The organism is Brevibacillus centrosporus (assembly GCF_046622605.1).
Classification (GTDB): domain Bacteria; phylum Bacillota; class Bacilli; order Brevibacillales; family Brevibacillaceae; genus Brevibacillus; species Brevibacillus centrosporus.
In genome coordinates this window covers 200,001-255,798 of the sequence record NZ_CP176856.1, presented here as the reverse complement: position 1 = coordinate 255,798, position 55,798 = coordinate 200,001, and the positions used below count along the sequence as shown (strand labels likewise).

Here is a 55,798-nt window from a genome sequence, read left to right as displayed (position 1 = left end):
AGTGCGGCAAATGCTCGTTGTCCGGCAACGATTGATTCATCCGGGAAACCAAGGCGACAGTTTCCGGTACATCAAGAGACAGCTGCTTCAGCAAATCTGCCTGCTCAAACACTTCGCGAGGTGTTCCCTGCAGAGCGACCTGTCCGTCAGCCATCACGAGCAAGTAATCCGCATAGCTTGCTGCCTCCTCCATGCTGTGTGTAACCAGCAAGGTCGTCAGCCCCTGTTCGCGATGAATGCGGTAGATCCCTTCCAGAATCGCTTTGCGGCCGGCAGGATCAAGCCCAGCCGTCGGTTCATCCAAAACCAGCACCTTTGGCTGCATTGCCAGCACACCAGCAATCGCCACACGCCTCATTTGTCCGCCGCTCAATTGAAAGGGCGAGCGATCCTTGATCGTTTCGTAGTCAAGCCCGACCACTTCGAGTGACTCCCGTGTCCGTGATTCAACCATTTCCACGGGTAAGTCAAAATTCAGTGGTCCAAACGAGACGTCTTTCGCTACCGTCTCTTCGAACAGCTGATGCTCAGGATACTGGAAAACCAAACCGATATCCCGACGTCTGGCATGCGGCATACGCTTCGAAGATGTAATTTCCACATCCCCTAGCTGAATACGGCCTGAAGACGGGGAAAGCAGCCCGTTCAAATGCTGGATCAAGGTGGATTTACCGGAGCCAGTTTGCCCAATAATGCCTACAAAGGAACCTGAAGGAATCGTCAAGGAAATTTCCTGCAAGGCAAGTCGTTCAAATGGCGTTCCTTTGCCGTAGATATGGCTTACTTTGTCAAAAGTAATCTGCATACGTGCTCCACCAGCTCCTCTTGGTGCAGTACAAACGGTAGTTCGATTCCTTTCGCGGCAAGCGCATGGCGTACCCGAACTGCAAACGGTACATCCAGCCCTACGGATTGGAGCCGTTCTACCTGGCTGAATACGTCGTGTGGCGAACCTTCCAGCAGGACTTCTCCTGCATTCATGACCGTCACATGATCAGAAAAGACGGCTTCTTCCGGAAAATGCGTAATGTTGATGATCGTGATGCCTTCTTCTCGATTCAGGCGTCTGGCCAAATCCAGGACTTCTTGTCGCCCCTGTGGATCAAGCATGGCAGTCGCCTCATCCAAGATGATGAGAGATGGCCTCATCGCCATGATTCCTGCAATAGCCACGCGCTGCTTTTGTCCGCCTGATAAACGGTGCGGCTGCGCCATCAAGTATTTTTCCATCCCAACCGAGTGAAGTGCTTCATCAATCCGTTTACGCATCTCCCCTGGATCCACACCCATGTTCTCCAGGCCAAATGCCACGTCATCCTCGACAGTAGCTCCGACAATTTGATTGTCCGGATTTTGAAAGACCATTCCTACATGCCTGCGGATCTCCCAGAGCATTTCTTCGTTCTTCGTATCGAAACCACTGACGATGATGGTGCCCTTCTCTGGCAAAAGCAACGCATTCATGAGCTTTGCCAGTGTAGATTTCCCAGACCCGTTGTGCCCCAAAACAGAGACAAACGAGCCCTTTTCGATCGTCAGGTCCACGCTTTTGAGTACAGGTATTCGTTGTCCTTCTTCGCCATCATACGAAAAAGAAACATCTCGAAATGCCAGCAAGCTTTCCTCTTTCATGAGGCGTTCACATCCTCCCCAGCCTTCACAGGGAATCCGCTTTTCTCTCCATAAAGGAAAAAAGGGTTGAATCAGAGTCCAGCCTATGACCAGATCTGCCCCCACCCTTTTCGCGGTAGTCTCCAAGAAAGGGGAACGAGTCCCAAGTTCTTGGTATAACGACCAGATTGTATGGATCTATTAAACGAATTCGATGTAAGCCATCGGTGCAGCATCGCCACGACGAGGGCCGGCTTTCAGGATACGAGTGTATCCGCCGTTACGCTCTTTAAAGCGAGGAGCGATTTCATCGAACAGTTTTTGAACTGCATCGCGGCCTTCTTCGTTCGCTACTTCGTTACGAACGAAAGCAGCTACTTGACGACGAGCGTGCAGATCGCCACGTTTCGCGAGCGTGATCATTTTCTCAGCGATTGGGCGCAGTTCTTTCGCCTTCATCTCTGTAGTTACGATGCGCTCGTTGATGATCAGGTCAGTTACCAAGTCGCGGAACAGCGCTTTACGTGCATCGCTACGACGACCCAATTTACGTTGTGCCATGTTCTTACCTCCCTCTTACTCGAGAGAACAGAGCGTGCTTACGGGTATTCTACTGGCTCTAGTCGTCGCTGCGGAGGGACAGGCCCAACTCAGCCAACTTTTCTTGAACTTCTTCCAGAGATTTGCGTCCCAGGTTGCGCACTTTCATCATGTCCTCTTCGGTCTTCTGCGTCAGCTCTTGCACGGTGTTGATACCGGCACGCTTCAAGCAGTTGTAGGAACGAACAGAAAGATCGAGCTCTTCAATAGTCATCTCGAGCACTTTCTCTTTCTTGTCTTCTTCCTTTTCTACCATGATTTCAGCATCTTTCGCCTCGTCGGTCAGACCGACAAACAGGTTCAGGTGTTCCGTCATGATTTTGGCGCCGAGGCTAACGGCCTCTTCCGGACTGATGCTGCCGTTTGCCCAAACCTCAAGGGTCAACTTGTCATAGTTGGTCATTTGCCCTACACGGGTATTTTCCACTTGATAGTTAACGCGCTTGATCGGCGTGTAGATCGAATCAATCGGAATCACACCAATTGGGAGATCCTCCGATTTATTTCCATCTGATTGAACATAACCACGACCACGTCCAGCTGTCATGCGGATATGCAGACGACCGCCATTCGCCAACGTTGCAATATGAAGATCAGGGTTTAAGACCTCCACATCACTGTCAGCACGGATATCTCCCGCTTTGACAACGCCTTCGCCTTCTGCATCGATCTCGATTACTTTTTCTTCATCGGAATGGATCTTCAGCGCCAAGCCTTTGATGTTCAGGATGATCTCGGTTACATCTTCAACGACGCCTTCCACCGTAGAGAACTCGTGAAGAACCCCATCGATTTGCACGGTACGAACTGCCGCGCCTGGCAAGGACGAAAGAAGAATTCGTCTCAGCGAGTTGCCAAGGGTAGTTCCGTATCCACGCTCAAGAGGTTCTACAACAAACTTTCCATACGAGTTGTCGTCGCTTACTTCCACAACCTCGATTTTTGGTTTTTCTATTTCTATCATTAAACAAACCCTCCTTCAAAACGTCGAAATCCTTGGGTGGGCCGCATACGTGCCCACTCAGGAATTTCCCCGGCGGTTTACCGTTTGCGTGCATGACAAGCTATAAATCAGAATTTACCATTCTAGTATGGACATGTTCTGAACGATATAAACCAGTTACACGCGGCGACGTTTTGGTGGACGGCAACCGTTGTGCGGAATTGGCGTCACGTCTTTAATCATGTTCACTTCAAGACCAGTAGCTTGCAGGGAACGGATCGCAGCTTCACGACCAGCACCTGGGCCTTTTACTGATACTTCAAGAGAACGCATGCCGTGTTCCATCGCAACACGAGCAGCCGCTTCAGCAGCCATTTGCGCAGCAAATGGAGTGCTTTTACGGGAACCCTTGAAACCGAGGGAACCAGCACTGGACCAAGAGATCGCGTTTCCGTGTGGATCAGTGATCGTCACAATCGTGTTGTTGAATGTAGAACGGATGTGTGCTACGCCGACTTCAACATTCTTACGGTCACGACGACGGGTACGAGCAGCTGTAGCCTGTTTTCTTTTCGCCATGTCAGATTACCCTCCTTTACTTCTTCTTGTTTGCTACTGTACGGCGTGGACCTTTGCGCGTACGAGCATTTGTTTTAGTACGTTGACCGCGAACTGGAAGCCCACGACGATGACGAATACCGCGGAAGCAGCCGATTTCCATCAGACGCTTGATGTTCAGGGAAATCTCACGACGGAGATCACCTTCCACCTTGACGGTTTTGTCAATGTACTCACGAAGTTTAGCAACTTCGTCTTCTGTCAGATCACGAACGCGAGTATTCACATCTACGCCAGCGGCGGACAGAATTTTTTGAGACGTGGGGCGGCCAATACCAAAGATGTAGGTAAGAGCGACTTCAACGCGTTTTTCGCGTGGCAAGTCAACGCCTGCAATACGTGCCATGTGTAAAAAGCACCTCCTTGTTTACCCTTGTTTTTGCTTATGCTTAGGATTTTCACAAATAACCATTACGTTACCTTTACGACGGATAACCTTGCATTTCTCGCAGATCGGTTTAACCGAAGGTCTCACTTTCATGGTTCTTGCCTCCCTTTTCTAGGGGTTTTACTAACTATTTATAGCGGTACGTAATACGTCCGCGGGTTAAGTCGTACGGCGACAGTTCAACAGTTACTTTATCCCCAGGCAGGATACGGATAAAGTGCATGCGGATTTTTCCGGAAACGTGAGCAAGGATCTTGTGTCCATTCTCTAATTCTACCCGAAACATAGCATTCGGCAAAGGCTCGATTACCGTTCCTTCCACCTCAATTACATCATCTTTTGCCATGGTAAACTCTCCTTTCTTCTGCTCTTCAGTCAGACCATGAGTTTTGCGAAATGATCACACAACGAACTTATCGTCGACACGTTGGACGACAATCCCCATTTTGAGGATTCCATCGTTTACAGACGTGTAAAAATCTCATGACCATCTTCCGTTATCGCGATGGTGTGTTCAAAATGAGCACATGTTTTCCGATCCACTGTTACTACCGTCCAATTGTCCTCCAATGTGCGGACATAACGTTCGCCGGCATTTACCATTGGCTCAATCGCCAACACCATGCCTGGTTTCAAACGGGGACCTCGATCGGGAGGCCCGTAGTTAGGAACCTGCGGATCTTCGTGCAAGTTTTGCCCAATCCCATGCCCCACATACTCGCGAACGAGTGTGAAGCCGGCAGCTTCTGCATGAATCTGAATGGCATGGGAGATATCAGACAATCGTGCCCCTGGTACAGCTTTTTCAAGCCCCTTGAACAACGATTCTTCTGTCACTCGCAGCAGATTCTGATTTTCAACAGAAACTGTCCCAACCGGATACGTCCAAGCGGAGTCTCCATGGAACCCTTCAAACTGGGCACCGATGTCCAAACTAATGATGTCTCCCTCTTGCAGCATCCGCTTTCCTGGGATCCCGTGTACGAGTTCTTCATTGACTGAAGCACAGATACTTCCTGGAAAGCCACCGTAGCCTTTAAATGATGGAATTGCTCCCATGCTACGGATAAACGTCTCGGCAATTTCGTCAAGTTGCTTTGTCGTAACACCAGGCTTGATTGCCTTGGCCAGTTCTTGATGGGTGAGTGCGACAATGCGACCTGCTTCGCGCATAACCTCAAGTTCTGATTTCGACTTCAGGATAATCATTCGCAATTACCCTCTTAGCAGAGACTTAATTTCCGCAAACACTACCTGGATATCTTGCTCTCCATTAATATCTCGCAGGAGCTCCTGAGCGGAGTAATAATCGATCAGTGGTTGTGTTTGAGCGATGTTGACATCAAGTCGTTGTGCTACCACTTCCGGCTTGTCGTCTTCACGCTGATACAGTTTACCACCATCTTTATCACATACACCAGCCTCTTTTGGAGGGTTGAACATCGTATGATAGCTAGCTCCACATACTGGGCAGATCCAGCGACCGGTCAGACGTTCAATCAGCAATTCCCGGCGAACATTGATATTAATGACGTGATCAATTTCGCGTCCCAGCTCCTTAACAGTCGCTGTCAACGCTTCTGCCTGTGGAACGGTGCGAGGGAATCCATCCAAGAGAAACCCTTTTTCGCAGTCGTCCATCGACAGACGTTCCCGCACGATCCCGATAACCACTTCATCTGGAACGAGCAAGCCTTTATCCATGTAGGACTTCGCTTCAAGCCCAAGTGATGTCTCATTTTTGACTGCTGCGCGGAACATATCACCAGTCGAAATGTGCGGGATGTTAAACTCTTCAACGATTCGTTCTGCCTGTGTACCTTTACCGGCTCCAGGCAGTCCCATCAGAATTATATTCACGTCCATTCCCTCCGTCCCATAAAGAAAAGCTTACAGAGGCTTTTCTGTAAAAACCCAGGTATTACTTGATGAACCCTTGGTAGTGACGCTTGATCATCTGGCTTTCGATCTGTTTCATCGTATCCAGGGCAACCCCGATTACGATCAAGAGCGAAGTACCACCGATATAAATCGACTGCGGCAGATTTGCCAGCTTGCTGAAGAAGAACGGCAAGATGGAAATCAGCATCAGGAAGAGAGCGCCCGCCAATGTTAAGCGGTTCAATGTACGAGTAATGTACACCTCAGTGTTTTTACCAGGTCGAATACCAGGAATGTAACCGCCATTTTTCCTCATGTTCTCTGCCATTTGCACAGGATTCATCTGTACAAAGGTATAGAAATAAGTAAACCCGATAATCAAGATGGCGTACAAAGCCATTCCAAGCGGTGCACTAACTTGGAAGTTTTGATAAATCCAGTTGGCAATACCTGTTCCGGATTGGTCAACCCAGAACTGAGCGATTGTCGAAGGGAAAATTACAAGCGAGATGGAGAAGATAACAGGAATAACACCAGCCGAGTTGACTTTCAGTGGAATGTGGGTAGATTGACCACCGTACATTTTCCGTCCAACCACGCGTTTGGCATATTGCACTGGAATCTTACGCACACCTTGCTGTATAAAGATAACCCCGACAATAATAGCGAGGATCACCAGCAAGATAATCACAACTTTGACGATGCTGAAGAAAATGTTCTGGGATGGATCAGCGAACTGAGTCGAGTAGATCGTTTCGATTCCATTTGGAATGTTCGCGATGATACCGGATACGATCAGGATCGAAATCCCGTTACCGATACCTTTCTCGGTAATCTGTTCACCCATCCACATCAAGAACGCGGTACCTGCTGTCAGTGTCAATGCAATAAGTGCATAGCTGCCAACGGATGTATCGCTGAGCAAGCCAGGCGCCATATTATTGAATCCAATTGTCATCCCGACGGATTGAATCGCACCGAGGACAATTGTACTGTAGCGGGTAACCGTAGCGATCTTGCGTCGACCAACCTCACCTTCACGTGCCCATTGCGTAAGCTTTGGAACAACGTCCATCGATAACAGCTGCATGATAATCGACGCCGTAATATACGGCATGATACCCATAGCAAAAATCGAGAAGTTTTTCAGAGCTCCACCAGAAAAGGTGTTCAACAATCCAAGCAAGTGGTTTGTGTTCTGCTGAAACAACTCGACGTTTACGTTAGGAACTGGTACAAAGCTTCCGATCCGGAATACTACCAACATCATGAGCGTAAACAGGATTTTACGACGCAGGTCGCTAATCTTAAAAATGTTAGTTAAGGACGCTAACATTAGATCACCTCGGTTGTTCCACCGACTTGTGCGATCTTCTCAGCAGCAGCTCCGGAGAACTTGTGAGCTTTTACAGTCAGCTTCACTGTCAGTTCGCCGTTAGCAAGAACCTTAACACCGTCGCGCAGCGCACTGATAACACCGGTTTCTTTCAGAAGCTCAGGTGTTACTACAGTACCCTCTTCAAAACGGTTCAGCGCGTCCAGGCTAACAATCGCGAATTCTTTACGGCTAATGTTAGTGAAACCGCGCTTAGGCAGACGACGGTACAATGGGTTTTGACCACCCTCGAAACCTGGGCGTACGCCGCCACCGGAACGAGCGTTTTGACCTTTGTGACCTTTACCAGCAGTTTTGCCAGTACCGCTACCGATACCGCGACCGATGCGCTTACGAGTGTGACGGGATCCTTCTGCAGGTTGCAGTTCATGCAATTTCATACGTTGCACCTCCTAACTCTTGAGATGTTCAATTATACTTCTTTCACGTCAACCAAGTGCTTCACTTTGAAAACCATTCCACGGATAGCGGCGTTGTCTTCCTTCACTACAGTGGAGTTGATTTTACGAAGACCCAGTGCTTTTACAGTTTCCTGTTGTCCTACTGGACGTCCGATCAGGCTACGTGTGAGGGTGATTTGCAATTTTGCCATGTTCATTCCCTCCCTTATTAACCCAACAACTCGTCAACAGTCTTACCGCGCAATTTCGCGACATCTTCCGCTGTTTTCAGACGGCCCAGGCCCTCCAGCGTAGCGTTGACCATGTTGATAGGATTGTTGGAACCAAGAGACTTACTCAAAACGTCACCTACACCAGCCAGTTCAAGAACGGCACGGATAGGTCCACCTGCGATTACACCAGTACCGGCGGAAGCAGGTTTGATGAGAACTTTACCAGCACCAAATTGGCACAGTACTTCGTGCGGAACAGTCGTTCCTCTCATTGGTACACGGATCAGTTTTTTCTTAGCGTCGTCAATCGCTTTGCGAATAGCGTCTGGAACCTCTTGAGCTTTACCCATACCAGCACCTACATGGCCGTTACGGTCACCCACAACAACCAGGGCGCTAAAGCTCATACGACGTCCACCCTTAACCGTTTTAGCTACACGGTTAACAGCGACTACTTTTTCTTCGAGCTCTAATTTGCTAGGGTCGATACGCATTCCTTACCCTCCTTGTTGTTAGAATTGCAGACCAGCTTCGCGAGCTGCTTCTGCCAGTGCTTTAATACGTCCATGATAGATGTAACCGCCGCGGTCAAAAATCACTTCAGTTGCACCTTTTTCTTGTGCACGCTTAGCGATCAGTGTACCAACAGCTGTAGCAGCTTCCACGTTAGCGCCATTTTTCAGGCCCAGCTCTTTATCCAGAGAGGATGCAGATACCAGAGTTACTCCAGTTGCATCGTCGATCAGTTGAGCGTAGATGTGCTTAGAAGAACGGAACACGTTCAGACGCGGGCGAATGGTAGAACCAATCACGCGTTTGCGGATGCGCAGGTGACGTTTTTTCCGAGCTTTGTTTTTATCAGCTTTCGTAAACATTAAGCGGCCTCCTTTCTCATGAAGCTAGAAGCTTATTTACCTTTTTTACCTTCTTTACGACGAACCACTTCATCACTGTACTTGATACCTTTACCTTTGTATGGCTCAGGTTTGCGCAGTGCACGGATTTCAGCGGCAACTTGACCTACGCGCTCTTTGTTGATCCCTTTAACCACCAGAGTGGTTTGGTTTGGCACGTCGATTTCAATACCCGCTTCAGGAGTTACCTCAACTGGATGGGAGAAACCGAGAGACAGTGTTACACCGGATCCGGATTTAGCTGCACGGTAACCTACACCGACCAGTTCCAGAGTGCGAGTGAAGCCTTCCGATACGCCTTTTACCATGTTGGCAACAAGCGCACGAGTCGTACCGTGAAGGGAACGATGCAGTTTGTTGTCGCTAGGACGCTCAACAACTACTTCATTCTCAGCGATGTTGATTTTGATATCTTCATGAAAGTTACGAACGAGTTGACCCTTAGGGCCCTTTACCGTCAGCTCAGTTCCGTTCAGAGTGAGGGTAACGCCTGCAGGTACCACGATCGGTTTTCTACCGACACGAGACATGTGGTGCACCTCCTGTGCTATTTATCAATTCTGTTGGATTACCAAATGTATGCGAGTACTTCTCCACCAACTGCTGCTTGACGAGCTTGCTTGTCCGTCATCACACCAGCGGATGTGGAGATGATTGCGCAACCGAGGCCACCCAAAACCTTTGGTACTTCATTGTTCTTTGCATAAACACGAAGACCTGGTTTGGAGATACGTTTCAGACCTGTGATTACGCGCTCGTTTTCAGCACCGTACTTCAGGAAAACGCGGATGATTCCTTGTTTGTTGTCCTCAACAAACTCCGCATCGCGGATGAATCCTTCTTCTTTCAGAATGCGCGCGATTTCCTTCTTGATGGTGGACGCCGGGATTTCCACTTTCTCGTGGCGAACCATGTTGGCGTTACGAATGCGTGTCAACATATCTGCGATTGGATCAGTCATAACCATGAGAGAAAACCTCCTTCCCGTTTCAAATTACCAGCTTGCTTTTTTCACGCCTGGAATTTGACCTTTATAAGCAAGTTCACGGAAGCAAATACGGCAGAGTTTGAATTTGCGCAATACGGAGTGAGGACGTCCGCAACGCTCGCAACGAGTGTACGCGCGTACTGCAAACTTCGGCTCCCGCTGTTGCTTGATGATCATTGATTTCTTTGCCACATTCTTCCCTCCTTACGAGTGGGTTTATTTACGGAATGGCATACCCATTTGAGTCAGCAGTTCACGTGCTTCCTCATCCGTTTTCGCGGAAGTGACAATTACGATGTCCATACCGCGTACCTTGTCAATTTTATCGTACTCGATCTCAGGGAAGATCAGTTGTTCCTTCAGACCAAGTGTGTAGTTACCACGGCCGTCAAATGCCTTGGAAGAGATTCCACGGAAGTCACGTACACGTGGAAGAGATACGTTCATCAGCTTGTCGAGGAAGTGGTACATACGCTCGCCGCGCAGAGTAACCTTCGCACCGATCGGCATACCTTCACGCAGTTTGAAACCAGCGATGGATTTCTTAGCGCGTGTTACTACAGGTTTTTGACCAGCGATGATTTGCAGGTCTTCTACCGCAGTATCCAAGGATTTAGCGTTAGCAACCGCTTCGCCTACACCCATGTTGATGATGATCTTTTCAACTTTCGGCACTTGCATGATGGAAGTATAAGCAAACTTGCTCATCAAGCCAGGCACGATTTCATTGGTATACTTTTCTTTCAGTCTTGTTGCCATCTAAGGACATCCTCCTTTCCAACCTGACTACTTGTCGAGTACTTCGCCAGACTTTTTCGCGTACCGAACTTTCTTGCCGTTCTCCAATACTTTGTAACCGATGCGAGTAGCTTTTCCGGACTTCGGATCGATCAAAGATACATTGGAAACGTGAATCGCTGCTTCTTGAGTCACAATGCCACCTTGCGGGTTAGCTTGAGACGGACGGCTGTGTTTCTTAACGAGGTTGATACCTTCAACCAGAACGCGTTCTTTCTTCGGATAAGCAGCGAGAACGCGACCTTTTTTGCCTTTATCTTTACCCGCATTTACGATAACAGTGTCGCCTTTTTTAACGTGCATCGCTTGGTGCACCTCCTATCGAACAAACTGCCTGAGTTTTGCCGTTCAATTAGATAACCTCTGGAGCCAGAGAGATGATCTTCATGAAATCCTTGTCGCGGAGCTCACGAGCTACAGGTCCAAAGATACGAGTTCCACGTGGGGATCTGTCGTCTTTGATAACTACTGCTGCATTTTCATCGAAACGGATGTAAGAACCATCCTGACGACGAACGCCGCTTACTGTGCGTACTACAACCGCTTTAACTACTTGACCTTTCTTGACAACGCCGCCGGGTGTAGCGGATTTAACGGAGCACACGATAACATCGCCGATGTTCGCCGTTTTGCGACCGGAACCACCCAGAACCTTGATGCACATGAGTTCCTTTGCACCGGAGTTGTCAGCAACAGCCAATCTCGTCTGAGTTTGGATCATTTACTGTTCCTCCTTTCGGATTTGATATCCGAAAATCTGACTTATACGATTACTGCCTCTTCGACGATACGTACCAAACGGAAACGTTTGTCTTTGGACAATGGACGTGTTTCCATGATTTCTACGATGTCGCCCACTTTTGCCGTGTTGTTCTCGTCGTGAGCCTTGAACTTTTTGGAGAATTTCATGCGTTTTCCGTACAGCGGGTGAGTCTTGTAAGTTTCAACCAGAACAACGATGGTTTTATCCATCTTGTCGGAAACAACGCGACCAGTAACTGTTCGACGCATATTGCGTTCTGCGGTCATCGTTCAAACCTCCTTCCTTTAATTAGCCGATTCCCAATTCTCTCTGGCGCAGGATGGTTTTCGCACGTGCGATATCCTTACGCACTTGTTTAATGCGAGATGTGGTTTCGAGTTGACCCGTAGCCAGCTGGAAACGAAGGTTGAACAACTCTTCTTTCAAAGAAGCGACGTTTTGTTCGATCTCGGCAGTGGTCAAGTTACGGTACTCATTAGCCTTCATGTGCGTCACCACCCACTTCTTCACGCTTCACGAACTTGCACTTGATAGGCAGTTTGTGCATAGCCAGACGCATAGCTTCGCGAGCGACTTCTTCAGGAACGCCAGCAAGTTCAAACATGATCTTGCCTGGTTTCACTACCGCTACCCATTTCTCAGGAGAACCTTTACCGGAACCCATCCGTACTTCGAGCGGCTTTTGCGTAATTGGTTTATCAGGGAAGATTTTAATCCAAACCTTACCACCACGTTTGATGTAACGAGTCATCGCAATACGAGCTGCCTCGATTTGACGGTTTGTTACCCAAGATGGTTCCAATGCTTGCAATCCGTATTCACCGAACGCAACAGTAGTACCGCCTTTAGCGTTACCAGCCATTTTTCCGCGGTGTTGTTTACGGTGTTTCACGCGTTTTGGCGTCAACATGATTACTTGCCTCCTTCCTCAGTAGCGACGTTCTTTCTCGCCGGAAGGACTTCTCCACGATAGATCCACACTTTTACACCGATACGACCATAAGTGGTATGTGCTTCAGCAGTACCGTAGTCGATGTCAGCACGCAGAGTGTGAAGAGGAACTGTACCTTCGCTGTAACCTTCAGAACGTGCGATATCAGCACCGCCAAGGCGACCGCTAACCAAGGTTTTGATACCTTTTGCACCAGCGCGCAGCGTACGAGTGATCGATTGCTTTTGCGCACGGCGGAAGGAAATGCGGTTTTCCAGTTGGCGTGCAATGTTTTCAGCTACCAGAGTAGCATCCAGATCCGGACGTTTTACTTCGTTGATGTTGATGTGTACACGCTTGCCAGTCAGATCAGTCAAGGATTTACGCAGAATTTCTACCTCTGCTCCACCTTTACCAATTACCATACCAGGCTTAGCGGTGTGAATCGTAACGTTCACGCGATTAGCTGCGCGCTCGATTTCGATTGTGGATACTGCAGCATCTTTCAGACGCCCTTTTACAAACTTGCGGATTTTCAAGTCTTCATGCAACAGTGTCGCGAAGTCCTTGTCAGCGTACCACTTGGACTCCCAGTCACGGATGACACCGATACGAAGACCGACCGGGCTTACCTTTTGACCCACACGTAATCCCTCCTTATTTCTCGTTTAGTACCACGGTGATGTGGCTCGTGCGTTTATGGATGCGGCTAGCGCGGCCCATAGCGCGCGGACGGAAACGCTTCAACGTAGGACCTTGGTCTACGAAGATTTTGCCCACTACGAGGTTGTTTGGATCCAGCTCATAGTTGTGCTCAGCGTTTGCAATAGCCGACTTCAGGAGCTTTTCAACAACTGGAGATGCTGCTTTAGGCGTGTGTTTCAGGATCGCCAAAGCTTCACCTACTTGCTTGCCTCTGATCAAGTCAACCACCAGGCGGACTTTACGAGACGCGATGCGAATATTGCGAGCAACTGCTTTTGCTTCCATCTTTGTACCTCCTCTCTGTCAAGAGAAAATTAGCGCTTCTTGGATTTCTTGTCGTTGTCGACGTGACCCTTGAAGGTACGAGTTGGTGCGAATTCACCCAATTTATGACCAACCATGTCTTCCGAAACATACACTGGTACATGTTTACGACCATCGTACACAGCAAAAGTATGTCCTACGAACTGAGGGAAGATGGTGGAACGACGGGACCAAGTTTTGATCACGCGCTTCTCGTTCTTTTCATTTTGCTCGTCAACTTTTTTCATCAAGTGGTCATCCACGAAAGGACCCTTTTTTAAGCTACGTCCCATTAGTGAACCTCCCTTCGCCAAAGGCGTTCGGTTATAGTATCAGCCTAGCTTATTTCTTGCGACGGCGGATAATGTATTGATCGGATTTGTTCTTCTTCTTGCGAGTCTTGAGACCCAGAGTTGGTTTACCCCAAGGAGTAACAGGTGCTTTACGTCCGATTGGAGCGCGGCCTTCACCACCACCGTGTGGGTGATCGTTAGGGTTCATTACGCTACCACGTACAGTTGGACGAATACCCAACCAACGGGAACGACCCGCTTTACCGATGTTAACCAATTCATGATCCAGGTTACCTACTTGACCGATGGTAGCGCGGCATACGTTATGAATGCGGCGAGTTTCACCGGAAGAAAGGCGTACGATTACGAACTCACCATCACGACCGAGCAATTGAGCGGATGTACCAGCTGCACGAACCAGTTGGCCACCTTTACCAGGTTTCAGCTCAATGTTGTGGATCGTAGTACCAACTGGAATTTTTTCCAGTGGCAATGCGTTACCGATTTTGATGTCGGCATCTGCACCAGATACGATCTCATCGCCCACTTTCAGGTTGTGAGGAGCGAGGATGTAACGTTTTTCACCGTCAGCATAGTTGATCAGTGCGATGTTAGCGGAACGGTTTGGATCGTACTCGATAGTAGCTACGCGACCTACGATGCCATCTTTGTTACGCTTGAAGTCGATAATACGGTATTTACGTTTGTGACCGCCACCTTGATGACGAACGGTAATTCTTCCTTGGTTGTTGCGGCCAGCTTTCTTGGAAAGAGGCGCGAGCAAGGATTTTTCGGGAGTTGAAGTAGTAATCTCCTCGAAAGTAGAAACCGTCATTTGGCGACGACCAGGAGAAGTCGGTTTAAACTTCTTGAGACCCATGTTAATACCCTCCTTTTCGGTAGTCGTCGAGGTTATACTCCCTCGTAGAAGGCCAATTCTTTGCTGTCATCAGTCAGCTTTACGATCGCTTTCTTCCACTCAGAGGTGTAACCGGAGTATTTTCCGTAGCGTTTTGGTTTCGCAGGAACACGAACGGTGTTAACTGCTTCTACTTTTACGCCAAATACTTTTTCAACAGCTTGCTTGATTTCTGTCTTGTTGGCTTTGAGAGGTACTTCGAAAACGTACTTTTTCTCAGCCATCATGTCAGTGGTGCGCTCGGTAATGACAGGGCGTTTAAGAACATCATGAAGGCTCTTCATTATGCGAGCACCTCCTCTACTTTCGCAACCGCTTCTTTCGTCACGATTACTTTGTCATGCGCTACCAGATCCAGAACGTTAATGCCTGCAGCATCTACGATTTTTGCACCTGGGATGTTGCGGGAAGAGAGAGCAACGTTTTGATCATACTCGGAGGTAACGATCAGAACTTTGCGATCTACTTTCAGGCTGCTGAGTACAGCAGTCATTTCTTTGGTCTTAGGAGCTGCGAAATTCAGAGCTTCCAATACCAAGAGTTCATTGTTTTGAACTTTTGTGGACAGAGCGGATTTCAGAGCCAAACGACGAACTTTACGGTTCAGTTTGTAACCGTATTTGCGCGGCGTTGGACCGAATACAACACCGCCACCTTTCCATTGCGGAGAGCGAATGGAACCTTGGCGTGCGCGACCTGTACCTTTTTGGCGCCATGGCTTGCGGCCACCACCACGTACTTCAGAGCGGTTCTTTACATCATGAGTTCCTTGACGTTGGGATGCTTGCTGCATCACGATCGCATCGAACAGAACTGCGCTGTTAGGCTCGATACCAAACACGCTGTCTGCCAATTCGATTTCGCCAACTTGAGAACCGGATTGGTTATAAAGAGCTACTTTCGGCATGTCAGTTCCTCCTTTCCTAACTAGTTCTTCTTGACTGCCGTGGATACCAATACGCAGCTGTTTTTCGGACCAGGCACGGAGCCTTTAACGAGAATCAGGTTACGCTCAGCATCTACTTTTACTACTTCCAGGTTTTGAATGGTTACGTTGTCGCCACCCATTTGACCTGGCAGTGTTTGACCTTTAAATACGCGGTTTGGAGCTACAGCACCCATAGAACCTGGGCCGCGATGGTAGCGCGAACCGTGAGCCATAGGACCGCGGGATTGATTGTGACGTTTGATCGCACCTTGGAAACCTTTACCCTTGGATACGCCAGCTACGTCAACGATTTCTCCCTCAGCAAAAATGTCAGCTTTCAACTCTTGACCAACCTCAAAGTCTGCGAGGTTAACTCCGCGAATTTCGCGAACGAAGCGCTTAGGAGCAGTGTTAGCTTTCGCTGCATGTCCTTTTTCCGGCTTGTTAGCGCGCTGCTCTTTTTTGTCTTCAAAGCCGATTTGAATTGCTTCATAACCGTCATTCTCCAGGTCTTTCTTTTGGAGAACTACGTTAGAACCAGCCTCGATGACCGTTACAGCAATCGCTGTTCCGTTCGGACCAAAAACTTGAGTCATGCCAAGTTTTTTCCCTAAGATTCCTTTGGTCATTAGTGCCACCTCCTGTGCTTATTTCAACAAAACGTTTTAATGTTGTATCAAGTCCCCACCGATGCGCAGGGGTGCCATTTCAGGGGTTTGATGCTTGGTATAACACGCTTAGCAAGACAACGCCTGCGCGTGTATCGCGTTTTGGGACCTTACAGCTTGATCTCGATATCCACGCCAGATGGCAGATCCAGACGCATCAAAGCATCTACTGTTTGTGGTGTAGGATTCAGAATGTCGATCAAACGCTTGTGAGTACGCATCTCGAATTGCTCGCGAGAATCTTTGTACTTATGAACCGCACGCAGGATAGTGTAAACAGCTTTCTCCGTAGGGAGTGGAATTGGACCGGATACATTTGCACCGGAACGCTTCGCAGTGTCTACGATTTTCTCTGCAGACTGATCCAGGATTTTGTGATCATACGCCTTCAAACGAATACGAATCTTTTGCTTTGCCATTTTAGTCCCTCCTTTTTCGCCCATTTTCTAAACAGACATTTCTCCGTGGAAATATCCTGCACCCCGGTCATGGCAAAGGGGCCGGGTGTGTCAGCAACCTCCCACATCATCGCAAGTCCATGACCAACATTCACTATTGTACTAAAAAGCATTGGGCAACGCAAGTTTTTTCTTAGGCTTCCGTACTTTTTTTGTACAAGCGAGCGAACCGCAATTGGCTCACTTTGACCATATTACAGATCTCGTCCAAAAAACGCAAGCGGGATTGGTTGCCAACTTTGCCCCTCTGCTATCTATAATAGAAGAAACACGTTATACTAGGGGTGGATTTTTCAATGCAAAGGAGGTTACGTGCCCGATGTCTACGGACAACCTTACCCCATATGAGCGCATTGGCGGTGCTGAGACTTTGGCTCGTCTTGTCGATATTTTTTATAACCATGTGAAACGTCACCCGGATCTAGCTCCTCTTTTTCCTGAGGATCTGACTCCCGTCAAAGAACGGCAGTATCAGTTTCTCACGCAGTTCTTAGGCGGGCCTACCCTTTACTCTGACATCCACGGCCATCCCATGCTGCGCGCTCGACATATGCGTTTTCCTATCGGTGCTGATCAAGCAGCAGCTTGGCTGCAATGCATGGAGAAGGCTATGGATCAGACAGGGATAGAAAGCGGCATTCGCCAACAGATTTTTGACAGACTTCGACTCACTGCCCACCATATGATTAACCAATGGGAGCAAAACGAAGAAGCGTAGGGGGTATCCCTACGCTTTTGTCGTTATATCGGACGGTACAACACCTGGGGCGGAATTCGGCTTTAGCTGACTCCGCGATCCCAGATAGACGCCACCTACAATCATTAGTAACGCCAGTAAATGAACCAGTAGCAGCTGCTCCCCTAAAAACAAAGCCGCGAACAACAAGCTAGCCAATGGCATTCCGTTCAAAAATACTGCCGTTCTGCTTGCACCGAGTTGACGAATCCCATAGTTCCATCCCACCGAACCAACAGCGGTGGAAAGAACAGCGGATGTCAGAATCACGAGCCATTGGAATGGCGTTACATCCAAACCTATATAATAAGAAGCCGGCTGCACCATTAAAGCGGCTATCCATAAAAACAGGACCCCGAACCACTGTGACAGTACCGTGATTAATAAGACCGGTACTCCTCGTAAGGAGAGCTTTCGAATTAGTAGTCCACCTGCCACATACATCAGCATGGAGAAAAACATAATGGCGTCTCCCCATCCATTCACATGAATGCCGCCATGCTGAGAAATGACTACGATTAATACTCCCGCAAAACCAATCGCAATTCCCCATGCTTTACGCCAGGACATTCCTTCCCCCAATAACACCATCGCAAGCAAAGCCGTTGCCAGAGGATTCAGTCCTAAAATCAGCGATGCATTTCCCGCAGATGTGTACTGTACTCCAGTTGCCAATGTAATTTGATGAAGAGCAATCGAGGTTGCTCCTACCCCTGCAGCTAACAGCCAATTGGCCCACCCAATTCGCAGGCTTTTTCGGTACTGAAGAAGAATCGGTGCTAAAAAGACCCCTGCAATGGTCATCCGGATCGCCGCTACATACATCGGCGGAAACATGGTTAGATACTTGACCATCACGACATTCAAGCCCCAGAGTGTCACTACCCCAGCCAGCATGACAAACAATAATCGCTCTTTGTTTTTCATCTCTCTTCCCCCATCCAAATCCTGATCGTATTGTAGCACATTCCCACAATCCCTCTGGCTGAATCATTTTGATGGGAGTCATGAAAAAATCCGATAAATGGAAGGTAACAAAAAGTAAAAAACCCGACAACACGAGGTTGTCGGGTTCTTCTTTCAATCAATTAAGCTTCGATGGAAGCTACAACGCCAGCGCCTACTGTACGGCCACCTTCGCGGATAGCGAAGCGAGTACCTTGTTCCATCGCTACTGGAGCGATCAGTTCAACAGTGAACTCAGTGTTGTCGCCAGGCATGATCATTTCAACGCCTTCTGGCAGTTGGATGATACCTGTTACGTCAGTTGTACGGAAGTAGAATTGTGGACGGTAGTTAGCAAAGAAAGGAGTGTGACGTCCGCCTTCTTCTTTGGACAGAACGTAAACTTCTGCTTTGAACTTGGTGTAAGGCTTAACGGAACCTGGTTTCGCCAAGCATTGTCCACGCTCGATGTCTTTACGGTCAACACCGCGCAGCAAAGCACCGATGTTGTCACCAGCTTGAGCGGAATCCAGCAATTTGCGGAACATCTCAACACCAGTTACAGTTGTGTTTTTAGTTTCTTCAGCCAAGCCGATGATTTCAACTTGGTCACCAACTTTAACTACACCGCGCTCTACGCGACCAGTAGCAACTGTACCACGACCAGTGATCGTGAACACGTCCTCTACAGGCATCAAGAAAGGCTTGTCAGTTGCACGCTCAGGAGTTGGGATGTAGCTGTCAACAGCGTCCATCAACTCAGCGATTTTCTTAGCCCAGTCACCAGTTGGGTTATCCAAAGCTTCTTTAGCAGAACCTTTGATTACTGGAGTGTCGTCACCTGGGAAGTCGTATTGGGACAGCAAGTCACGGATTTCCATTTCAACCAGTTCCAACAACTCTTCATCGTCTACCATGTCGCATTTGTTCATGAATACTACGATGTATGGTACACCTACTTGTTTGGACAACAGGATGTGTTCGCGAGTTTGTGGCATTGGGCCATCAGCTGCGGATACAACCAGGATTGCGCCGTCCATTTGAGCAGCACCAGTAATCATGTTTTTCACATAGTCCGCGTGACCAGGGCAGTCAACGTGTGCATAGTGACGGTTGTCAGTTTCATACTCAACGTGTGCAGTGTTGATTGTGATACCGCGCTCTTTTTCTTCTGGAGCAGCGTCAATTGCAGCATAGTTCATAGCTTGTGCTTTACCTTGTTGTGCCAATACAGTTGTAATAGCAGCAGTCAGGGTAGTTTTACCATGGTCAACGTGACCAATAGTACCGATGTTAACGTGTGGTTTATTCCGTTCAAATTTCGCTTTTGCCATGAGAGAAAAGCCTCCTTATATATAAGGGTATATGTGTTGAAGAAAGGTTTACCCTATCCGGGGTTGTCCCTTCAATATTGTAAACCTTTCCTGTTTCAAGATAAAGTCGAACCAGAAATTATTCGCCTTTGGATTTCTTAACGATTTCTTCAGCGATGAATTTCGGTACTTCTTCGTAGTGGTCGAGCACCATGGAGTAAACGCCACGGCCTTGGGTACGGGAACGAAGAATTGTGGAGTAACCAAACATCTCGGACAGTGGTACCATTGCACGGATAACTTGTGCGTTTGCACGAGCTTCCATACCTTCGATACGACCGCGGCGGGAGTTCAGGTCGCCCATTACGTCGCCCATGTACTCTTCTGGCATTGTAACTTCTACTTTCATGATTGGCTCGAGCAATACTGCGCCACATTTTTTCGCAGCTTCTTTCAGAGCGAGAGAACCTGCTACTTTAAATGCCATCTCGGAGGAGTCGACATCATGGTAGCTACCGTCTACGATAGTAGCTTTGATATCAACCAGCGGGAAGCCGGCGATAACACCATTTTTCATCGATTCTTCGATACCCGCTTGAACAGCAGGGATGTATTCACGCGGTACTACACCACCGACGATTTTGTTTTCGAATTGGAAGCCTTGACCTGGTTCGAGAGGAGCGAACTCCACCCAAACGTGACCGTATTGACCACGACCACCGGACTGACGAACGAATTTACCTTCCACTTTTGCTTCTTTGCGGAATGTCTCGCGGTAAGCAACTTGTGGTGCACCTACGTTCGACTCGACTTTAAATTCGCGTTTCAGACGGTCAACGATGATCTCCAGGTGAAGCTCACCCATACCGGAGATGATTGTTTGACCAGTCTCTTCGTCTGTGCGCGTACGGAACGTTGGATCCTCTTCAGCCAGCTTGGACAGGCCGATACCCATCTTGTCTTGGTCTGCTTTGGATTTTGGTTCAATCGCAACAGAGATAACAGGCTCTGGGAATTCCATGGACTCCAGGATTACAGGAGACTTTTCATCGCACAGAGTGTCACCAGTTGTGGTATCTTTCAAACCTACAGCTGCAGCAATGTCACCGGAGTAAACCGTTTGGATCTCTTCACGGTGGTTTGCGTGCATTTGCAGGATACGACCTACACGTTCACGTTTACCTTTAGTAGAGTTCAGAACGTAAGAACCGGAGTTCAGTACGCCAGAGTAAACGCGGAAGAAAGTCAGACGGCCTACGTACGGGTCAGTCATGATCTTGAAAGCAAGAGCAGAGAACGGACCGTTGTCGTCAGCAGGACGTTCAACTTCGTCTTCAGTGTCAGGCAGAGTACCTTTGATTGCTGGGATATCTACCGGAGATGGCAGATAAGTAACTACGTTGTCGAGCATAGGCTGAACACCTTTGTTACGGTAAGAAGAACCGCACATTACAGGAGTCAGTTTGCACTCAATTGTACCTTTACGCAGAGCAGCACGGATTTCGTCGTTGGTCAGCTCTTCGCCTTCCAAGTACTTCATCATGAGCTCTTCGTCTTGTTCTGCTGCTGCTTCAACCAATGCGAGACGAAGCTCATCACATCTTTCTTTCAGATCAGCAGGGATTTCTGTGGAATCAGAAGTTTTACCCAAGTCATCCGTGTACACGATTGCCTTCATTTCGATCAGGTCAACCATGCCTTTGAAATGGTCTTCTGCACCGATTGGATATTGAATAGCTACTGGATTTGCACCCAGGCGAGTTTTGATCTGGCCCAGGGTCATTTCGAAGTTAGCACCCAGAATATCCATTTTGTTGATGTAGCACATACGCGGTACGCCATAGCGGTCAGCTTGGCGCCATACAGTTTCGGTTTGCGGCTCAACGCCACCTTTTGCGTCAAAAACGGTAACAGCACCGTCAAGAACGCGCAGGGAGCGCTCAACTTCTACAGTGAAGTCTACGTGGCCTGGTGTGTCGATAATGTTGATTCGATGACCATTCCATTGAGCAGTAGTAGCAGCCGAAGTGATGGTGATACCGCGCTCTTGCTCTTGTTCCATCCAGTCCATGGTAGCTGCACCTTCGTGCACCTCACCAATCTTATGAACGCGACCAGTGTAGAACAGAATACGCTCAGTCGTTGTCGTTTTACCAGCATCGATGTGAGCCATGATACCGATATTACGCGTATTCGGCAAAGAGAACTCGCGAGCCATTCAGGTATGCTCCTTCCATACTCGTGTTTTTGAATAAACGGGTATCCAAGACGGACACCCGATTCAATTTCCTACCAGCGATAGTGAGCAAACGCTTTGTTCGCTTCAGCCATCTTGTGCGTGTCTTCACGCTTTTTCACTGCTGCACCGGTGTTGTTAGCAGCATCCATGATCTCGTTAGCCAGGCGTTGTTCCATGGTTTTCTCACCGCGGTTACGGGAGTAGTTAACCATCCAACGCAGACCAAGAGTGGTGCGGCGCTCCGGTTTTACTTCGATTGGTACTTGGTAGTTAGCACCACCTACACGGCGAGCTTTTACTTCCAGTACTGGCATTACGTTTTTCAGTGCTTCTTCGAAAACTTCCATCGGGTTGCGACCTGTGCGCTCCTGGATGATGTCAAATGCGTTGTAGAGAATGTTCTGAGCTACACCGCGCTTACCATCCAACATCAGACGGTTAATCAAACGAGTAACCAACTTGCTGTTGTGAATAGGGTCAGGCAGCACGTCACGACGGGTTACAGGACCTTTACGAGGCATCGTATTCCCTCCTTCTTTTCGTTATCAATTCACGCCAACTCACGGGCGTTTTCTTATTTCTTTTTCGCTGCTGCAGCTGCTTGACCTGGTTTTGGACGTTTAGTACCGTACTTGGAACGACCTTGTTTACGGTTGTTCACACCAGCAGTGTCAAGAGCACCACGAACGATATGGTAGCGTACCCCTGGCAAGTCTTTTACACGACCGCCGCGCACAAGCACGACGCTATGCTCTTGCAGGTTGTGGCCAATACCACCGATGTAAGCTGTTACCTCGATACCGTTAGTCAAACGCACACGAGCGTATTTACGCAACGCGGAGTTTGGTTTTTTCGGAGTCATGGTACCTACACGGGTGCAAACACCACGTTTTTGAGGAGAGCTTTGGTTGGTTTGGGATTTCTTGAAGCTGTTGTACCCTTTTTGAAGAGCTGGGGACTTCGACTTCACAACCTTATCCTCGCGACCTTTACGTACCAATTGGTTAATTGTAGGCATGATGTTACCTCCCTTCTTAATACCCAATCTCAAGACCACAGATCCAGGTGAGTCATTTTGGGTCAAATAGAAAGTCCTTGTCCAAACCTACGCAACGTGTAAACACGGACAAAAACATCGTCAACCACTCTTTTTAATCGCAGCCGTAGCTGCTCCCACTTCGATTCCGCACGCTTTGCCTAATCGACGCATGGAATCTACATGAATGACTGGAACACCCTTCTCTTTGCAAAGGAGCTCGACTTTTTGGGTCAAACGCTTATCAGCATCAATGGCGATGTAAACCGCTTCTACCTGTTGGTGTTCTACAGCTTTAATCGTTTGCTTGATACCGATCGTTAACTCCTTGGCCCGCTCTACTTTTTCATAAGACATGATTTTCATATCCTCCAAAGTACAGATGTCAGGCACACTTGAATATAATATCAGGTGGGCTTTTGGATGTCAACTGCCCGACTACTTTTATTTGCGATAGCAAGATTTGGAAAGCGCCCACGTAGCAGCATGGGCGCTTTGCCATGATTACTCTACAGAAACTGCTTCTTGCTGCGCGTTCAGCGCCTCAAGCTCTGCTTCGTAATCTACTTGACTTGCTACTTTGATATTGCGGTAGCGAGACATACCTGTACCAGCTGGTACCAGTTTCCCAATAATTACGTTCTCTTTCAGACCCAGCAAGCGGTCAACTTTTCCTTTGATCGCTGCATCGGTAAGAACACGAGTCGTTTCTTGGAAAGAAGCTGCCGACAGGAAGGAGTCGGTTTCCAGGGACGCTTTGGTAATCCCCAACAGAACCGGACGACCTACTGCTGGATTTCTTCCTTCGATCAATACTTTTGCGTTCGCTTGCTCAAACTCAGGTACTTCTACATAAGAGCCTGGCAAGAGGTCCGTATCGCCACTGTCGATGACACGCAGTTTGCGGAGCATCTGACGAATCATAACCTCAACGTGCTTGTCGTTAATTTCTACCCCTTGCATACGGTATACCTTTTGTACCTCTTGCAAGATGTAGTTGGAAACGCCGCGCATGCCGCGAACTTTCAGCATTTCTTTCGGGTCAACAGAACCTTCAGTGAGCTCATCCCCAGCATTCAGTTTCGCACCAACACTTACCTTGATACGGGAACCGTACGGAGCTGCGTACACTTTATTTTCTGCGTCCCCACGAACTTCGATTTCTCGACGATCTTTACCTTCGCGAATATCGACCACTTCCCCGTCGATTTCGGAGATAACTGCTTGCCCTTTCGGATTACGCGCTTCGAAAAGCTCTTGAATACGCGGCAAACCTTGGGTGATGTCGTCTCCCGCAACCCCACCGGTATGGAAGGTACGCATAGTCAGCTGGGTACCCGGCTCACCAATGGATTGAGCCGCGATAATACCAACCGCTTCCCCAACTTCCACTTCGGCTCCTGTTGCCAGGTTGCGTCCGTAACACAATTTGCAGACACCATGGCTGGTACGGCAAGCAAGTACGTTACGGATATATACTTCTGTAATGCCTTCATTCTCGATATACTCGGCTACCTCTTCGGAAATCTCCTCGTTGCGGCCGATAATCACTTCTTTTGTTACAGGATGACGCAGTGTCTCAAAGCATGTACGTCCGATGAGACGGTCAGACAGCTTCTCGATTTCTTCTTTACCATCCTTGATCGCTGTAACGCGAATACCTTTATCCGTTCCGCAATCTCTTTCGCGGACGATCACGTCTTGGGCAACGTCTACGAGACGACGAGTCAGATAACCCGAGTCCGCAGTACGCAGTGCCGTATCGGCGAGACCTTTCCGCGCACCGTGCGTGGAGATAAAGTACTCCAATACGGTCAGACCTTCACGGAAGTTCGATTTAATCGGCAACTCGATGATTCGACCGGATGGGTTTGCCATCAGACCGCGCATACCAGCCAGCTGAGTGATCTGGGATACGTTACCACGGGCACCGGAGTTCGCCATCATAAAGATCGCGTTGAACTTATCCATCGATTTCATCAACACTTCAGTTACCTCGTCCTTGGCTTTGGACCAGATGGAGATAACGCGGTCATAGCGCTCGTCTTCGGTGATCAAACCGCGACGGAACTGCGTCATGACAGTCGCAACTTTTGCATCGGCTTCATCGAGGATGTCTTTCTTCTTACCTGGTACGGCAATGTCCGCGACCGCAATCGTGATACCGGCTTTCGTGGAGTACGTAAAGCCCAGCTCTTTGATTTTATCGAGGATCATCGAGGATTTCATCGTACCGAAGCGACGGAAGCACTCAGAAATGATGGTACCCAAGAATCCTTTTTTCACAGCACCCGGATCTGGAAGAGCTTTGATAAACTCTTTCACATTCGTACCTTTTTCGAAAATAAAGTACTCATCCGGAACCATGTTTTGCAGGTTAGATTTTGTAGGAGCATTAATGAACGGCAGCTCTGGAGGGAAGATTTCGTTGAAGATCACTTTCCCTACAGTCGTTACGAGAAGCGCGTTCTGCTGGCGTTCAGTAAAGCTCGTTTTCTTCAGGCTTTTCGCAGGGATCGCAATACGTGTCTGCAGGCTTACGAAGCCTTGTTGATACGCAGCAATAGCATCGTGCGGATCACGATAGATCGTACCTTCACCGCGATCGCCTTCCCTCTCCAACGTCAAGTAGTAGGAACCAAGCACCATGTCCTGGGATGGCGTTACTACTGGTTTGCCGTCTTTCGGGTTCAAGATATTTTGCGCTGCCAGCATGAGGATACGCGCTTCTGCTTGCGCCTCTGCGGACAACGGAACGTGAACAGCCATTTGGTCACCGTCGAAGTCCGCGTTGTATGCAGTACATACGAGCGGATGCAGACGAATTGCGCGACCTTCAACCAATACTGGTTCGAACGCCTGGATACCCAGACGGTGCAAGGTGGGGGCGCGGTTCAACAGAACAGGATGCTCGCGAATCACGTCTTCGAGAACGTCCCATACTTCTGGCTGAACGCGTTCTACCTTGCGCTTGGCGCTCTTGATGTTGTGAGCGAGGCCTTTTGCCACCAGCTCTTTCATCACGAACGGTTTGAAGAGCTCGAGTGCCATTTCTTTTGGCAAACCGCACTGATACATCTTCAGGTTTGGTCCTACTACGATAACGGAACGACCAGAGTAGTCAACACGTTTACCGAGCAGGTTTTGACGGAAACGTCCTTGCTTCCCTTTCAGCATGTGGCTGAGGGATTTCAATGGACGGTTACCCGGTCCTGTTACTGGACGACCGCGACGGCCGTTATCGATAAGCGCGTCTACTGCTTCTTGCAGCATCCGTTTTTCGTTTTGAACGATGATGTCAGGAGCACCCAGCTCAAGCAGACGCTTCAGACGGTTGTTCCGGTTGATCACACGACGGTACAGATCATTCAGGTCGGAGGTAGCGAAACGGCCACCATCCAATTGAACCATCGGACGAAGCTCTGGCGGGATCACTGGGAGTACATCCAACACCATCCAATCCGGGTGGTTACCGGAGTTGCGGAAAGCCTCGAGTACTTCCAGACGTTTGATCGCACGGTTGCGGCGTTGTCCTTGTGCCGTTTTCAGATCTTCTTTCAACGTTTCCACATCTTTATCCAAATCGATTTCTGCAAGCAGACGCTTGATCGCTTCTGCACCCATCATCGCTTGGAAGGAGTGGCCGTATTTCTCACGATAGTTGCGGTACTCTTTTTCGGAGAGCAGCTGCTTTTTATCGAGAGGGGTGTCACCTGGATCCGTTACTACATAAGAAGCAAAGTAGATGACTTCTTCCAGGGAACGAGGAGACATGTCGAGAACCAGACCCATACGGCTTGGAATCCCTTTGAAATACCAGATGTGAGAAACTGGGGCAGCCAGCTCAATGTGCCCCATGCGCTCACGACGTACTTTGGCGCGAGTCACTTCCACGCCGCAACGATCGCACACGACCCCTTTATAACGAACGCGCTTGTACTTACCGCAATGACATTCCCAGTCTTTGGTTGGTCCAAAGATGCGTTCGCAGAACAAGCCGTCTTTTTCCGGTTTCAGCGTACGGTAGTTGATCGTCTCCGGCTTTTTGACTTCCCCGAAAGACCACGAACGGATCTTATCGGGGGAAGCCAAGCCGATCTTCATATATTCGAAGTTGTTCACGTCTATCACAGGGCGTTACCTCCCTTTGTACCGGAATCTTACTCGTCGTCGTTCAAGCTTCCGCCTTCGAGTACGAGGTTCAGTTTTTCACCGCTGCCCTCATCCTCGTCTTCCATTTCACGCATTTCGATCTCTTGCTCGTCACCGGACAGGATCTTCACGTCCATACCCAAGCTTTGCAGTTCCTTGATCAATACTTTGAAGGACTCAGGAACTCCTGGCTCTGGAACGTTTTCCCCTTTCACGATCGCTTCGTACGTTTTCACGCGGCCCACGACGTCATCGGACTTGACAGTAAGGATCTCTTGCAAGGTGTAGGCAGCACCGTATGCTTCCAGTGCCCAAACCTCCATCTCCCCAAAACGCTGTCCACCAAATTGAGCTTTACCACCCAATGGCTGCTGCGTAACGAGCGAGTATGGTCCCGTAGAACGGGCGTGGATTTTGTCATCCACCAAGTGAGCCAGTTTCAGCATGTATACGCAACCGACTGTTACACGACGATCGAACGGTTCACCTGTACGACCATCGTACAAAATGGTTTTACCGTCGCGGTCCAAACCGGCTTCTTCCAATGTCTCGAACACTTCCGCCTGACGTGCACCGTCAAATACCGGTGTCGCCACGTGGATACCGAGAAGCTTGGCTGCCATACCGAGGTGAGTCTCAAGAACCTGACCGATGTTCATCCGAGAAGGTACGCCCAATGGGTTGAGTACGATCTCTACTGGAGAACCATCTGGCAAGAATGGCATGTCTTCTTCAGGCATGATACGGGCGATAACCCCTTTGTTACCGTGGCGTCCCGCCATTTTGTCACCCACGGAAATTTTCCGTTTTTGGGCGATGTAGACGCGTACCAGTTGGTTTACGCCAGGAGGCAGCTCGTCGCCGTTCTCGCGGGTAAATACTTTTACGTCTACGATGATACCGGAACCACCATGCGGCACGCGCAGGGAAGTATCGCGGACTTCACGTGCTTTTTCACCAAAGATCGCGTGCAGGAGTCGCTCTTCTGCTGTCAGCTCAGTAACCCCTTTAGGAGTAACCTTACCTACCAGAATGTCGCCGTCCTGAATTTCCGCACCGACGCGGATAATACCGCGTTCGTCCAGGTTTTTCAGCGCGTCTTCCCCTACGTTCGGGATGTCGCGAGTGATTTCTTCCGGACCGAGCTTGGTGTCGCGAGCTTCGGATTCGTATTCTTCGATATGGATAGACGTATAAACGTCGTCTTTTACCAGTTTCTCAGAAAGAAGAATCGCATCTTCGTAGTTGTACCCTTCCCATGTCATAAACGCGACAATCACGTTACGACCGAGAGCCAATTCACCTTTTTCGGTGGATGGACCGTCACCAATGATATCGCCTTTTTCAATCCAGTCGCCGCGGTTTACAATCGGGCGTTGGTTGATGCACGTACCTTGGTTGGAGCGGATAAATTTATGCATTTTATATTTGTCGACATCGCCAGCAACCTTCTTGCCGTCGATTTCCTTGTAACGACGAATCCAGATCTCGCGGGCAGTCACGCGTTCCACTTGACCCGGATGCTTGGCTACGATCGCTACCCCGGAATCCTGTGCTGCTTTATGCTCCATACCCGTACCGACGAACGGTGCTTGTGGAATCAAAAGCGGAACGGCCTGCCGCTGCATGTTGGAACCCATCAGTGCGCGGTTGGCGTCATCGTTTTCCAGGAACGGAATCAAAGCGGTCGCTACAGACACAACCTGCTTAGGCGATACGTCCATGAAGTCAACTTTGTCACGTGGTACGCTCAGAATCTCGCCCTTACGTCGACAAATAACCATGTCATTTACAAAGCGCCCCACTTCATCGAGTGGTTGGTTCGCCTGAGCCACGTTGAACACGTCTTCTTCATCGGCTGTCAGGTAGCTGATATCGGTTAAAACGTAACCAGTCTCAGGGTCTACCTTGCGACGAGGTGTTTCGATAAAGCCGTAGTCGTTGATGCGCGCAAAGGACGACAGGGAGTTGATCAAACCAATGTTTGGACCCTCTGGCGTTTCAATTGGACACATACGACCGTAGTGGGAATGGTGAACGTCGCGCACTTCAAAGCCCGCGCGCTCGCGAGTCAAACCACCTGGTCCGAGTGCAGAGAGACGGCGTTTGTGCGTCAGCTCAGCAAGCGGGTTGGTTTGGTCCATGAACTGAGACAGCTGCGAGCTACCGAAGAACTCCTTCAGTGATGCGATCACTGGACGGATGTTGATCAGAGCTTGCGGCGTGATCTGGTTCTGGTCCTGGATGGACATGCGCTCACGTACTACGCGCTCCATACGGGAAAGCCCGATACGGAACTGGTTCTGCAAGAGCTCACCCACGGAACGCAGACGACGGTTACCCAAGTGGTCAATATCGTCTGTCGAACCTACGCCGTGCAGCAGGTTCATGAAGTAGTTGATCGCTGCTACGATATCAGAAGGCGTAATGTGTTTGAACGATTTATCTACATTTCCGTTTCCGATTACCTTGATGATCTTGCCATCTTCAATCGGAGAGAAAATATTAATGGATTGCAGATGAATCGCTTCATCTTCCAGAACACCGCCATGTGTACGAACATCAATGAAGTTGATGCTCTCTTCCAGACCTGGCAGGATACGATCCAGGATACGACGGTCGATCATTTGGCCGGCTTCGGCAAAAATCTCACCCGTACTGGTATCTACCAACGTTTCCGCCAGACGCTGATTGTACAGACGGTTTTTCAGATGAAGCTTTTTGTTCATTTTGTAACGACCAACAGAAGCGAGGTCATAACGCTTTGGATCGAAGAAGCGAGAGATCAACAGGCTCTTCGCGTTCTCGACTGTTGGCGGCTCACCTGGACGAAGGCGCTCATAGATTTCGATCAGCGCTTTCTCGGTAGAGTCCGTATTGTCTTTTTCCAGCGTGTTCTTGATGTACTCGTCTTCACCCAGCAAGTTGAGGATCTCGATGTCAGAACCAAAGCCCAGCGCACGCAAAAGGACCGTTACCGGGATTTTTCGCGTACGGTCGATGCGGACATAAATGACGTCTTTCGCATCGGTCTCCAACTCCAGCCATGCACCCCGGTTCGGGATTACAGTTGCTGTAAACGTCTGCTTGCCGTTTTTGTCCACTTTGGTGTTGTAATATACACTGGGGGAACGAACAAGCTGGCTGACAATGACACGCTCAGCCCCGTTAATAATGAAGGTTCCCGTTTCGGTCATGAGCGGGAAATCCCCCATGAAGACTTCTTGTTCCTTCACTTCTCCCGTCTCTTTGTTCAACAAACGTACCTTCACACGCAGAGGCGCCGCATAGGTGACGTCACGTTCTTTCGACTCGTCAACATCGTACTTCGGCTCTCCCAAGCTGTAGTCGATAAACTCCAGCACGAGATTGCCAGTGAAGTCCTGGATTGGCGAAATGTCTTGGAACATCTCACGCAGACCCTCATCAAGGAACCATTGGTAGGACTTTTGCTGAATCTCGATGAGATTTGGAAGGCCCAGCACTTCGTTAATACGTGAATACGTACGACGCTGGCGGTGTCGGCCACTTTGAATCACTTTACCTGCCAACTTATTCACCCCTCAGGTTGTGTTTTCACACATAGAAACTTGGCATTCAATCAGCTTAAATCGCAGACGAATGCCTCAAATAGAAAAATGGGTTAAACCAGTAAGACCATTTTTAACCCAGAGAAACTCTATTTTAAAAGAATTCCCATGTTTTTACTCGAACATTCCTCCCAAAGGAAAAAAGAAGAAAATGCTTGACAGACAGGGAATTACTGAAAAATAGACATTTATCCCATATTGACATTTTATAATGCTACCACAATGAAATATACGCGTCAAGAAAACTTTTCTAAGAACTGAATCTTGACTATTTCACTGCCCGAAAAATGGAGTAGCCTTTGGAACGGTCTACTTCTTCTACTTCCCGATACGTTTCTTGCAGTTTCTTTAATGCTGACGGGGCACCCTGCTTTTTCTGGATGACCACCCACATCTCTCCGCCTTCAGCAAGCAGCTCGTATCCTTCGGTAAAGATCCGATGCACGATCTCCTTACCTGCGCGAATCGGGGGGTTGGTCAAGATGACATCAAACGTTTCGCCTTGTACCTCGCTGTAAACATCACTTACGCGGATATCGACATTTTTGATGCCGTTGCCTTCTGCATTTCGCCGAGCCAAATGAACGGCACGCTCATTTACATCAATCATGGTCACTTTGCCTTGCGCAGCGAGTTTTGCAGCAGTCAAGCCGATGGGCCCATAACCACAACCCACATCGAGCACGCGCGCATGGGGAGCCACTTTCATATTTTCAATGAGCAGGACACTCCCGAAGTCAATCCGATCTCGGGAAAAGACACCCGCATCCGTATAAAAGCGAAGCTCATACCCTCGTAGTAGAAAAGAAAATTGCTGTTCGTCATGCGCAGCACCTGGTCGACTGGTGTAGTAGTGATCTGACACTTGTGTGATCCACCTTTCTTCATCCATACAAAAGCAAATGGTGCCGGACAGGAATACAGGATTCCTATCTGTACAGAAAATCCCCCTGCCGCAGGCAAGGGGATTTCCATTGGGAAGCTAACTTACTTTACTTCTACTTGTGCGCCAGCTTCTTCGAGTTTCGCTTTGAGAGCTTCTGCTTCGTCTTTGGAAACGCCCTCTTTGAGTGTTTTTGGAGCGTTGTCTACCAGGTCTTTTGCTTCTTTCAGACCCAGACCAGTCAGCTCACGAACAACTTTGATTACGTTGATTTTGGAAGCGCCGCCGCTTACCAGGTTTACAGTGAATTCAGTTTGCTCAGCAGCAGCTTCAGCAGCGCCACCAGCAACTACAGCTACAGGAGCTGCAGCAGTAACACCGAATTCGTCTTCAATTGCTTTTACCAGATCGTTCAGTTCGAGAACGGACATGCCTTTGATGGCTTCCAAGATTTGCTCTTTAGACATTTTGAAATCCTCCCATTCAAGGAAAAGTTTTTAGTTGTTACTAGCCGATCAGACGATTACGCGCCTTGACCTTCTTTTTGTTCTGCCACTGCTTTGACTGCCAGTGCAACGTTGCGCATTGGAGCTTGCAGGACGGAGAGAAGCATGGAAAGGAGACCTTCGCGGGATGGTAGGGAAGCCAGTGCTTTGATTTGTTCAGCACCAACAACTTTACCTTCGATTACGCCACCTTTGATTTCCAGCTTGTCGTTTTTCTTCGCGAATTCAGCAATGATCTTCGCTGGAGCGATGATATCATCTTTGGAGAACGCCAAAGCGTTCGGGCCAGTCAGATATTGATCCAGTTCAGTCAGGCTTTCCTTCTCAGTAGCCAAGCGAGTCAGGGAGTTTTTCAACACCTGGAACTCAACACCTGCTTCACGCAATTGTTTGCGGAGCTCAGTAACTTGGGCTACAGTCAGACCGCGGTAGTCAGCCACTACTGTGGTTTGGCTATCACGCAATTTGCCAGCGATTTCGTTGATCGCTTGTACTTTCTCTTCACGAATAACGGTTGGACGAATTTCTGCCATTGTTTACACCTCCCGTGCTCTATCCTAGAAAATGAAGAATGCCCTCGCAGACATTCACGAGGGCATAATGCTATATCGTCAAAGGAAAGCGTCGTTTCCTCTTTCGTACATTACACGCCTCGGAGGGATATTAAGCTCAGCTCTCGCGAACCTCGCACCTTCTGTCTACGGCATATTCTTTTCATCAACAGGCACTATCGTATCAACTTCCCAAAAGGAAGTCAAGTGTCATTATTTTACAGCAACGCGTACACCAGGACCCATAGTGGAGCTCAGTGTTACATTTTTCATGTAAATGCCTTTTGCTGCAGCTGGTTTTGCACGGTTCAGTGCTTCAGTCAACGCAGCCAGGTTTTCAACCAATTTCTCACCATCGAAGGATGCTTTACCGATCGGAGCGTGGATGTTACCTGCTTTGTCAACGCGGTACTCAATTTTACCAGCTTTGATTTCGTTAACCGCTTTTGTTACGTCGAAAGTAACAGTACCGGTTTTAGGGTTTGGCATCAGGCCTTTTGGACCGAGTACACGACCCAATTTACCTACTTCACCCATCATATCTGGAGTAGCTACTACGACGTCAAAGTCGAACCAGCCACCTTGAATTTTTGCGATCATGTCAGCATCGCCTACGAAGTCTGCGCCAGCTGCTTCTGCATCTTTCGCTTTTTCGCCTTTAGCAAATACCAGAACACGTTGAACTTTACCAGTACCGTGTGGCAGTACAACTGCACCACGGATTTGTTGGTCAGCACGCTTAGGGTCTACACCCAGACGGAATGCTGCTTCAACAGTTTCATCGAATTTAGCAGTAGCTGCTTTTTTAACCAGCTCAATACCTTCTGCTACTTCGTAAACTTTGTTTTTATCAACGAGCTTTACAGCCTCTTGATATTTCTTACCTTTTTTGGCCATTTTTTAAATCTCCCTTCAATGTGGTCGTAGCGGTTAATCCTCCCACAGACAGGGGGCACAGCGTCTGTGCCCCCTTGCACCAAGACAATTAGTCTTCGATAACGATGCCCATAGAACGAGCTGTACCTTCCACCATGCGCATAGCCGCTTCCACGGATGCAGCATTCAGGTCAGGACGCTTCAGTTCAGCGATTTCACGAACTTTGTCGCGTTTCAGCGTAGCAACTTTTGTTTTGTTTGGTACGCCGGAACCGGACTCGATGCCAGCAGCTTTTTTCAACAGAACAGCAGCTGGTGGAGTCTTCGTGATGAAAGTGAAAGAACGATCTTCAAATACGGTGATTTCCACCGGAATGATCATGCCTGCTTCGCTTTCAGTGCGAGCGTTGAATTCTTTACAGAATCCCATGATGTTTACACCAGCTTGACCGAGAGCCGGACCTACTGGAGGTGCAGGATTCGCTTTACCTGCTGGGATTTGCAATTTGATTACGCGGATAACCTTCTTAGCCACGTAAGACACCTCCTTACTTCACATGTGGTTATTACGGGGGAATGCCCCCTCCCACTGTTTGGTGAAAGCCATAAAGACTTTCGATCTATAGTGAGAGTGCAAGAAACCCCAAAATATTGTGGTGGGATTGTAAAAACAAAATGAAATGTACCACATAGTGCGATACTTTTCAAGTTGAATCCTAATCCAATTTCTGAACTTGTGTAAAGTCTAGCTCTACCGGTGTTTCGCGACCGAAGATGTCCACCAATACGCGGACCTTCTGCCTGTCCGGGTGAATCTCGATAATCTCCCCGGTGCGATTGGAAAACGGACCATCTGTGACGCGCACCATATCGCGGAGAGCAAAATCGACTCTGATCTTGGGAATTTCGATTCCCATTTGTTTGAGAATCGTATCGGCCTCTTCAGGACGCAGCGCTGTCGGCTTGGAACCGGCGCCCGTGGATCCGACAAAGCCGGTAACCCCAGGAGTGTTACGCACGACATACCAAGAATCGTCCGTCATCACCATTTCAACAAGGACGTATCCAGGAAACACTTTTTTCGTGACGACACGCTTTTTACCATCCTTGGTCTCCACCTCTTCTTCAGTGGGGACAAGAACGCGAAAGATCTTGTCTTCCATGCCCATCGACTCGAGTCGCTTCTCTAGATTGGTTTTAACCTTGTTTTCGTAACCTGAGTACGTATGAAGTACATACCATGCTTTTTCCATATCCAACAGGACGATTACCGTCCGTCCCTCCTAAGACTAGCAAAATTACTTTCCTAGAATCAAATCGATCAAGCGCGAGATACCCAAATCAACGACGAAGAAGAATATCGCCAGCAGCACAACAGTAACCATAACTACCAGTGTGTAGGTCGTTAACTCTTTACGGTTGGGCCAACGAACTTTCTTCAGTTCGGACATTACGTCGCCAAAAAATCCACCGGTTCGGCGAAAACTGGCTCCGATTCGTGCTAAAAAACCCACTTTGCCACCCCCAGACTTCGTCGCGTCAACCATTACTTCGTCTCGCGATGAAGGGTTTGCTTCTTGTCACGGGAGCAATACTTTTTCAGTTCAACACGCTCAGTTGTGGTGCGTTTGTTCTTTGTGGAGATATAGTTACGCTCGCCACACTCAGTGCACGCCAACGTGATGTTTACTCGCATTTATTGCCACCTCCATCTCATTTCAAACCTGCTATTAGTTAAAAGTAAACCCGATGATTAATAGTACGGGAAAACCGCTACTTTTTCCTGACCATTTCACCAAAGCAACCATAGTACAAGAGAGACAAGAGTCTATGGCTACCTAAACAAATTTATCACACCCAAAAACTCATGTCAACAAAACGGCTTGACAAAGCGAAAACATTTTGTTCCATCAAAAGACCAGATTTTCCCTTGACTGTCAAGCGATGCGCCCACTGATATTTCATGAAATGAAATAAAAGAGAGATTCTCTGATTTACAGATGAATCTCTCTTCCTTCCAAATATCGCTCCAGTTTGCGCTTAACACGCTGCAGGGCGTTATCGATCGATTTTACGTGACGCTTCAGCTCGACTGCGATCTGCTGGTACGATCTTCCATCCAGATAAAGCATCAATACCTGCCGTTCCAGATCGCTTAAAATCTCGCTCATTTTCCCTTCGATATCATCAAACTCTTCGCGATTGATAAACAATTCCTCAGGATCAGTCACCTTGGTTCCTGAAATGACATCCAGCAACGTACGATCAGAATCCTCATCGTAGATAGGTTTATCCAGCGATACGTAGGAGTTGAGCGGAATATGCTTTTGTCTGGTAGCCGTTTTTATCGCTGTAATAATCTGTCTAGTGATGCATAGCTCGGCAAATGCCTTGAAAGAAGTGAGCTTGTCCCCTCGGAAGTCGCGAATAGACTTGTACAGGCCAATCATGCCTTCCTGTACGATATCCTCGCGGTCAGCCCCAATAAGAAAATAGGATCTCGCTTTGGCGCGCACGAAGTTTTTGTACTTGTTGATCAAGTACTCCAAGGCTTCGGCGTGATTATCGCGAACCAGGTCGACAACTTCTTCGTCGGTCATTAGTTCATATTGGGCATGCATTAGCTCCTTGAGGTCAACACTCACAAATGATCCCTCCGCCAACCGGTTTCTCCATAGATAGCGTTATTATACATGTGCCGTAAAAAAGCGTCAACCGAATCCAAGTTATTCCCTTCTCCATTTTTCGAATATTTTCGCTATTTCATCATTCAGTGGAATGCGTTTGGAGAAGCGTTCTTCCTTGGTTTGATCGACCTGCTGCTTGATCTCTTTGCCTGTTACTTCCATGTCCAGCAATAACTCCCGTGCCGATTTGCGCAATGCCCCCTGACCAAATATGACACGCTGCGAGGTATAGTCAGAGGTCGCTACATAAATTTGCCGATTTTTTTGCTGAAATTCGGAGACGAGCTGCTCGATTTTTTCGTCAGCTGTCTCCTTTTTCTTGGTGAAGTAGATTTCCACTTTGTAGTCTTCGATTTGACGTCCGATTCCCGGCACATTGTACGCGTCAAACACTATGATGACTTTCATGCCGGTAAAGCTCTGGTATTCCGCCATTTTGGAAACCAGCAGATCGCGAGCCTCGTCCATTCGATCCTGATCTTTCAAGGCTCGCAGGTCCGGCCAGGCACCGATGATATTATAACCATCCACGATCAACAGTTGCTTGGCTTTCTTTTTGGCCATATTATTTCACCCGCGTCGGTAATGGACTCCGGGAGCGATAGACTTCGTACATCAAGAGAGCGGCTGCCACAGAGGCATTGAGCGAGGTCACATTGCCCGCCATAGGAAGGCTGTACAGAAAGTCACAGTTTTCCCGTACCAAACGGCTGATGCCTTTTCCTTCACTGCCGATCACGATCGCGAGTGGCATCGTGTAATCGCCTTGACGGAAATCCTGTTTGGCACTCGCATCTGTGCCTGCAATCCAGACACCGCGTTCTTTCAGCTCTTCCATCGTACGAACCAGATTCGTTACCCTCGCAACCGGAACGTAGTTGATCGCGCCCGCTGACGCTTTCGCTACGGTTGCTGTCAGGCTTACCGAGCGTCTTTTCGGAATGATGACACCATGCGCACCTACTGCATCCGCCGTACGCATGATCGAGCCGAGATTGTGCGGATCCTCCAGCTCGTCCAGCAGCAGAATAAATGGTGGCTGGTTCTTCTCTTCCGCCCGTTTCAAAATGTCGTCTACTTCCACGTAATCATACGCAGCAACAGAAGCCACTACACCCTGGTGGTTATCTGTAGAAACAAGCTGATCCAGCTTTTTGCGATTTGCCGTCGTCACGATAACACCCTGCTCCTTTGCCAGCGCAAAGACAGGTGCCATCAGGTTCTTGTTAGTACCCTCCGCAATCCAAATCTTATTGATCGTGCGTCCTGAACGGAGCGCTTCGATCACCGGGTTTTTCCCGAGAATCCACTCTTCACTCATCGTTATTCTCCTTCCACAATCGCAAAAGCCTGTTGCATGATTTCAGCGATCCGCTCTTCTTTTCCGTTCAGATATAAATACCCGATGAGCGCTTCAAATGCTGTCGCATGTCGATAATCAATAATATCCGCATTTTTCGCGGTAGACCCGGACTTGGCATTTCGTCCCCGCTTCACGACGCTTACCTCGTCTTCCGGCAAAGTAGGCAGCAGGGTCAACAAAATGTTCGCCTGCGCCTTTGCCGAAACGTAACGGTTTGCCGTTTTGTGGAGCTGATTTGGTTTCACCAGCCCCTTGGCAATCAAATGATACCTCACACAGTGGGCATACGTAGCATCTCCGAGGAAAGCCAGCACGAGCGGATTCGTCTGATTCGGGTCTCGGGTCAATTCTTCTTTTTGCATTTTGTCTCTTCGGCCCCTTATTTTCGGCGCCAGCGAACACCCTGTGGAGTGTCTTCCAGCACGATTCCTTTTGCAGCCAGCAGATCGCGAATTTCGTCGGAACGCGCAAAATTACGGGCCCTGCGAGCTTCTGTCCGCTCCTCGATCAAAGCGTCGATCTCACTGTCCAGCAGTTCTTCTTCCTGCTCCAGGATCAAACCGAGCACTCCTGTCAGCTCCACGAGCAGATCCTTGTACGCCTGAATTTCCACTTTCCCAACATTCTCCTGACGCATGTACAGGTTTGCTTCTTTGACCACATCAAACAGTACCGTGATGGCATTGGCTGTATTCAGATCGTCGTCCATTTCTGTAATGAACCGCTCTCGCAGCTCGCCGATGATCCGCGCTTGCTCTTCTGCCTGACCGTTCGGTTCCTCGTCACGCGCCAAGTCCAAGCGGTAGTTTAAGTTGTTGTAGGCTGTCTTGATTCGTTCCAGTCCATTGGAGGCTTGTTCCAGCAGGTCATCGCTGAAATTGATCGGGTTGCGGTAATGACCCAGCAGCATGAAAAAGCGAATCAGCTGACCGCCAAACTTTTGCACCAAATCTCTCGCCAGCAGGAAGTTCCCCAGTGATTTGGACATTTTTTCGTTGTTGATGTTCAGCATGCCGTTGTGGAGCCAGTAGCGAGCAAATACCTTGCCAGTAAAGCATTCAGACTGCGCAATTTCGTTCTCATGGTGCGGGAACACCAGATCCGTACCACCAGCATGAATATCGATTTCTTCCCCAAGAAACTTCAGTGCCATCGCCGAGCATTCGATATGCCAGCCTGGGCGGCCTTCTCCCCAAGGGCTGCTCCAAGCCACTTCTCCTGGCTTCGCTGCTTTCCACAGGGCGAAATCGAGAGGATGCTCTTTCTTCTCGTTGATTTCCACACGGGCACCTGCCTGCAAGTCATCCAGCGGCTGGTGCGACAGCTTGCCGTATTCACTAAAACGGCCGGTGCGGAAATAGACGTCCCCTTCACTTTCGTAGGCAAACCCTTTTTCAATCAGACCTTCGACAAATGTAATGATTTCCGGGATCGTCTGCATGACGCGCGGTTGAATATCCGGCGGCAATACGTTCAAAGAACGCAGGTCTTCGTTAAAGGCATCTGTAAAGCGGTCCGCCACTTCCTTGACAGTCGTCCCTTCCTCGTTTGCCACGCGAATCAGTTTGTCGTCCACATCCGTGATGTTTTGCACGAAAGTCACTTCGTAGCCGCGGTACTTCAAATAACGGCGAAGCGTATCAAACACGATCGCTGGGCGGGAGTTTCCGATGTGAATGTAGTTGTACACGGTAGGACCGCACACATACATCTTTACCTTTCCCGGCTCGATAGTGACGAACGGTTCTTTTCGCCTGGTCAATGTATTAGTCAACTGAATGCTCATGATTCTTTTTATCCTCCCTCAAATGATCCAATTCCTTGCGCAAGTGATCAATTTCCCGTTGCATTTGACGGATCGTATCTGCCACTGGGTCAGGCAGATTCACGTGGTCCAAATCGCATTTTACGCGTTTGCCATCCTGGATGACAATGCGCGCCTTGATCCCTACTACCGTCGAGTTAGGCGGCACTTCCTGCAAGACGACAGCGCCTGCCCCTATCTTTGAATTATCGCCAATCTTGAAGGAACCCAACACCTTTGCTCCTGTCGCGATGATGACATCATTGCCAATAGTCGGATGCCGCTTTCCTTTTTCTTTTCCCGTCCCTCCCAAGGTCACACCCTGGTAGATCGTAACGTTATCGCCGATCTCACACGTTTCCCCAATCACGACACCCATTCCGTGGTCGATAAACAACCCTCTGCCGATTCTCGCACCCGGATGAATCTCAATCCCCGTAAAAAACCGGAATAACTGAGAAACAGCGCGAGCCAATGTACACCACTCCGCCTTCCACAGCTTGTGGGCAATCCGGTGCCCCCATATCGCGTGCAAACCGGAATAGGTCATGACAACCTCCAGAGTACTGCGCGCTGCCGGGTCTCGTTCAAATACAACTTGAATGTCGTCTTTTAATTGTGCAAACACTGGGTGGCACCTCCCGCCTCATTTTCTTTCTGTAAAATAAAAAACGTCCCTGTCCCTCAATCAAAAGGGACAGAGACGGTTTTTTACCGTGGTTCCACTCTGCTTGCGATCGTTCGCACCCCCATCGGTGCACAGCGATCGCGCTCATAAGCCCGATAACGGCGGGCTGCCGAATCGCCTACTGATGCCCACATCATGAAACAGGCACGTTCAGCTCATTGCTCCCAGGTGCATTTCCAGACGGGACACATCGGGCGGCTCTCACCTTTCCACCCTCTCTGTAGATGTGTCTGACGCCGTACTTCTCCTGGTCGTCGCATCCTTTTATCAATCAGGCAATCGTAAATTTATCGCCCGTTTGCAATCACTTGATTGGTGCGGGCCAGCACTTTGTCACGGCCCAACAGATACAGCGTTTCTGCGAGATCACGTCCGTGCGCCTGCCCTGTAGCCGCTACACGAACCGGCATGAACAACGCCTTGCCTTTGTGTCCCGTTTCCTTTTGAACATCCTTCAGCGCCGCTTTGATAACATCCACATTATATGCCTCTTGTGCCGATAGGTGTTTGACGAAAGAAGTCAATACCTCTGGCAGCTGCGCTTCCTTCAAAACCAACATTGCCTCCTCATCGTACACCACTTCGTCGAGGAAGAAAAGAGCTGCGAGCGGAACGATTTGCGCGCAGTACGACATTTGCTCCTGATACAGCCCCACGATGCTGCGAACCCAATCTCTTTTGGCATCGGACAGGTTTTCTTCGATAAACCCTGCCTTTTGCAAATGCGGCACACACATATCTGTGATCAGATCCAATGGCTGACGCTTCAGATAGAAGTTGTTCATCCAGTTCATTTTGGTTGCATCGAATACAGCTGGGGACTTGTTCACGCGATCCATCGAGAACAGCTTGATGAGATCATCGATGAGGAAGATCTCTTCTTCGCCGCCCGGAGACCAGCCCAAGAGCACGAGGAAGTTCACAATCGCTTCCGGCAAGAAGCCCAGATCACGGTATTGCTCGATGAACTGGAGAATGCTCTCGTCGCGCTTGGACATCTTTTTGCCTTCTTGGTTCAGAATCAAAGCCAAGTGAGCAAATTGTGGCGGCTCCCAACCAAACGCCTCATAAATCATCAGCTGACGCGGGGTGTTGGAAAGATGCTCTTCCCCACGAATGACATGGCTGATCTTCATCAGGTAGTCGTCGATGACCACCGCGAAGTTATAGGTAGGGATTCCGTCGGGACGGCAAATGACGAAATCGCCCATTTCGTTCGAGTTAAAAGTCACTTGTCCACGAATCATGTCATCGACCACGTACTCGCGGTCGTCCTGAACGAGGAAGTGAATGGATGGTACGCGTCCTTCTGCTTCAAACTGAGCGCGCTGCTCATCTGTAACATGACGATGCTTTTCCAGGATGCGAGGTGTTTCTCCGCGAGCGAGCTGCTCTTCGCGTTCTGCATCCAGCTCTTCTTTGGTCGCGTAGCAATAGTACGCCTTGCCTTCTGCGAGCAATTGCTCGATATAGGTACGGTAGATGTCCAGACGCTCCATTTGGCGATAAGGCCCATAAGGACCGCCAACGTCTGTACCTTCTTCCCATTTCACGCCGAGCCATTTCAGGTTTTTCATTTGCTCTTCGTCAGCATTTTCCTTGTTGCGCGTTTGGTCGGTATCTTCAATCCGAACGATGAAGGAACCGCCGTGATGTTTCGCAAACAGGTAGTTGAAAAGCGCTGTACGAGCACCGCCGATATGTAAATGCCCCGTAGGACTAGGAGCATATCGCGTACGGATTTCTTTCGCCATGGGTAGCACCATCCTTATGAATATAAACGAAAATGTTTCTAATGCCTTATGTTACACCTTGCCCCTCTACTTGACAAGCAAGCAAGCAGCCTGAGCAGCGATTCCCTCTCCACGTCCTGGAAAGCCCAATTTTTCCGTCGTTGTCGCCTTCACGTTGACTTGCGAAGGATCTTCCGCTTCCAGCACGCGTGCAATGACTTCACGCATTTGCTGAATGTACGGAGCCATTTTGGGAGCTTGCGCAATGATCGTCGCATCGACATTCCCCAAACGGTAGCCTCGCTCTTTGACCAATCCCCACACATGCTCCAGCAGCTTTACGCTATCCGCGTCCTTGAATTCGGGATCCGTATCGGGAAAGTGTCTGCCGATATCCCCTTCTCCGATCGCTCCCAGAATCGCGTCACTGATCGCATGCAGCAGAACATCTGCATCGGAATGCCCGAGCAAACCCTTTTCATAAGGGATCGCGACTCCTCCAATGATACATGGACGTCCCTCTACCAACTGATGCACATCAAAGCCTTGTCCAATCCGCATGGTTTACTCTCCCTTTCTTTTCCGTAAGATCTCTTCACCCAGCCACAGATCGTCAGGCGTGGTGATTTTTATATTCTCATAGCTTCCTTGCATGATTGTCACCGGGTGACCTAGCCATTCCACGAGCATGGCGTCATCTGTTCCCATTCTGCCTGTCTCCACAGCCGCCTGATGCGCCTCTCTTAGCAAAGACATACGAAAAGCTTGTGGGGTTTGCACAGCCCACAAGCTTTCACGTGCTGGGGTCGACTCTACAATCCCAGTCGCCCCCACCACTTTTATCGTATCCTTGACTGGTACAGCCACAATCGTTGCCTGATCCTGTTGAACCTTTTTGATCAGAGCGCTGATCTGTTGGCGAGTAATGAAAGGACGGGCAGCATCGTGAACAAGCACAAAAGAGCAGTTATCAGAAAGAGCGGTCAGTCCGTTTCTCACGCTGTCCTGCCGTTCGGCACCACCTAAGGTCACCTTTACACGGATTCGCTCCCGATCAAGCCATTTCAGTACATTACTATGGTCCTCTGCACTCACAACCAGTACGATCTCATCAATCTCCCGGTGTGTAGCAAACAGGCGAACCGTATGAGCCAGAATCGGCTCCCCACCCAGAGGCAACCACAGTTTGTTTCGTTCACCGCCCATTCTTTTCCCAGAACCTGCGGCTACGATCACGACTCCTGTCCCCACTTGTTTTCCCTCTCAATCTCTCTACAATGCTTTTTCCAACAGTTTAGGCTTAGCGAAAATCATACGTCCAGCAGAAGTTTGCAGCACACTGGTCACGAGGACATCAACCTCATTGCCGATATACTCACGTCCGCCCTCCACGACGATCATGGTACCATCATCGAGATAAGCAACCCCTTGGCCGTGCTCCTTGCCGTCCTTGATGACTTGAACGTTCATTTCTTCACCTGGCAGGACGACCGGCTTCACCGCGTTTGCCAAGTCATTGATGTTCAAGACAGAGACACCTTGCAGCTCGCATACTTTGTTCAGGTTGAAGTCATTCGTCACGACTTTCCCGTTCATGACTTTCGCCAGCTTGATCAGCTTGCTGTCTACCTCAGAGACTTCTTCAAAGTCACCTTCCCAAATCTGCACTTTCACTTTCATTTCCTTTTGAATCTTGTTCAAAATATCAAGTCCACGACGTCCTCTGTTTCGTTTCAGCACGTCGGAAGAATCAGCGATATGTTGGAGTTCCTCCAGTACGAATCCCGGAATGACCAGCACGCCTTCCAAGAAGCCCGTGCGGCAGATGTCCGCAATGCGCCCATCGATGATCACACTCGTATCGAGAATCTTGTTCTCGACGTTCGTAGTGGTGCTGCTATTGTCTTTTTTCCTATCCTTCCGACCGATAGAAAATACAGCCATAATTTCGTCCCGTTTGCGGAATCCCACTTGGAAACCCAAATAACCAAGCAATCCAGACACGACCAGTGGCAACAAATCTCCTATCACGGGAATCGGAATTTTACTGATGGGCAGGAATAATAAAAAGGCAACAATAAGACCACTAATCAACCCCATCGCTCCGAACATGACATCCACAATTGGCATCTTAACGAGCGTCTCTTCTCCCCAACGAATCACTCTCAAGATGTAGTCCAAGAGCCAGTTGGCTAAAAAGAAGAACAAGATGGCACCAAGAACCGCACCAATGTATTGCGTACCTGCGATCTCTCCAAAATTCAACAGCTGGTTTAACAATGAGAACAAGTCAGCCCCATACTGGTAGCCCAAGCCCCCACCAACCAAAACAAAAAAGATTTTTCCTATGCGGCGTACCATGCCTTCACCTCCTTTTATTAATATAGACAGAAGCCTATAAGTAAAACCCTATTTCTTTCCAAATGGTGAAAACCAATCATCACCACTTTCCCCCCAACTATAGCAAAATTTAATTTGCCATGTCAAATAGCTAAAAATTTTAACATAATTAACATTTTGCCGTCAACCTCGAACGTCCGTTTCCTTTTGATACAAATTGACAGACGCCTGGCTCCCTTCTTATAATGGCTGTAGCGTAATGTTCGAAAATTTTGACGATATTTACAGCCTAAAGCAGAGGTGAACCACATGGACAGAAGCAACTTAGATGACTTTCAAACGCAAGTCTCAGAGCTCTTGATCAGGCATCGAAGCGTACTGGACGTCATGTCCAAAGTTCAGGAAACTGCATCCCGCATCAATCGATCGCTGACAAAAGCGGTCACGGAGTGCGGCTGTGTCGAAGTAGCTGCGAAGAAACAAACGTACGACTCCAGTAAAAATCTGGAGGAAAACAAATCGTATTTGGACACCCATTTCTCAGGTCCCTTGTGCGAGCATTGCCGCGATGTCGTAACCGCCGAGCTGGGCAAAAACTTTTTTTACCTGGCAGCTCTCTGCAACATCACGGACATCAAGCTAGAAGACGTCCTGCAAAAGGAATCCACACGCTTGAACACGCTCGGTGTATTCAATCTTTCCTAGGCCTCACACTCGTATTACGAACGAACGCTCAAAAGGTTGCATGTAAAAATGCAAAACCCGCTAATGGATTAGCGGGTTTTTTCATGTCCTTACCTATTCGAAAGGAACGGATTCCTCTTCTTTGTTTTTTCGCTTGCGAAACTTTTTGACAAGAAAGTCAACGTTTTTTTTTATTCCGTATAAAGCGTAAAAGGCAAGCGGCAAGAACACGATTTTCGGAAACTGCTGCGGATATTTAATCGCTACAACGACGACGATCGCAATAATCACAGGGGTAATCCAGTACGCAGATTTCGGAATTCCTACTTTTTTAAAGTTCGGGTATTTGACCTTCGATACCATCAAAAAGGCGAGCAGCAGCATGCTGATGGCGAGCAGCGCTGTATTAAATACTTGGTGATACAGTGCAAGTGTTGCAAGCACGCCGCCTGCCGCCGTAATCGGCAGTCCAATGAAATAGCCAGGAACACCAGCCTGTACGTTAAAACGAGCCAACCGCAGCGCTCCACAGATCGGGAAGATCGCTGTGATCAAGATGCCAATCCAGTTAAAATCATTCAACACGACAACATACATGATAAAGGCAGGTGCTACGCCAAAGGTGATGACGTCTGACAAGGAATCCAGTTCCTTCCCAAACTCACTTTGTGCATTCAGCATTCGGGCTACACGCCCGTCCAAGCCATCAGCCAGCATCCCAATAATTACGGTAATGGCCGCATAATCGACGAATTCATCGCCTCGAAACGCCAAAATGATTGCGAGTACACCTAAAAACAAATTGCTTACGGTTAGTATGTTCGGTAACGATTTCACGAACATAGACTACCTCCTGATTTCTTTTGCGAAGGAGACGAGTATCCTGTTGACCCTTTAAGCTATCGGGTCCCCTAGGCAAATGTTGAATACAAATAATGCCTTAATCCTATTCTACTTTAAATGTGCCTGTCAATGAACACTTGCTCCTGAATCCTTTTTAGTCCATCCTTGATCGCTCTGGCACGCACCTCTCCGATCCCTTCCACTTCATCCAATTCTTCAATCGTTGCCATCATAATTCGAGGGAGATTGTGGAAGTATCCGACAAGATTTGCAATAATCGACATCGGCAGCCGCGGGATCTTATACAGGATCCGAAATCCGCGTGGTGACACGGATTCTTCCAGCATGCTGACATTAGAAGAATACCCCAGGACTCGCAAAAATGAGCTTAGTTCCAGCATTTCGTCGGAGCTTAATTTCTTCATGTCTCGCAAAACGACATCGGGAGAGTGCGCAGGATCTCGACAATAATCTCGAATAAGCATATGGGCCTCTTCTTCAATATTGGATACAAGCTCCTCCAACTGCATGCTTACCAATCTTCCTTCGACTCCAAGCTCGCATATGTACTTGGAAACCTCCGATTTGATTCGCAGCACCATTTCAACCCGCTGCAGTACAGACGTCACCTCGTGGAGCGTGACCAGCTCTTCAAATTCCAGAGCCCCCAGATTCGTGAGTGTTTGATCCAGCACTGCCTTGTACTTTTCTAAAGTAGATACCGCCTGATTCGCTTTTGCCAAAATGACACTGATCTCGTTTAGCACATAGCGAAAATTCCCTTGGTACAGAGTGATGACATTTCGACGCTGGGAAATAGCGATCACCAGATAGTTCGTCTGAATGGCTGTCCGCTGTGCCGTGCGATGACGAGTCCCTGTTTCACTTGTGGCTATCGAGGCAGGAGGAAAGAGCTGGGTATTGGCATACAAGATGCGTTTGGCGTCCTCACTTACTATAATCGCCCCATCCATCTTCGCTAATTCATACAAATGTGCTGGGGAGAAGTCACAATTGATCGAAAAACCCCCATCGACAATATGCTTCATCTCAGGCCCATAGCCGACGACAATGAGACCGCCAGTTTTGGCTCTCAGCACATTTTCCAGACCTTCCCGCAGCTGTGTTCCCGGAGCGACTAAGCGAAGAACATCACTGAATAGCGGATTTTTCTTTTGGTTGTCTTGCATCCGCCCTTACCCCCTTATGACCTCGTTCAAAGCCTCCCCAATGTTCGATACGCCAATCACCTGAATATCGTCAGGAGCATCCAAGCCACGGATATTCTTTTCTGGAATAATGACTCGCTTGAAGCCTAACTTGTGAGCTTCTCGCACCCGCTGTTCAATGCGAGACACACCTCGCACCTCACCAGTCAGGCCGATCTCCCCAATCACAACGTCATGAGGGTTCGTTGCATGGTCACGGAAGCTGCTTGCGATACTTACGGCAATCGCCAAGTCCACGGCAGGCTCATCCAGACGTACACCACCCGCCACGTTTACATACGCGTCCTGATTTTGCAGCATCATGCCCATACGCTTTTCCAAAACTGCCATAATCATCGCTACACGCTGATGATCGACGCCTGTAGCCATTCTCCGCGGGGTCACAAAGCTCGTAGGGGCAACGAGAGCTTGCAGCTCAACTAAGACCGGGCGCGTTCCCTCCATGCTGGCCACAACAGTAGAACCAGCTACACCAAACGGACGCTCCGCCAAGAAGATTTCCGATGGATTTGCCACTTCTTCCAGTCCGCGGTCCTTCATCTCAAAAATCCCGATCTCATTTGTCGAACCAAATCGATTTTTGACCGCTCTGAGGATACGAAACGTGTTGTGGCGCTCTCCTTCAAAATAGAGCACGGCATCCACCATATGCTCAAGCATACGCGGACCTGCAATCGATCCTTCCTTGGTGACGTGACCGACGATAAACGTGCCGATCCCTTTTCCTTTGGCAATCCGCATCAGCTGTGCGGTAGCTTCACGCACTTGGGCGACGCTTCCTGCTGCTGATTGGACAGCCGGGTGGAAAACGGTCTGAATCGAGTCAATGATCAAGACATGGGGGTCTACCTGATTAATATGCTGTTCGATCAAATCCAAATCATTTTCTGCTAAAACAAACATGGGCGGAGTATTTGTCCCGAGTCGATCGGCGCGCAGCTTGATCTGTTTTGCCGACTCCTCCCCGGATACGTACAACACTTTTGCACCTTGATGCGCCAAAGCAAATGAGGTCTGCAGCAGCAGTGTTGATTTTCCAATCCCCGGATCCCCGCCGACCAAAATAAGAGAGCCAGGCACAAGACCGCCACCCAAAACCCGGTTCAACTCCCCGATTGTCGTGTCCATGCGCGGATCTTCTTCACTGGCTACTTCCGTGAGTGGCATCGCTGCCTGTTTCTGCCCACCGCTCAAGCCTTCATGGCGATGCGCGGTTTTGACTGTCATTTCCTCTACCATTGTATTCCAGCTATTACAGCCTGGACATTTCCCCATCCATTTCGGCGATTCATAGCCACATTCTTGACACGCGTATTTCGTTTTATACTTTGACATATTCGCACCCTCGTTTGGATTCTATCCTCTATTTTTATCATACTTAGAGATACAAAAAAAGAATACCTCCTGTTTCGGGAGGCATCCTTCTATTGCTATAGCTGCTTACAGCTTTGTTTTTTCCAATCGTTTGACGACCAGCTGACCTTCCACGGAATCGATGTTGACGGTATCGCCTTTGCTGATATTGCCTTTCAGCAGCTCTTCAGACAATCTGTCCTCGATATGACGCTGAATGGCTCTACGCAGCGGACGTGCACCATAGGCTGGATCGAAGCCCTCTTTTGCCAATACTTTTTTGGCATCTTCGGTCAATTGGAAATCAATGCTCTGTTCTTTCAAGCGTTTGCGGAGCTCATCCGTCATCAGGGATACGATTTGCTCGATGTGCTCTTGCTCCAGGGAATGGAACACGATGACTTCATCGATGCGGTTCAGGAATTCAGGACGGAAGCTCTTTTTCAGCTCATCCATCACTTTATCCTTCATATCCTGATACTTTCTTTCCGTATCGCCTGTGGTAAAGCCCAGCGTGGTGTTTTTCTTGATCATGCTGGCTCCCACGTTGGAGGTCATGATGACGACCGTATTGCGGAAATCAACCGTGCGTCCTTTGGAATCCGTCAAACGCCCATCATCCAGTACCTGCAGCAAGATATTGAATACGTCCGGATGCGCTTTTTCGATCTCATCCAGCAGGATTACGGAGTACGGTTTGCGGCGTACTTTTTCCGTCAGCTGACCACCCTCATCGTAACCGACGTACCCTGGAGGGGCACCGACCAGACGAGCTGTAGAATGCTTCTCCATGTACTCGGACATGTCAACGCGGATCATGGCGTCTTCATCGCCAAACAGCGTTTCGGCTACCGCACGGGCCAGTTCCGTTTTCCCTACACCGGTAGGGCCGAGGAAAATAAACGAGCCTACAGGGCGCTTCGGATCCTTGAGACCTGCACGCGCACGGCGTACCGCACGGGAGATGGATTTGACTGCTTCGTCTTGCCCAATGACACGACTGTGCAGAATTTCCTCCATTTTCAGCAGGCGCTCTGCTTCCTCTTCCTTCAGCTTGAGAACAGGGATACCCGTCCAGCTGGCTACGACCTGAGCGATATCTTCAGGCGTCACTTCCATGTTCAACTGGCCTTGGCGTTCTTTCCAGTCTTTTTTCGTTTTATCCAGCTCTTCGCGCAGCTTTTGTTCCTGATCACGCAAAGCTGCTGCCTCTTCAAACTCCTGAGACTGCACTGCGGCATCCTTTTCCTTGCGCACTTCTTCCAGACGGCCTTCCAGTTCCTTGAGATTCGGTGGAACGGTAAAGGACTGCAAGCGTACTTTGGATGCTGCCTCATCGACCAGGTCGATCGCTTTGTCTGGCAGGAAACGATCTGTGATGTATCGGTCAGACAGCTTCACTGCCTGTTCAATGGCTTCATCTGTGATTTTTACGCGGTGATGGGCTTCGTAGCGATCGCGCAGACCGTGCAAAATCTTAACCGCATCCTCGGCTGTAGGTTCATCTACCTGAATGGGTTGGAAACGGCGCTCCAGCGCAGCATCCTTTTCGATGTATTTGCGGTATTCGTCCAGCGTAGTTGCCCCTACGCACTGCAATTCTCCGCGAGCGAGAGCCGGCTTGAGAATATTGGAAGCGTCGATGGCACCTTCTGCTCCACCTGCACCGATCAGAGTATGCAATTCGTCAATGAACAGAATGATGTTTCCTGCCTGGCGAATTTCATCCATGATCTTTTTCAGGCGGTCCTCAAATTCACCGCGATACTTCGTTCCCGCAACGACGGTACCCATATCGAGTGTCATGACACGCTTGTCACGCAGGGTCTCCGGAATCTCGTTGTTCACGATCTTTTGTGCCAAGCCTTCCGCGATTGCCGTTTTCCCTACACCTGGCTCCCCGATGAGAACTGGGTTGTTCTTGGTACGTCTGCTCAGTACCTGAATCACGCGCTCAATTTCCTTTTGACGGCCGATCACAGGATCCAGTCCGCCATCGCGTGCGATAGCTGTCAGATCGCGTGCCAAGCCGTCCAGCGTAGGCGTATTCGCTGCCGGATTGCCACCGGAAGGCTGATGAGATGCCATCATCTCCGAGCTGCCCAGAAGCTGCAGTACTTGCTGACGCGCTTTGTTCAGGCTGACGCCCAAATTATTCATGATTCTAGCCGCAATGCCTTCCCCTTCACGGATCAGACCAAGCAGGATATGCTCGGTGCCCACGTACGTATGGCCGAGCTTGCGAGCTTCATCCATGGACAACTCAATGACCTTTTTGGCGCGAGGTGTATAGTTTGGCGTGTAATTACTGCCGGACTGCTCCGTACCGCGTCCGATCAACGATTCCACTTCACTTTGGATTTTATCGAGACCAAGTCCCAGCGATTGAAGAGCTTTCGCTGCAATCCCTTCACCTTCCCGAATCAAACCCAGCAGTACGTGCTCTGTCCCAATATCTTTGTGGCCGAGACGCACTGCTTCTTCTAGGGCAAGCGCCAATACTTTTTGTGCTCGTTCCGTAAAACGTCCAAACATCATATCGTACACCTCCAAGGTAACCGTGTTTATTCTCTATGGGTTAACTGTTGCGTGTTGCTGTTGTTTTGATCAGCCGCTGTGCTCCTGTCTGTCCGTAATGCGCTCCCGTATTAATCGGGCTCTTCGTTCGTCACGCTGATCAGGGGTTAGCTTTTGACCGGCGTGCTGCTGCAGGAATCCCGGCTGGGTCGTGACAAGCAGTTCATTTAGCACTAATGGCGATACGTCTGGAATCACTCCCAGGTCAATACCTAAACGAACATCGGATAGGCGCTGTGCTGCTTCCTTGGATTCCACCGTGCGTGCGTACATCAGGATGCCGTACGAACGGAAAATGCGATCCTCCAGGGATACACGGGTATGCTCAAGTAAGTATGTTCGTGCCACGCGCTCTTGTTCGATAATTTGTCTCGCTACTCCGTACAGGTTGGAGAGGATGTCAGACTCCGACATTCCCAGCGTCACCTGATTGGATAATTGAAACAGGTTTCCTAAAGCTTCGCTGCCTTCCCCATAAATTCCTCGTACAACCAGACCAACTTGATTAATTGCTTGTAAAATTCGGCTGATCTGCTGGGTCATCACCAAGGCGGGGAGGTGGAGCATGACGGAGGCGCGAATCCCCGTACCTACGTTTGTCGGGCAGCTCGTTAAGTATCCTCTTGTTTCGTCAAAAGCGTAGTTCAAATTCTTCTCGAAAATATCATCTATTTTGGTCCCGATTTCCCAGGCTTCGTTCAAACGAAATCCCGGCAACAGAACTTGAATCCGAATATGATCCTCTTCATTTACCATGATGCTGACGGACTCATCTGAGCTAAGCAGCACAGCACCCTTCCGAGACTCCTCGGCCAGATGCGGACTGATCAGATGCTTCTCCACCAGTACTCGTTTCTCCAGCGGGTTAACCTGATCCATTTGAAGCACTTGCAGATGGTGTCGTTTGCGCATGGCATCCGACTCGGCTACTTCCGTTACCTTTCTTACTACTTCCTCCCCTTGGGAATCAGTCGCAAGCAACGGAAAAGGGTGCTGGCGCAGGTTACGGGCGATGCGTAACCGTGTGCTGATGACAATATCGGAATCAGGTCCTTCCCCTTTCATCCAATTGCTCCACGGGTTCTGCATAAACTGCTGTTGCGACATCCAGCTAACCTCCCCTTGTTACGATTGGGCCATCTTTTGTTCCAAAGCACGAATTCGGTCCCGCATCTCTGCAGCTTTTTCAAATTCCTCACTCGCCACATGCGTCTGCAAGGCTTGCTTTAACTGCTCCAGCTCTTTACGGATTTTCAGCTTGCCACCTGTTCTCTCCGGCACTTTTCCGATGTGCTGCGTATTGCCATGAATCCGTCTGAACAGGGGATCCAGTCGATCTCCTAGGAAGGTGTAGCAATCGCTGCAGCCAAAGCGCCCACTCTTGCTGAATTGGGCATAGGTGAGTCCGCAGGTTTCACACCGGAGCGGTTTGTTTGTAGTCGACTCCTTCATGCCTTTTTGCATCGGGTCGAATTTTAGAAGTCCGGAAAGGAGATTGTTGATGCTGAAATTGTGAAAGCCGGTAAAGACGTCCCCTTTTTCCTGAGCACAGTGCTCACAAATATGGTATTCGGTTTTTTCGCCATTGACGATTTTCGTCAGATGAAGTGTCGCCGGTCGTTTTCCGCATTCCTCACAGTTCATCACATCATCCCTCCTAGCACGTGTTTCGTTTACTTCAGCAAAATAGCTGCGATCATTTGCTTTAAAATATTTGCCCGTAAACGATCTCGCAATTCCGTATCCACGGTTAAGACAGATCGGGAAGTGGCAATTTTCATCAGGGTAGCTTCCCTTAGATTGACCAAGCCTTCCTCTAACAAGCGCTCTACGATAGCATTGCCCACACTTTGAGTGATAGCCTCGCCAATCAGCTCCTCGGTCAAAAGTTCCTGCAAGCGAGCTTTGCTGACGATCTGCACTTTGCGAATACGAATGTATCCACCGCCGCCACGCTTGCTTTCCACAATATACCCTTTTTGAACGGTAAATCGGGTATTGATGACGTAGTTGATCTGAGACGGAACACATTGAAAAAGGTCGGCTAGCTCACTACGCTGAATCTCGATCAAACCATTGGGACTCTCCGTTATGATGCTTTTCAAGTGATGTTCAATGATGTCAGAGATGTTACGCAAGTCATCGCCTCCTCTTCTCGTTGTGTTTCACTATTGACTTTGACTATCTTTGACTTTAATTATAATGGGTTTACTTGACGCTTGCAAGTGGTGAATACACTTTCTATTGTGGGCAAAATGGGGACGCTTGAAACCATACAAAAAAACCACTCCACATCGGAATGGTTTATGTTTGACTTTGCCTGACGGTGTCGAGTTCTGGCAAATGATCAAGGATTTGGGGGAATTTTGTGATGATCACATCGGCTCCATCCAGTTCACCTGGATTGGCAAAGCCAAAGTCGCAGCCGATAGTAAAAAGTCCATTTGACGTACCTGCTTCTACATCAGAGTGACGATCTCCAACCATAACCGCTTTTTGCACCTGATAATCCGCGATCAATTTCGCCACCAGGTCGTTTTTGGTACGTGTGCGGAAACGGCCTGCTGAATACAGATCTGTCAAAAAGGGCTTTAATCCGTACTCTTCACAAAGAGCATCAATGTACTCCTCCTGCCCATTGCTTGCAATAAACAGCGCTACGCCTTTCGCATGCAGATCACGAAGGGTTTCAAACACACCCGGGTACAGATCCGTTACTCTCTCGTGAATGAGCTGAATTTCATTTTTTATCAAAAACGTATCTGCTGCTTGAATCGCCTCTTCACTCGCATCTGGCAGCAGTTTTTTCCATACTTGATCAATCGTCATGCCTAAAATATTGATGAGCTCACTTTTGTCTGGCGTAGGTCCGTCCCACAAACCGTTTTGACGTAGCTGCTCGAACGTTCGCTGAAAGGCAGGTGTCGAGAGCCTTTCGGTTTGCAGCAAGGTTCCATCCATATCAAACAGGACCGCATAGGGGATGCTCATGTTTTCCTCCTCATCCTTCTGATCATGTGCACGAGTTCATCGATTCATGGGATCTGCTCGTCTTGCTCCAGCATGTTCATATCGTCGCGAATGAATTCAGCTATTCGCTGAGCAGCATCCGGCTTCGATATCTTATGTGCCATTCTTTTCATGTAATCAACTTTGGAAGGACTATGCAATAGCTCTTCAATAAAGTAAATGAGCTGCTCGGACAGGTTGGCGTGGACTGCACAACCGTTATTTAACAAGAAGTGGCTGTTGCGCTCTTCCTGACCTGGCAGCGGGTTGTAGATGATCATCGGAACCCGCTTGCTCATTACTTCCGCCGAAGTCAGTCCACCTGATTTTGTTACGATCAGGTCTGCCGTCTCCAGGTATTCGTGAAAGTTGTTTACAAACTTTAGTGGGACTACCTCATGACGATAGGTTCGATTTGTGACCTTTCGATACAGCTTATCATTGGTACCAGTCAAAATAAAGGCTTTAATAGGAAGATCGATTTCTTCCAAGCCATCGAGGACTTTTTCCATGGAGCCTAGCCCCAAGCCACCGCCTGAGAGGATAATGCTCTTTTGCTCTGGTCTCAGCTTCAGCTTATTTCGGATCTGTTCCGTGTCCAAGGGTAATCGGAACTTGCGCATGATCGGGATACCCATGGGGATGAATTTTTGATGATCCTGTCGATAGAGGTCCACAAGATAGTACAACTGTTCATGGCCAATAAAATAGTAGTTAATGTGATGATTAATCCAGGACGGGTGAATAGTGTAGTCTGTAATAATCGTGTATATCGGTTCTCTCCAGTCATTCCTTCCCTTTAACACCGACAGCATACAACTGGCAAACGGATGCGTAGCAATAAATGCGTCAGGCTGAACGCTGTTTATCAACTTCTTCAGCTTGTTTGCCAATAGTTTATTCATGAGTACGTTCATATCAAAAAATCTACTTTTTTCTGTATTGTGATAGATTCTCCCCCACATTTTTGGGGACAACCGCAATAAATTCATGTAGCTTTCCAGCAAGATTTTGTGAAACGTGGGGCTGATGTACTCCAACGTATCAATGATCATCGACGTGTAGCCAGCCTCCGCCAGACTTTCTTGCATCGCTCTGGCAGCCTGATTGTGACCATTACCGATGGAAGCTGAAAAGATCAGGATTTTCTTCATTGATTATTCTCCTTCATAAACCATGCCATGCCAACTATACCCTCTGATTAGTACCCTCTCATGTTAGTCTACCGCCTCTGCGCTCTGCAAGGGGTAACTTGTCGGTCAATCGACCTAACTTGTCGACATAAACAGCGTAAAAGGGCAATTAGAAACCTGGGTTGCACCAAACGATTCGTGCGGCTTTATGTAAAACAGAAAAGCCCCTTTACCCATTTTGGGGTAAAGAGGCACGTTTCATTCCTTCAAAACTGAATACGCATGTTTGCTAAGTATGTGTGGATAAGTCCTCGACCGATTAGTATTCGTCAGCTCCACGTGTTACCACGCTTCCACACCGAACCTATCAACCTCATCGTCTATGAGGGGTCTTACCAGCTTGCGCTGTGGGAAGTCTCATCTTGGAGGGGGCTTCACGCTTAGATGCTTTCAGCGCTTATCCCGTCCGCACATAGCTACCCAGCTGTGCCACTGGCGTGACAACTGGTGCACCAGCGGTGCGTCCATCCCGGTCCTCTCGTACTAAGGACAGCTCTCCTCAAACTTCCTACGCCCGCGACAGATAGGGACCGAACTGTCTCACGACGTTCTGAACCCAGCTCGCGTACCGCTTTAATGGGCGAACAGCCCAACCCTTGGGACCTACTTCAGCCCCAGGATGCGATGAGCCGACATCGAGGTGCCAAACCTCCCCGTCGATGTGGACTCTTGGGGGAGATAAGCCTGTTATCCCCAGGGTAGCTTTTATCCGTTGAGCGATGGCCCTTCCATGCGGAACCACCGGATCAC

69 protein-coding genes, 1 rRNA gene and 1 other annotated feature (2 of these 71 only partly in view) are annotated in these 55,798 nt (G+C 48.9%); of the genes, 2 read left to right on the top strand and 68 right to left on the bottom strand.

What is annotated here, in order from left to right; genetic code table 11:
* The 32 genes from ACLIN2_RS01490 to rpsJ form a co-directional block, all read right to left on the bottom strand.
* A protein-coding gene (locus ACLIN2_RS01490) for an energy-coupling factor transporter ATPase (RefSeq protein ID WP_411503053.1) crosses the window boundary here: on the bottom strand, positions 1 to 805 show its 5' portion. Its footprint begins 68 nt before the window's first position; the window shows 805 of its 873 coding nt (coding positions 1-805); its start codon is at positions 803 to 805; the stop codon falls past the left edge of the window.
* Positions 781 to 1,632, bottom strand: coding sequence for an energy-coupling factor transporter ATPase (locus ACLIN2_RS01485; protein ID WP_400588452.1), 852 nt, complete (start codon positions 1,630 to 1,632; stop codon positions 781 to 783). The genes ACLIN2_RS01490 and ACLIN2_RS01485 overlap by 25 nt, the downstream gene beginning before the upstream one ends.
* 180 nt (positions 1,633 to 1,812) lie before the next feature.
* A complete protein-coding gene (gene rplQ / locus ACLIN2_RS01480) occupies positions 1,813 to 2,172 on the bottom strand; it encodes a 50S ribosomal protein L17 (protein WP_122926747.1) in 360 nt (119 codons plus the stop codon).
* 58 nt (positions 2,173 to 2,230) lie between these two features.
* Positions 2,231 to 3,175, bottom strand: coding sequence for a DNA-directed RNA polymerase subunit alpha (locus ACLIN2_RS01475; RefSeq protein ID WP_049742248.1), 945 nt, complete (start codon positions 3,173 to 3,175; stop codon positions 2,231 to 2,233).
* A gap of 156 nt (positions 3,176 to 3,331) precedes the next feature.
* On the bottom strand, positions 3,332 to 3,733 hold the full coding sequence (gene rpsK, locus ACLIN2_RS01470; protein WP_092277038.1) for a 30S ribosomal protein S11: 402 nt from the start codon (positions 3,731 to 3,733) through the stop codon (positions 3,332 to 3,334).
* Positions 3,734 to 3,749: 16 nt separating this feature from the next.
* Positions 3,750 to 4,118, bottom strand: a complete 369-nt coding sequence (gene rpsM / locus ACLIN2_RS01465; RefSeq protein ID WP_411503052.1) for a 30S ribosomal protein S13 — start codon at positions 4,116 to 4,118, stop codon at positions 3,750 to 3,752.
* Positions 4,119 to 4,139: 21 nt separating this feature from the next.
* A complete protein-coding gene (gene rpmJ / locus ACLIN2_RS01460) occupies positions 4,140 to 4,253 on the bottom strand; it encodes a 50S ribosomal protein L36 (RefSeq protein WP_003333770.1) in 114 nt (37 codons plus the stop codon).
* A gap of 34 nt (positions 4,254 to 4,287) precedes the next feature.
* On the bottom strand, positions 4,288 to 4,506 hold the full coding sequence (gene infA, locus ACLIN2_RS01455; RefSeq protein WP_023558720.1) for a translation initiation factor IF-1: 219 nt from the start codon (positions 4,504 to 4,506) through the stop codon (positions 4,288 to 4,290).
* 116 nt (positions 4,507 to 4,622) lie between these two features.
* Positions 4,623 to 5,369, bottom strand: a complete 747-nt coding sequence (gene map, locus ACLIN2_RS01450; protein ID WP_092277030.1) for a type I methionyl aminopeptidase — start codon at positions 5,367 to 5,369, stop codon at positions 4,623 to 4,625.
* A 6-nt stretch (positions 5,370 to 5,375) separates the two neighbouring features.
* The gene (locus tag ACLIN2_RS01445) at positions 5,376 to 6,020 is read right to left on the bottom strand and encodes an adenylate kinase (protein WP_411503051.1); all 645 of its coding nucleotides are present in this window, start codon (positions 6,018 to 6,020) and stop codon (positions 5,376 to 5,378) included.
* 61 nt (positions 6,021 to 6,081) lie between these two features.
* Entirely contained in the window at positions 6,082 to 7,377 is a 1,296-nt protein-coding gene (secY, locus tag ACLIN2_RS01440; RefSeq protein ID WP_092277024.1) for a preprotein translocase subunit SecY, read from the bottom strand.
* The gene (gene rplO / locus ACLIN2_RS01435; protein WP_007716272.1) at positions 7,377 to 7,817 is read right to left on the bottom strand and encodes a 50S ribosomal protein L15; all 441 of its coding nucleotides are present in this window, start codon (positions 7,815 to 7,817) and stop codon (positions 7,377 to 7,379) included. The genes secY and rplO overlap by 1 nt, the downstream gene beginning before the upstream one ends.
* Positions 7,818 to 7,849: 32 nt before the next feature.
* Entirely contained in the window at positions 7,850 to 8,029 is a 180-nt protein-coding gene (rpmD, locus tag ACLIN2_RS01430; protein WP_092277020.1) for a 50S ribosomal protein L30, read from the bottom strand.
* 17 nt (positions 8,030 to 8,046) lie between these two features.
* On the bottom strand, positions 8,047 to 8,544 hold the full coding sequence (gene rpsE / locus ACLIN2_RS01425; protein WP_055746222.1) for a 30S ribosomal protein S5: 498 nt from the start codon (positions 8,542 to 8,544) through the stop codon (positions 8,047 to 8,049).
* An 18-nt stretch (positions 8,545 to 8,562) separates the two neighbouring features.
* Complete coding sequence (rplR, locus tag ACLIN2_RS01420; RefSeq protein ID WP_047074697.1) at positions 8,563 to 8,925, bottom strand: 50S ribosomal protein L18; 363 nt, start codon at positions 8,923 to 8,925, stop codon at positions 8,563 to 8,565.
* Between the two features lie 32 nt (positions 8,926 to 8,957).
* Entirely contained in the window at positions 8,958 to 9,494 is a 537-nt protein-coding gene (rplF, locus tag ACLIN2_RS01415; protein WP_092277017.1) for a 50S ribosomal protein L6, read from the bottom strand.
* Between the two features lie 38 nt (positions 9,495 to 9,532).
* Positions 9,533 to 9,931, bottom strand: coding sequence for a 30S ribosomal protein S8 (gene rpsH, locus ACLIN2_RS01410; protein WP_092277014.1), 399 nt, complete (start codon positions 9,929 to 9,931; stop codon positions 9,533 to 9,535).
* 27 nt (positions 9,932 to 9,958) lie between these two features.
* Entirely contained in the window at positions 9,959 to 10,144 is a 186-nt protein-coding gene (locus ACLIN2_RS01405) for a type Z 30S ribosomal protein S14 (RefSeq protein ID WP_007716256.1), read from the bottom strand.
* 24 nt (positions 10,145 to 10,168) lie between these two features.
* A complete protein-coding gene (gene rplE, locus ACLIN2_RS01400) occupies positions 10,169 to 10,711 on the bottom strand; it encodes a 50S ribosomal protein L5 (RefSeq protein ID WP_092277011.1) in 543 nt (180 codons plus the stop codon).
* Between the two features lie 27 nt (positions 10,712 to 10,738).
* Entirely contained in the window at positions 10,739 to 11,053 is a 315-nt protein-coding gene (gene rplX, locus ACLIN2_RS01395; protein WP_092277008.1) for a 50S ribosomal protein L24, read from the bottom strand.
* 49 nt (positions 11,054 to 11,102) lie between these two features.
* Positions 11,103 to 11,471, bottom strand: a complete 369-nt coding sequence (gene rplN, locus ACLIN2_RS01390) for a 50S ribosomal protein L14 (RefSeq protein WP_092277005.1) — start codon at positions 11,469 to 11,471, stop codon at positions 11,103 to 11,105.
* A gap of 41 nt (positions 11,472 to 11,512) precedes the next feature.
* Positions 11,513 to 11,779 (bottom strand): 30S ribosomal protein S17, encoded by a 267-nt coding sequence (gene rpsQ / locus ACLIN2_RS01385; RefSeq protein ID WP_411503050.1) that lies wholly within the window; start codon positions 11,777 to 11,779, stop codon positions 11,513 to 11,515.
* A gap of 22 nt (positions 11,780 to 11,801) precedes the next feature.
* On the bottom strand, positions 11,802 to 11,999 hold the full coding sequence (gene rpmC, locus ACLIN2_RS01380) for a 50S ribosomal protein L29 (protein WP_092276999.1): 198 nt from the start codon (positions 11,997 to 11,999) through the stop codon (positions 11,802 to 11,804).
* Complete coding sequence (gene rplP, locus ACLIN2_RS01375) at positions 11,989 to 12,423, bottom strand: 50S ribosomal protein L16 (RefSeq protein ID WP_007787078.1); 435 nt, start codon at positions 12,421 to 12,423, stop codon at positions 11,989 to 11,991. Before rplP ends, rpmC begins: the two co-directional genes overlap by 11 nt.
* 2 nt (positions 12,424 to 12,425) lie before the next feature.
* A complete protein-coding gene (rpsC, locus tag ACLIN2_RS01370) occupies positions 12,426 to 13,088 on the bottom strand; it encodes a 30S ribosomal protein S3 (protein WP_005828842.1) in 663 nt (220 codons plus the stop codon).
* 13 nt (positions 13,089 to 13,101) lie between these two features.
* Complete coding sequence (rplV, locus tag ACLIN2_RS01365) at positions 13,102 to 13,434, bottom strand: 50S ribosomal protein L22 (protein WP_092276996.1); 333 nt, start codon at positions 13,432 to 13,434, stop codon at positions 13,102 to 13,104.
* A 29-nt stretch (positions 13,435 to 13,463) separates the two neighbouring features.
* On the bottom strand, positions 13,464 to 13,745 hold the full coding sequence (gene rpsS, locus ACLIN2_RS01360) for a 30S ribosomal protein S19 (protein WP_092276993.1): 282 nt from the start codon (positions 13,743 to 13,745) through the stop codon (positions 13,464 to 13,466).
* 49 nt (positions 13,746 to 13,794) lie between these two features.
* On the bottom strand, positions 13,795 to 14,625 hold the full coding sequence (gene rplB / locus ACLIN2_RS01355) for a 50S ribosomal protein L2 (protein WP_092276990.1): 831 nt from the start codon (positions 14,623 to 14,625) through the stop codon (positions 13,795 to 13,797).
* A gap of 32 nt (positions 14,626 to 14,657) precedes the next feature.
* Complete coding sequence (gene rplW, locus ACLIN2_RS01350) at positions 14,658 to 14,948, bottom strand: 50S ribosomal protein L23 (RefSeq protein ID WP_007716243.1); 291 nt, start codon at positions 14,946 to 14,948, stop codon at positions 14,658 to 14,660.
* The gene (gene rplD / locus ACLIN2_RS01345; RefSeq protein ID WP_092276987.1) at positions 14,948 to 15,571 is read right to left on the bottom strand and encodes a 50S ribosomal protein L4; all 624 of its coding nucleotides are present in this window, start codon (positions 15,569 to 15,571) and stop codon (positions 14,948 to 14,950) included. Before rplD ends, rplW begins: the two co-directional genes overlap by 1 nt.
* A 20-nt stretch (positions 15,572 to 15,591) precedes the next feature.
* Entirely contained in the window at positions 15,592 to 16,221 is a 630-nt protein-coding gene (rplC, locus tag ACLIN2_RS01340; RefSeq protein WP_092276984.1) for a 50S ribosomal protein L3, read from the bottom strand.
* A gap of 149 nt (positions 16,222 to 16,370) precedes the next feature.
* Positions 16,371 to 16,679 (bottom strand): 30S ribosomal protein S10, encoded by a 309-nt coding sequence (gene rpsJ / locus ACLIN2_RS01335; RefSeq protein WP_005828858.1) that lies wholly within the window; start codon positions 16,677 to 16,679, stop codon positions 16,371 to 16,373.
* 358 nt (positions 16,680 to 17,037) lie between these two features.
* Here rpsJ and ACLIN2_RS01330 point away from each other — a divergent pair, with 358 nt between their 5' ends.
* On the top strand, positions 17,038 to 17,436 hold the full coding sequence (locus ACLIN2_RS01330) for a globin (RefSeq protein WP_122961535.1): 399 nt from the start codon (positions 17,038 to 17,040) through the stop codon (positions 17,434 to 17,436).
* Positions 17,437 to 17,445: 9 nt separating this feature from the next.
* Here ACLIN2_RS01330 and ACLIN2_RS01325 read toward each other — a convergent pair whose 3' ends face one another.
* The 26 genes from ACLIN2_RS01325 to ACLIN2_RS01200 all read right to left on the bottom strand — a co-directional run bounded on the left by ACLIN2_RS01325 (position 17,446) and on the right by ACLIN2_RS01200 (position 44,181).
* Positions 17,446 to 18,381, bottom strand: a complete 936-nt coding sequence (locus ACLIN2_RS01325; RefSeq protein WP_122926750.1) for a DMT family transporter — start codon at positions 18,379 to 18,381, stop codon at positions 17,446 to 17,448.
* 161 nt (positions 18,382 to 18,542) lie between these two features.
* Positions 18,543 to 19,733, bottom strand: coding sequence for an elongation factor Tu (gene tuf / locus ACLIN2_RS01320; protein WP_092276973.1), 1,191 nt, complete (start codon positions 19,731 to 19,733; stop codon positions 18,543 to 18,545).
* A 118-nt stretch (positions 19,734 to 19,851) separates the two neighbouring features.
* Entirely contained in the window at positions 19,852 to 21,930 is a 2,079-nt protein-coding gene (gene fusA, locus ACLIN2_RS01315; protein ID WP_122926751.1) for an elongation factor G, read from the bottom strand.
* 71 nt (positions 21,931 to 22,001) lie between these two features.
* Complete coding sequence (rpsG, locus tag ACLIN2_RS01310; protein WP_007716226.1) at positions 22,002 to 22,472, bottom strand: 30S ribosomal protein S7; 471 nt, start codon at positions 22,470 to 22,472, stop codon at positions 22,002 to 22,004.
* A 53-nt stretch (positions 22,473 to 22,525) separates the two neighbouring features.
* Positions 22,526 to 22,969 (bottom strand): 30S ribosomal protein S12, encoded by a 444-nt coding sequence (gene rpsL, locus ACLIN2_RS01305; RefSeq protein WP_005828873.1) that lies wholly within the window; start codon positions 22,967 to 22,969, stop codon positions 22,526 to 22,528.
* A 120-nt stretch (positions 22,970 to 23,089) separates the two neighbouring features.
* Complete coding sequence (locus ACLIN2_RS01300) at positions 23,090 to 23,344, bottom strand: 50S ribosomal protein L7ae-like protein (protein WP_092276967.1); 255 nt, start codon at positions 23,342 to 23,344, stop codon at positions 23,090 to 23,092.
* A gap of 147 nt (positions 23,345 to 23,491) precedes the next feature.
* Positions 23,492 to 27,118, bottom strand: a complete 3,627-nt coding sequence (gene rpoC, locus ACLIN2_RS01295; RefSeq protein WP_411503049.1) for a DNA-directed RNA polymerase subunit beta' — start codon at positions 27,116 to 27,118, stop codon at positions 23,492 to 23,494.
* A 29-nt stretch (positions 27,119 to 27,147) separates the two neighbouring features.
* Positions 27,148 to 30,690, bottom strand: a complete 3,543-nt coding sequence (gene rpoB / locus ACLIN2_RS01290) for a DNA-directed RNA polymerase subunit beta (protein ID WP_411503048.1) — start codon at positions 30,688 to 30,690, stop codon at positions 27,148 to 27,150.
* Between the two features lie 307 nt (positions 30,691 to 30,997).
* On the bottom strand, positions 30,998 to 31,594 hold the full coding sequence (locus ACLIN2_RS01285) for a class I SAM-dependent methyltransferase (protein ID WP_092276958.1): 597 nt from the start codon (positions 31,592 to 31,594) through the stop codon (positions 30,998 to 31,000).
* A 122-nt stretch (positions 31,595 to 31,716) separates the two neighbouring features.
* A complete protein-coding gene (gene rplL, locus ACLIN2_RS01280) occupies positions 31,717 to 32,079 on the bottom strand; it encodes a 50S ribosomal protein L7/L12 (RefSeq protein ID WP_092276955.1) in 363 nt (120 codons plus the stop codon).
* 56 nt (positions 32,080 to 32,135) lie between these two features.
* Entirely contained in the window at positions 32,136 to 32,651 is a 516-nt protein-coding gene (gene rplJ, locus ACLIN2_RS01275) for a 50S ribosomal protein L10 (RefSeq protein WP_122926754.1), read from the bottom strand.
* A gap of 25 nt (positions 32,652 to 32,676) precedes the next feature.
* Positions 32,677 to 32,840, bottom strand: a sequence feature (ribosomal protein L10 leader region).
* A 42-nt stretch (positions 32,841 to 32,882) separates the two neighbouring features.
* Complete coding sequence (rplA, locus tag ACLIN2_RS01270) at positions 32,883 to 33,566, bottom strand: 50S ribosomal protein L1 (protein ID WP_092276949.1); 684 nt, start codon at positions 33,564 to 33,566, stop codon at positions 32,883 to 32,885.
* 88 nt (positions 33,567 to 33,654) lie between these two features.
* Positions 33,655 to 34,080, bottom strand: a complete 426-nt coding sequence (gene rplK, locus ACLIN2_RS01265; protein ID WP_023558754.1) for a 50S ribosomal protein L11 — start codon at positions 34,078 to 34,080, stop codon at positions 33,655 to 33,657.
* A gap of 181 nt (positions 34,081 to 34,261) precedes the next feature.
* Positions 34,262 to 34,798 (bottom strand): transcription termination/antitermination protein NusG, encoded by a 537-nt coding sequence (nusG, locus tag ACLIN2_RS01260; RefSeq protein WP_092276946.1) that lies wholly within the window; start codon positions 34,796 to 34,798, stop codon positions 34,262 to 34,264.
* Between the two features lie 45 nt (positions 34,799 to 34,843).
* Positions 34,844 to 35,092: a preprotein translocase subunit SecE gene (gene secE, locus ACLIN2_RS01255; RefSeq protein WP_092276943.1), complete on the bottom strand. Its 249-nt coding sequence runs from the start codon at positions 35,090 to 35,092 to the stop codon at positions 34,844 to 34,846.
* Positions 35,092 to 35,241, bottom strand: coding sequence for a 50S ribosomal protein L33 (rpmG, locus tag ACLIN2_RS01250; RefSeq protein WP_003392018.1), 150 nt, complete (start codon positions 35,239 to 35,241; stop codon positions 35,092 to 35,094). The genes secE and rpmG overlap by 1 nt, the downstream gene beginning before the upstream one ends.
* 298 nt (positions 35,242 to 35,539) lie before the next feature.
* On the bottom strand, positions 35,540 to 36,190 hold the full coding sequence (sigH, locus tag ACLIN2_RS01245; protein ID WP_092276940.1) for an RNA polymerase sporulation sigma factor SigH: 651 nt from the start codon (positions 36,188 to 36,190) through the stop codon (positions 35,540 to 35,542).
* 81 nt (positions 36,191 to 36,271) lie between these two features.
* Positions 36,272 to 36,796 carry an NYN domain-containing protein gene (locus ACLIN2_RS01240; RefSeq protein WP_411503047.1) on the bottom strand — a complete coding sequence of 175 codons (525 nt, stop codon included), beginning with the start codon at positions 36,794 to 36,796 and terminating at the stop codon, positions 36,272 to 36,274.
* Between the two features lies 1 nt (position 36,797).
* Complete coding sequence (gene rlmB / locus ACLIN2_RS01235) at positions 36,798 to 37,553, bottom strand: 23S rRNA (guanosine(2251)-2'-O)-methyltransferase RlmB (RefSeq protein ID WP_092276934.1); 756 nt, start codon at positions 37,551 to 37,553, stop codon at positions 36,798 to 36,800.
* 2 nt (positions 37,554 to 37,555) lie between these two features.
* Positions 37,556 to 37,957, bottom strand: a complete 402-nt coding sequence (locus tag ACLIN2_RS01230; protein WP_400588434.1) for a Mini-ribonuclease 3 — start codon at positions 37,955 to 37,957, stop codon at positions 37,556 to 37,558.
* A 17-nt stretch (positions 37,958 to 37,974) separates the two neighbouring features.
* Complete coding sequence (cysS, locus tag ACLIN2_RS01225) at positions 37,975 to 39,381, bottom strand: cysteine--tRNA ligase (RefSeq protein ID WP_411503046.1); 1,407 nt, start codon at positions 39,379 to 39,381, stop codon at positions 37,975 to 37,977.
* Positions 39,362 to 40,027 carry a serine O-acetyltransferase gene (gene cysE, locus ACLIN2_RS01220; RefSeq protein ID WP_092276928.1) on the bottom strand — a complete coding sequence of 222 codons (666 nt, stop codon included), beginning with the start codon at positions 40,025 to 40,027 and terminating at the stop codon, positions 39,362 to 39,364. Before cysE ends, cysS begins: the two co-directional genes overlap by 20 nt.
* Before the next feature lie 347 nt (positions 40,028 to 40,374).
* Positions 40,375 to 41,841, bottom strand: a complete 1,467-nt coding sequence (gltX, locus tag ACLIN2_RS01215) for a glutamate--tRNA ligase (RefSeq protein ID WP_411503045.1) — start codon at positions 41,839 to 41,841, stop codon at positions 40,375 to 40,377.
* Positions 41,842 to 41,907: 66 nt separating this feature from the next.
* The gene (ispF, locus tag ACLIN2_RS01210) at positions 41,908 to 42,381 is read right to left on the bottom strand and encodes a 2-C-methyl-D-erythritol 2,4-cyclodiphosphate synthase (RefSeq protein ID WP_411503044.1); all 474 of its coding nucleotides are present in this window, start codon (positions 42,379 to 42,381) and stop codon (positions 41,908 to 41,910) included.
* 3 nt (positions 42,382 to 42,384) lie between these two features.
* A complete protein-coding gene (ispD, locus tag ACLIN2_RS01205) occupies positions 42,385 to 43,071 on the bottom strand; it encodes a 2-C-methyl-D-erythritol 4-phosphate cytidylyltransferase (RefSeq protein WP_092276919.1) in 687 nt (228 codons plus the stop codon).
* 21 nt (positions 43,072 to 43,092) lie between these two features.
* On the bottom strand, positions 43,093 to 44,181 hold the full coding sequence (locus ACLIN2_RS01200; RefSeq protein WP_092276916.1) for a PIN/TRAM domain-containing protein: 1,089 nt from the start codon (positions 44,179 to 44,181) through the stop codon (positions 43,093 to 43,095).
* A gap of 288 nt (positions 44,182 to 44,469) precedes the next feature.
* Between ACLIN2_RS01200 and ACLIN2_RS01195 the strand changes: the two genes are divergently transcribed.
* Complete coding sequence (locus tag ACLIN2_RS01195; RefSeq protein WP_411503043.1) at positions 44,470 to 44,865, top strand: DUF1573 domain-containing protein; 396 nt, start codon at positions 44,470 to 44,472, stop codon at positions 44,863 to 44,865.
* A gap of 93 nt (positions 44,866 to 44,958) precedes the next feature.
* Here ACLIN2_RS01195 and pssA read toward each other — a convergent pair whose 3' ends face one another.
* From pssA to ACLIN2_RS01145, 10 genes are all read right to left on the bottom strand, one after another.
* Positions 44,959 to 45,687, bottom strand: a complete 729-nt coding sequence (pssA, locus tag ACLIN2_RS01190; RefSeq protein ID WP_092276910.1) for a CDP-diacylglycerol--serine O-phosphatidyltransferase — start codon at positions 45,685 to 45,687, stop codon at positions 44,959 to 44,961.
* A gap of 113 nt (positions 45,688 to 45,800) precedes the next feature.
* Positions 45,801 to 46,877, bottom strand: a complete 1,077-nt coding sequence (gene disA, locus ACLIN2_RS01185) for a DNA integrity scanning diadenylate cyclase DisA (RefSeq protein WP_092276908.1) — start codon at positions 46,875 to 46,877, stop codon at positions 45,801 to 45,803.
* Between the two features lie 6 nt (positions 46,878 to 46,883).
* On the bottom strand, positions 46,884 to 48,251 hold the full coding sequence (gene radA, locus ACLIN2_RS01180; protein WP_092276905.1) for a DNA repair protein RadA: 1,368 nt from the start codon (positions 48,249 to 48,251) through the stop codon (positions 46,884 to 46,886).
* 105 nt (positions 48,252 to 48,356) lie between these two features.
* Positions 48,357 to 50,807 (bottom strand): ATP-dependent Clp protease ATP-binding subunit, encoded by a 2,451-nt coding sequence (locus ACLIN2_RS01175; RefSeq protein WP_092276903.1) that lies wholly within the window; start codon positions 50,805 to 50,807, stop codon positions 48,357 to 48,359.
* Positions 50,808 to 50,876: 69 nt separating this feature from the next.
* Positions 50,877 to 51,953, bottom strand: a complete 1,077-nt coding sequence (locus ACLIN2_RS01170) for a protein arginine kinase (RefSeq protein ID WP_092276900.1) — start codon at positions 51,951 to 51,953, stop codon at positions 50,877 to 50,879.
* 18 nt (positions 51,954 to 51,971) lie between these two features.
* Positions 51,972 to 52,490, bottom strand: a complete 519-nt coding sequence (locus ACLIN2_RS01165) for a UvrB/UvrC motif-containing protein (RefSeq protein ID WP_122926766.1) — start codon at positions 52,488 to 52,490, stop codon at positions 51,972 to 51,974.
* Between the two features lie 29 nt (positions 52,491 to 52,519).
* Positions 52,520 to 52,984 carry a CtsR family transcriptional regulator gene (locus ACLIN2_RS01160; RefSeq protein WP_092276894.1) on the bottom strand — a complete coding sequence of 155 codons (465 nt, stop codon included), beginning with the start codon at positions 52,982 to 52,984 and terminating at the stop codon, positions 52,520 to 52,522.
* 166 nt (positions 52,985 to 53,150) lie between these two features.
* Positions 53,151 to 53,837 carry an HAD family hydrolase gene (locus tag ACLIN2_RS01155; protein WP_400588428.1) on the bottom strand — a complete coding sequence of 229 codons (687 nt, stop codon included), beginning with the start codon at positions 53,835 to 53,837 and terminating at the stop codon, positions 53,151 to 53,153.
* A 44-nt stretch (positions 53,838 to 53,881) separates the two neighbouring features.
* Positions 53,882 to 55,009 (bottom strand): MGDG synthase family glycosyltransferase, encoded by a 1,128-nt coding sequence (locus ACLIN2_RS01150; RefSeq protein WP_411503042.1) that lies wholly within the window; start codon positions 55,007 to 55,009, stop codon positions 53,882 to 53,884.
* A 278-nt stretch (positions 55,010 to 55,287) separates the two neighbouring features.
* Positions 55,288 to 55,798, bottom strand: a 23S ribosomal RNA gene (locus tag ACLIN2_RS01145) (it continues 2,416 nt past the right edge of the window).

Coding starts and splice junctions, on each gene's coding strand:
- ACLIN2_RS01485 (WP_400588452.1), bottom strand. CDS start 1,632: ATGAAAGAGGAAAGCTTGCTGGCATTTCGAGATGTTTCTTTTTCGTAT.
- rplQ (WP_122926747.1), bottom strand. CDS start 2,172: ATGGCACAACGTAAATTGGGTCGTCGTAGCGATGCACGTAAAGCGCTG.
- ACLIN2_RS01475 (WP_049742248.1), bottom strand. CDS start 3,175: ATGATAGAAATAGAAAAACCAAAAATCGAGGTTGTGGAAGTAAGCGAC.
- rpsK (WP_092277038.1), bottom strand. CDS start 3,733: ATGGCGAAAAGAAAACAGGCTACAGCTGCTCGTACCCGTCGTCGTGAC.
- rpsM (WP_411503052.1), bottom strand. CDS start 4,118: ATGGCACGTATTGCAGGCGTTGACTTGCCACGCGAAAAACGCGTTGAA.
- rpmJ (WP_003333770.1), bottom strand. CDS start 4,253: ATGAAAGTGAGACCTTCGGTTAAACCGATCTGCGAGAAATGCAAGGTT.
- infA (WP_023558720.1), bottom strand. CDS start 4,506: ATGGCAAAAGATGATGTAATTGAGGTGGAAGGAACGGTAATCGAGCCT.
- map (WP_092277030.1), bottom strand. CDS start 5,369: ATGATTATCCTGAAGTCGAAATCAGAACTTGAGGTTATGCGCGAAGCA.
- secY (WP_092277024.1), bottom strand. CDS start 7,377: ATGTTAGCGTCCTTAACTAACATTTTTAAGATTAGCGACCTGCGTCGT.
- rplO (WP_007716272.1), bottom strand. CDS start 7,817: ATGAAATTGCATGAACTGCAACCTGCAGAAGGATCCCGTCACACTCGT.
- rpmD (WP_092277020.1), bottom strand. CDS start 8,029: ATGGCAAAATTGCAAATCACCCTCACACGTAGCCTGATCGGACGTCCA.
- rpsE (WP_055746222.1), bottom strand. CDS start 8,544: ATGCGTATCGACCCTAGCAAATTAGAGCTCGAAGAAAAAGTAGTCGCT.
- rplR (WP_047074697.1), bottom strand. CDS start 8,925: ATGTTTACGAAAGCTGATAAAAACAAAGCTCGGAAAAAACGTCACCTG.
- rplF (WP_092277017.1), bottom strand. CDS start 9,494: ATGTCTCGTGTCGGTAGAAAACCGATCGTGGTACCTGCAGGCGTTACC.
- rpsH (WP_092277014.1), bottom strand. CDS start 9,931: ATGGTTATGACTGATCCAATCGCAGATATGTTGACACGCATTCGTAAC.
- rplE (WP_092277011.1), bottom strand. CDS start 10,711: ATGGCAACAAGACTGAAAGAAAAGTATACCAATGAAATCGTGCCTGGC.
- rplX (WP_092277008.1), bottom strand. CDS start 11,053: ATGCACGTTAAAAAAGGCGACACTGTTATCGTAAATGCGGGTAAAGAT.
- rplN (WP_092277005.1), bottom strand. CDS start 11,471: ATGATCCAAACTCAGACGAGATTGGCTGTTGCTGACAACTCCGGTGCA.
- rpsQ (WP_411503050.1), bottom strand. CDS start 11,779: ATGACCGCAGAACGCAATATGCGTCGAACAGTTACTGGTCGCGTTGTT.
- rpmC (WP_092276999.1), bottom strand. CDS start 11,999: ATGAAGGCTAATGAGTACCGTAACTTGACCACTGCCGAGATCGAACAA.
- rplP (WP_007787078.1), bottom strand. CDS start 12,423: ATGTTGACGCCAAAACGCGTGAAACACCGTAAACAACACCGCGGAAAA.
- rplV (WP_092276996.1), bottom strand. CDS start 13,434: ATGGAAGCAAAAGCAGTTGCTCGCAATATTCGCATCGCGTCTCGTAAA.
- rpsS (WP_092276993.1), bottom strand. CDS start 13,745: ATGGGACGTAGCTTAAAAAAGGGTCCTTTCGTGGATGACCACTTGATG.
- rplB (WP_092276990.1), bottom strand. CDS start 14,625: ATGGGTCTCAAGAAGTTTAAACCGACTTCTCCTGGTCGTCGCCAAATG.
- rplW (WP_007716243.1), bottom strand. CDS start 14,948: ATGAAGAGCCTTCATGATGTTCTTAAACGCCCTGTCATTACCGAGCGC.
- rplD (WP_092276987.1), bottom strand. CDS start 15,571: ATGCCGAAAGTAGCTCTTTATAACCAATCCGGTTCTCAAGTTGGCGAA.
- rplC (WP_092276984.1), bottom strand. CDS start 16,221: ATGACCAAAGGAATCTTAGGGAAAAAACTTGGCATGACTCAAGTTTTT.
- rpsJ (WP_005828858.1), bottom strand. CDS start 16,679: ATGGCAAAGCAAAAGATTCGTATTCGTTTGAAGGCGTATGATCACAAA.
- ACLIN2_RS01330 (WP_122961535.1), top strand. CDS start 17,038: ATGTCTACGGACAACCTTACCCCATATGAGCGCATTGGCGGTGCTGAG.
- ACLIN2_RS01325 (WP_122926750.1), bottom strand. CDS start 18,381: ATGAAAAACAAAGAGCGATTATTGTTTGTCATGCTGGCTGGGGTAGTG.
- tuf (WP_092276973.1), bottom strand. CDS start 19,733: ATGGCAAAAGCGAAATTTGAACGGAATAAACCACACGTTAACATCGGT.
- fusA (WP_122926751.1), bottom strand. CDS start 21,930: ATGGCTCGCGAGTTCTCTTTGCCGAATACGCGTAATATCGGTATCATG.
- rpsG (WP_007716226.1), bottom strand. CDS start 22,472: ATGCCTCGTAAAGGTCCTGTAACCCGTCGTGACGTGCTGCCTGACCCT.
- rpsL (WP_005828873.1), bottom strand. CDS start 22,969: ATGCCTACAATTAACCAATTGGTACGTAAAGGTCGCGAGGATAAGGTT.
- ACLIN2_RS01300 (WP_092276967.1), bottom strand. CDS start 23,344: ATGTCTTATGAAAAAGTAGAGCGGGCCAAGGAGTTAACGATCGGTATC.
- rplL (WP_092276955.1), bottom strand. CDS start 32,079: ATGTCTAAAGAGCAAATCTTGGAAGCCATCAAAGGCATGTCCGTTCTC.
- rplJ (WP_122926754.1), bottom strand. CDS start 32,651: ATGGCAGAAATTCGTCCAACCGTTATTCGTGAAGAGAAAGTACAAGCG.
- rplA (WP_092276949.1), bottom strand. CDS start 33,566: ATGGCCAAAAAAGGTAAGAAATATCAAGAGGCTGTAAAGCTCGTTGAT.
- nusG (WP_092276946.1), bottom strand. CDS start 34,798: ATGGAAAAAGCATGGTATGTACTTCATACGTACTCAGGTTACGAAAAC.
- secE (WP_092276943.1), bottom strand. CDS start 35,092: ATGGTTGACGCGACGAAGTCTGGGGGTGGCAAAGTGGGTTTTTTAGCA.
- rpmG (WP_003392018.1), bottom strand. CDS start 35,241: ATGCGAGTAAACATCACGTTGGCGTGCACTGAGTGTGGCGAGCGTAAC.
- ACLIN2_RS01240 (WP_411503047.1), bottom strand. CDS start 36,796: ATGGCCAAAAAGAAAGCCAAGCAACTGTTGATCGTGGATGGTTATAAT.
- rlmB (WP_092276934.1), bottom strand. CDS start 37,553: ATGAGTGAAGAGTGGATTCTCGGGAAAAACCCGGTGATCGAAGCGCTC.
- ACLIN2_RS01230 (WP_400588434.1), bottom strand. CDS start 37,957: ATGCAAAAAGAAGAATTGACCCGAGACCCGAATCAGACGAATCCGCTC.
- cysS (WP_411503046.1), bottom strand. CDS start 39,381: ATGAGCATTCAGTTGACTAATACATTGACCAGGCGAAAAGAACCGTTC.
- gltX (WP_411503045.1), bottom strand. CDS start 41,841: ATGGCGAAAGAAATCCGTACGCGATATGCTCCTAGTCCTACGGGGCAT.
- ispF (WP_411503044.1), bottom strand. CDS start 42,381: ATGCGGATTGGACAAGGCTTTGATGTGCATCAGTTGGTAGAGGGACGT.
- ACLIN2_RS01200 (WP_092276916.1), bottom strand. CDS start 44,181: ATGGTACGCCGCATAGGAAAAATCTTTTTTGTTTTGGTTGGTGGGGGC.
- ACLIN2_RS01195 (WP_411503043.1), top strand. CDS start 44,470: ATGGACAGAAGCAACTTAGATGACTTTCAAACGCAAGTCTCAGAGCTC.
- pssA (WP_092276910.1), bottom strand. CDS start 45,687: ATGTTCGTGAAATCGTTACCGAACATACTAACCGTAAGCAATTTGTTT.
- disA (WP_092276908.1), bottom strand. CDS start 46,877: ATGCAAGACAACCAAAAGAAAAATCCGCTATTCAGTGATGTTCTTCGC.
- radA (WP_092276905.1), bottom strand. CDS start 48,251: ATGTCAAAGTATAAAACGAAATACGCGTGTCAAGAATGTGGCTATGAA.
- ACLIN2_RS01175 (WP_092276903.1), bottom strand. CDS start 50,807: ATGATGTTTGGACGTTTTACGGAACGAGCACAAAAAGTATTGGCGCTT.
- ACLIN2_RS01170 (WP_092276900.1), bottom strand. CDS start 51,953: ATGTCGCAACAGCAGTTTATGCAGAACCCGTGGAGCAATTGGATGAAA.
- ACLIN2_RS01165 (WP_122926766.1), bottom strand. CDS start 52,490: ATGAACTGTGAGGAATGCGGAAAACGACCGGCGACACTTCATCTGACG.
- ACLIN2_RS01155 (WP_400588428.1), bottom strand. CDS start 53,837: ATGAGCATCCCCTATGCGGTCCTGTTTGATATGGATGGAACCTTGCTG.
- ACLIN2_RS01150 (WP_411503042.1), bottom strand. CDS start 55,009: ATGAAGAAAATCCTGATCTTTTCAGCTTCCATCGGTAATGGTCACAAT.